Origin of the sequence: Streptomyces erythrochromogenes, from assembly GCF_040684695.1 — a bacterium.
Lineage (GTDB): Bacteria > Actinomycetota > Actinomycetes > Streptomycetales > Streptomycetaceae > Streptomyces > Streptomyces erythrochromogenes_C.
In genome coordinates this window covers 1-47,977 of sequence record NZ_JBFBGM010000040.1, presented here as the reverse complement: position 1 = coordinate 47,977, position 47,977 = coordinate 1, and the positions used below count along the sequence as shown (strand labels likewise).

At 71.5% G+C, this 47,977-nt stretch carries 45 protein-coding genes and 1 riboswitch; of the genes, 33 read left to right on the top strand and 12 right to left on the bottom strand.

Annotated elements, in window-relative coordinates; translation table 11 throughout:
- Nucleotides 1-151 precede the first annotated feature (151 nt).
- Nucleotides 152-1,531, bottom strand: a complete 1,380-nt coding sequence (locus tag AB0O53_RS36275) for a cysteine desulfurase/sulfurtransferase TusA family protein (RefSeq protein WP_350996526.1) — start codon at nt 1,529-1,531, stop codon at nt 152-154.
- A 283-nt stretch (nt 1,532-1,814) separates the two neighbouring features.
- On the opposite strand from AB0O53_RS36275, the gene ctaC reads away from it, so the two are divergent.
- The 4 genes from ctaC (at nt 1,815) to AB0O53_RS36255 (ending at nt 6,287) form a co-directional block, all read left to right on the top strand.
- On the top strand, nt 1,815-2,789 hold the full coding sequence (gene ctaC, locus AB0O53_RS36270) for an aa3-type cytochrome oxidase subunit II (protein ID WP_136230548.1): 975 nt from the start codon (nt 1,815-1,817) through the stop codon (nt 2,787-2,789).
- Complete coding sequence (gene ctaD, locus AB0O53_RS36265; protein ID WP_350996522.1) at nt 2,786-4,516, top strand: aa3-type cytochrome oxidase subunit I; 1,731 nt, start codon at nt 2,786-2,788, stop codon at nt 4,514-4,516. The genes ctaC and ctaD overlap by 4 nt, the downstream gene beginning before the upstream one ends.
- Complete coding sequence (locus AB0O53_RS36260; RefSeq protein ID WP_350996519.1) at nt 4,513-4,911, top strand: cytochrome c oxidase subunit 4; 399 nt, start codon at nt 4,513-4,515, stop codon at nt 4,909-4,911. The genes ctaD and AB0O53_RS36260 overlap by 4 nt, the downstream gene beginning before the upstream one ends.
- A 131-nt stretch (nt 4,912-5,042) precedes the next feature.
- The gene (locus AB0O53_RS36255; protein WP_350996516.1) at nt 5,043-6,287 is read left to right on the top strand and encodes a L,D-transpeptidase; all 1,245 of its coding nucleotides are present in this window, start codon (nt 5,043-5,045) and stop codon (nt 6,285-6,287) included.
- A gap of 57 nt (nt 6,288-6,344) precedes the next feature.
- On the opposite strand, the gene AB0O53_RS36250 is transcribed toward AB0O53_RS36255, so the two are convergent.
- A complete protein-coding gene (locus AB0O53_RS36250; protein WP_350996513.1) occupies nt 6,345-6,749 on the bottom strand; it encodes a DNA-binding transcriptional response regulator in 405 nt (134 codons plus the stop codon).
- A 199-nt stretch (nt 6,750-6,948) separates the two neighbouring features.
- On the opposite strand from AB0O53_RS36250, the gene ctaE reads away from it, so the two are divergent.
- The 7 genes from ctaE (at nt 6,949) to AB0O53_RS36215 (ending at nt 14,758) form a co-directional block, all read left to right on the top strand.
- The gene (gene ctaE / locus AB0O53_RS36245; RefSeq protein WP_030036314.1) at nt 6,949-7,569 is read left to right on the top strand and encodes an aa3-type cytochrome oxidase subunit III; all 621 of its coding nucleotides are present in this window, start codon (nt 6,949-6,951) and stop codon (nt 7,567-7,569) included.
- 76 nt (nt 7,570-7,645) lie between these two features.
- Nucleotides 7,646-8,455, top strand: a complete 810-nt coding sequence (gene qcrC / locus AB0O53_RS36240) for a cytochrome bc1 complex diheme cytochrome c subunit (protein WP_350996509.1) — start codon at nt 7,646-7,648, stop codon at nt 8,453-8,455.
- The gene (gene qcrA, locus AB0O53_RS36235; RefSeq protein WP_350996507.1) at nt 8,452-9,510 is read left to right on the top strand and encodes a cytochrome bc1 complex Rieske iron-sulfur subunit; all 1,059 of its coding nucleotides are present in this window, start codon (nt 8,452-8,454) and stop codon (nt 9,508-9,510) included. Before qcrC ends, qcrA begins: the two co-directional genes overlap by 4 nt.
- Nucleotides 9,507-11,135 carry a cytochrome bc1 complex cytochrome b subunit gene (gene qcrB / locus AB0O53_RS36230; RefSeq protein WP_350996504.1) on the top strand — a complete coding sequence of 543 codons (1,629 nt, stop codon included), beginning with the start codon at nt 9,507-9,509 and terminating at the stop codon, nt 11,133-11,135. The genes qcrA and qcrB overlap by 4 nt, the downstream gene beginning before the upstream one ends.
- A 163-nt stretch (nt 11,136-11,298) precedes the next feature.
- Complete coding sequence (gene trpD, locus AB0O53_RS36225) at nt 11,299-12,363, top strand: anthranilate phosphoribosyltransferase (RefSeq protein WP_365201329.1); 1,065 nt, start codon at nt 11,299-11,301, stop codon at nt 12,361-12,363.
- A gap of 87 nt (nt 12,364-12,450) precedes the next feature.
- Nucleotides 12,451-12,567: riboswitch (SAM riboswitch) on the top strand.
- A 199-nt stretch (nt 12,568-12,766) separates the two neighbouring features.
- Nucleotides 12,767-14,155 carry an aminotransferase class V-fold PLP-dependent enzyme gene (locus AB0O53_RS36220; protein WP_365201326.1) on the top strand — a complete coding sequence of 463 codons (1,389 nt, stop codon included), beginning with the start codon at nt 12,767-12,769 and terminating at the stop codon, nt 14,153-14,155.
- A 21-nt stretch (nt 14,156-14,176) separates the two neighbouring features.
- Nucleotides 14,177-14,758: a ferredoxin gene (locus AB0O53_RS36215; protein ID WP_350996495.1), complete on the top strand. Its 582-nt coding sequence runs from the start codon at nt 14,177-14,179 to the stop codon at nt 14,756-14,758.
- A gap of 357 nt (nt 14,759-15,115) precedes the next feature.
- On the opposite strand, the gene AB0O53_RS36210 is transcribed toward AB0O53_RS36215, so the two are convergent.
- Together AB0O53_RS36210 and AB0O53_RS36205 are read right to left on the bottom strand one after the other, a co-directional pair.
- Nucleotides 15,116-15,397 carry an Lrp/AsnC family transcriptional regulator gene (locus AB0O53_RS36210; protein WP_031153079.1) on the bottom strand — a complete coding sequence of 94 codons (282 nt, stop codon included), beginning with the start codon at nt 15,395-15,397 and terminating at the stop codon, nt 15,116-15,118.
- Nucleotides 15,394-16,116, bottom strand: a complete 723-nt coding sequence (locus tag AB0O53_RS36205; RefSeq protein ID WP_350996491.1) for a rhomboid family intramembrane serine protease — start codon at nt 16,114-16,116, stop codon at nt 15,394-15,396. Before AB0O53_RS36205 ends, AB0O53_RS36210 begins: the two co-directional genes overlap by 4 nt.
- 136 nt (nt 16,117-16,252) lie before the next feature.
- Here AB0O53_RS36205 and AB0O53_RS36200 point away from each other — a divergent pair, with 136 nt between their 5' ends.
- From AB0O53_RS36200 to AB0O53_RS36170, 7 genes are all read left to right on the top strand, one after another.
- Entirely contained in the window at nt 16,253-16,492 is a 240-nt protein-coding gene (locus AB0O53_RS36200; RefSeq protein ID WP_008738811.1) for a hypothetical protein, read from the top strand.
- 43 nt (nt 16,493-16,535) lie between these two features.
- Nucleotides 16,536-17,900, top strand: a complete 1,365-nt coding sequence (locus AB0O53_RS36195) for an NYN domain-containing protein (RefSeq protein WP_350996564.1) — start codon at nt 16,536-16,538, stop codon at nt 17,898-17,900.
- Nucleotides 17,901-18,152: 252 nt separating this feature from the next.
- Complete coding sequence (locus AB0O53_RS36190) at nt 18,153-19,181, top strand: C40 family peptidase (protein WP_031153073.1); 1,029 nt, start codon at nt 18,153-18,155, stop codon at nt 19,179-19,181.
- Between the two features lie 221 nt (nt 19,182-19,402).
- Nucleotides 19,403-20,467, top strand: coding sequence for a C40 family peptidase (locus tag AB0O53_RS36185; RefSeq protein WP_350996487.1), 1,065 nt, complete (start codon nt 19,403-19,405; stop codon nt 20,465-20,467).
- Between the two features lie 69 nt (nt 20,468-20,536).
- Nucleotides 20,537-21,676 (top strand): hypothetical protein, encoded by a 1,140-nt coding sequence (locus tag AB0O53_RS36180; RefSeq protein WP_365201322.1) that lies wholly within the window; start codon nt 20,537-20,539, stop codon nt 21,674-21,676.
- A 20-nt stretch (nt 21,677-21,696) separates the two neighbouring features.
- On the top strand, nt 21,697-22,839 hold the full coding sequence (locus AB0O53_RS36175; protein ID WP_350996481.1) for a glycosyltransferase family 4 protein: 1,143 nt from the start codon (nt 21,697-21,699) through the stop codon (nt 22,837-22,839).
- Nucleotides 22,840-22,993: 154 nt separating this feature from the next.
- Complete coding sequence (locus AB0O53_RS36170) at nt 22,994-24,610, top strand: GMC oxidoreductase (RefSeq protein ID WP_365201319.1); 1,617 nt, start codon at nt 22,994-22,996, stop codon at nt 24,608-24,610.
- 6 nt (nt 24,611-24,616) lie between these two features.
- Here AB0O53_RS36170 and AB0O53_RS36165 read toward each other — a convergent pair whose 3' ends face one another.
- The gene (locus tag AB0O53_RS36165; RefSeq protein WP_350996475.1) at nt 24,617-26,413 is read right to left on the bottom strand and encodes an AMP-dependent synthetase/ligase; all 1,797 of its coding nucleotides are present in this window, start codon (nt 26,411-26,413) and stop codon (nt 24,617-24,619) included.
- Nucleotides 26,414-26,656: 243 nt separating this feature from the next.
- Between AB0O53_RS36165 and AB0O53_RS36160 the strand changes: the two genes are divergently transcribed.
- From AB0O53_RS36160 to AB0O53_RS36135, 6 genes are all read left to right on the top strand, one after another.
- The gene (locus tag AB0O53_RS36160) at nt 26,657-27,475 is read left to right on the top strand and encodes a metallophosphoesterase family protein (protein ID WP_350996472.1); all 819 of its coding nucleotides are present in this window, start codon (nt 26,657-26,659) and stop codon (nt 27,473-27,475) included.
- A gap of 135 nt (nt 27,476-27,610) precedes the next feature.
- The gene (locus AB0O53_RS36155) at nt 27,611-28,051 is read left to right on the top strand and encodes an SRPBCC family protein (protein WP_030850114.1); all 441 of its coding nucleotides are present in this window, start codon (nt 27,611-27,613) and stop codon (nt 28,049-28,051) included.
- Between the two features lie 119 nt (nt 28,052-28,170).
- A complete protein-coding gene (locus tag AB0O53_RS36150; RefSeq protein WP_350996468.1) occupies nt 28,171-29,328 on the top strand; it encodes an ArsA family ATPase in 1,158 nt (385 codons plus the stop codon).
- A 76-nt stretch (nt 29,329-29,404) separates the two neighbouring features.
- Nucleotides 29,405-29,869, top strand: coding sequence for a DUF5304 domain-containing protein (locus AB0O53_RS36145; protein WP_350996465.1), 465 nt, complete (start codon nt 29,405-29,407; stop codon nt 29,867-29,869).
- Nucleotides 29,870-29,930: 61 nt separating this feature from the next.
- The gene (locus AB0O53_RS36140; protein ID WP_350996462.1) at nt 29,931-30,872 is read left to right on the top strand and encodes an ROK family glucokinase; all 942 of its coding nucleotides are present in this window, start codon (nt 29,931-29,933) and stop codon (nt 30,870-30,872) included.
- A gap of 70 nt (nt 30,873-30,942) precedes the next feature.
- Complete coding sequence (locus tag AB0O53_RS36135) at nt 30,943-31,704, top strand: endonuclease/exonuclease/phosphatase family protein (protein WP_350996459.1); 762 nt, start codon at nt 30,943-30,945, stop codon at nt 31,702-31,704.
- Nucleotides 31,705-31,815: 111 nt separating this feature from the next.
- On the opposite strand, the gene AB0O53_RS36130 is transcribed toward AB0O53_RS36135, so the two are convergent.
- On the bottom strand, nt 31,816-32,409 hold the full coding sequence (locus AB0O53_RS36130; protein WP_365201312.1) for a hypothetical protein: 594 nt from the start codon (nt 32,407-32,409) through the stop codon (nt 31,816-31,818).
- Nucleotides 32,402-33,181 carry an alpha/beta hydrolase gene (locus AB0O53_RS36125; protein ID WP_350996453.1) on the bottom strand — a complete coding sequence of 260 codons (780 nt, stop codon included), beginning with the start codon at nt 33,179-33,181 and terminating at the stop codon, nt 32,402-32,404. The genes AB0O53_RS36130 and AB0O53_RS36125 overlap by 8 nt, the downstream gene beginning before the upstream one ends.
- Nucleotides 33,182-33,352: 171 nt before the next feature.
- On the opposite strand from AB0O53_RS36125, the gene AB0O53_RS36120 reads away from it, so the two are divergent.
- The 6 genes from AB0O53_RS36120 to AB0O53_RS36095 all read left to right on the top strand — a co-directional run bounded on the left by AB0O53_RS36120 (nt 33,353) and on the right by AB0O53_RS36095 (nt 38,743).
- Complete coding sequence (locus AB0O53_RS36120) at nt 33,353-34,093, top strand: lysophospholipid acyltransferase family protein (protein ID WP_350996561.1); 741 nt, start codon at nt 33,353-33,355, stop codon at nt 34,091-34,093.
- 47 nt (nt 34,094-34,140) lie between these two features.
- Nucleotides 34,141-35,358 carry a MacS family sensor histidine kinase gene (gene macS, locus AB0O53_RS36115; protein ID WP_365201309.1) on the top strand — a complete coding sequence of 406 codons (1,218 nt, stop codon included), beginning with the start codon at nt 34,141-34,143 and terminating at the stop codon, nt 35,356-35,358.
- A gap of 59 nt (nt 35,359-35,417) precedes the next feature.
- On the top strand, nt 35,418-36,062 hold the full coding sequence (locus AB0O53_RS36110) for a response regulator (RefSeq protein ID WP_350996559.1): 645 nt from the start codon (nt 35,418-35,420) through the stop codon (nt 36,060-36,062).
- Between the two features lie 153 nt (nt 36,063-36,215).
- The gene (locus AB0O53_RS36105) at nt 36,216-37,244 is read left to right on the top strand and encodes a 6-phosphofructokinase (RefSeq protein ID WP_350996556.1); all 1,029 of its coding nucleotides are present in this window, start codon (nt 36,216-36,218) and stop codon (nt 37,242-37,244) included.
- Between the two features lie 103 nt (nt 37,245-37,347).
- The gene (locus AB0O53_RS36100; RefSeq protein ID WP_365201306.1) at nt 37,348-38,355 is read left to right on the top strand and encodes a 2-hydroxyacid dehydrogenase; all 1,008 of its coding nucleotides are present in this window, start codon (nt 37,348-37,350) and stop codon (nt 38,353-38,355) included.
- Between the two features lie 70 nt (nt 38,356-38,425).
- On the top strand, nt 38,426-38,743 hold the full coding sequence (locus AB0O53_RS36095) for a hypothetical protein (protein ID WP_350996444.1): 318 nt from the start codon (nt 38,426-38,428) through the stop codon (nt 38,741-38,743).
- A gap of 20 nt (nt 38,744-38,763) precedes the next feature.
- Here AB0O53_RS36095 and AB0O53_RS36090 read toward each other — a convergent pair whose 3' ends face one another.
- On the bottom strand, nt 38,764-40,680 hold the full coding sequence (locus AB0O53_RS36090) for an anthranilate synthase family protein (protein WP_350996441.1): 1,917 nt from the start codon (nt 40,678-40,680) through the stop codon (nt 38,764-38,766).
- A 330-nt stretch (nt 40,681-41,010) separates the two neighbouring features.
- Here AB0O53_RS36090 and AB0O53_RS36085 point away from each other — a divergent pair, with 330 nt between their 5' ends.
- Nucleotides 41,011-42,372 (top strand): class II 3-deoxy-7-phosphoheptulonate synthase, encoded by a 1,362-nt coding sequence (locus tag AB0O53_RS36085; protein ID WP_381749619.1) that lies wholly within the window; start codon nt 41,011-41,013, stop codon nt 42,370-42,372.
- A 133-nt stretch (nt 42,373-42,505) separates the two neighbouring features.
- On the top strand, nt 42,506-42,802 hold the full coding sequence (locus tag AB0O53_RS36080; protein ID WP_350996435.1) for a (2Fe-2S)-binding protein: 297 nt from the start codon (nt 42,506-42,508) through the stop codon (nt 42,800-42,802).
- Between the two features lie 63 nt (nt 42,803-42,865).
- On the opposite strand, the gene bfr is transcribed toward AB0O53_RS36080, so the two are convergent.
- The gene (gene bfr, locus AB0O53_RS36075; protein ID WP_031153026.1) at nt 42,866-43,342 is read right to left on the bottom strand and encodes a bacterioferritin; all 477 of its coding nucleotides are present in this window, start codon (nt 43,340-43,342) and stop codon (nt 42,866-42,868) included.
- 173 nt (nt 43,343-43,515) lie between these two features.
- Here bfr and AB0O53_RS36070 point away from each other — a divergent pair, with 173 nt between their 5' ends.
- Complete coding sequence (locus AB0O53_RS36070; RefSeq protein ID WP_350996431.1) at nt 43,516-44,148, top strand: sulfite oxidase-like oxidoreductase; 633 nt, start codon at nt 43,516-43,518, stop codon at nt 44,146-44,148.
- Nucleotides 44,149-44,159: 11 nt separating this feature from the next.
- Here the strand turns inward: AB0O53_RS36070 and AB0O53_RS36065 are convergent, their stop codons facing one another.
- The 3 genes from AB0O53_RS36065 to pknB all read right to left on the bottom strand — a co-directional run bounded on the left by AB0O53_RS36065 (nt 44,160) and on the right by pknB (nt 47,544).
- Nucleotides 44,160-44,666 (bottom strand): DUF4396 domain-containing protein, encoded by a 507-nt coding sequence (locus tag AB0O53_RS36065; protein WP_365201301.1) that lies wholly within the window; start codon nt 44,664-44,666, stop codon nt 44,160-44,162.
- Between the two features lie 91 nt (nt 44,667-44,757).
- Nucleotides 44,758-45,618 (bottom strand): deoxyribonuclease IV, encoded by an 861-nt coding sequence (locus AB0O53_RS36060; protein ID WP_350996425.1) that lies wholly within the window; start codon nt 45,616-45,618, stop codon nt 44,758-44,760.
- Nucleotides 45,619-45,624: 6 nt separating this feature from the next.
- Nucleotides 45,625-47,544, bottom strand: coding sequence for a Stk1 family PASTA domain-containing Ser/Thr kinase (gene pknB, locus AB0O53_RS36055; RefSeq protein WP_350996423.1), 1,920 nt, complete (start codon nt 47,542-47,544; stop codon nt 45,625-45,627).
- Between the last annotated feature and the right edge of the window lie 433 nt (nt 47,545-47,977).

Sequence of the window (47,977 nt, the reverse complement as noted above, 5' to 3'; positions counted from 1 at the left end):
CGACCTCGCCGGGCTGGAGCGGCTGCTCGCCTCGGGGAGGCTCCGCCCGGACCCGCGCCTCAAACGCCGGCGAGGCTGGATGCGCCCGGCCGTGCCTTCGAAAGCGGCGACGTCGGGGTGGCAAACGAGGCCGGATTTCGCCCCGGCACGGCTACGCTCCGCGGCGGACGGTGTAGGCGGTGCCCGTGGGGCGGGGGGATTCGCCCAGGTACGCGTGCCCCCGCATCGCGCACCACGCCGGGATGTCCAGCCGGGCCACCTCGTCGTCCGACAGGACGGTCACCGTGCCGCCCACCGGGACCCGGACGATGGCCCGGGCCAGCTCGATCACCGGCTGGGGGCACCGCAGCCCGAGCGCGTCGAGCTCCACGGAGTCCGCCTCCGGCGCCACCGCGGCCGGCTCCGAGACGCCGAGCCGCTCCCGTACGCCCGCCACCGCACCCGGCAGCACCTCCAGGAACGCGTTGACCTCCGCCGCCGGGGTTCCCGGCGGCAGGGACACCCGTACGTTCCCCTCCGACAGCACGCCCATCGCCCGCAGCACGTGACTGGGGGTCAGCGTGGAGCTCGTGCAGGAGGAGCCCGAGGAGACCGAGAAGCCCGCCCGGTCCAGCTCGTGCAGCAGCGCCTCCCCGTCGACGTACAGACAGGAGAAGGTGACCAGGTGCGGCAGCCGCCGGTCCGCGTGGCCGACCACCTCGACGTCCGGAACCAGCCGCACCACCCGCCGCCGGATGCGGTCCACCAGGATCCGCAGCCGGGCGGCCTCCGCCTCCGCCTCCGCCCGTACGGCCCGCAGCGAGGCCGCCGCCGCCACGATCGCGGGCAGGTTCACGAAGCCGGGGGAGCGGCCCGACTCCCGTTCGTCCGCGGGGCCTTGGGGCGAGAAGCGCACCCCCTTGCGGACCGCCAGCAGGCCGACCCCGGGCGGGCCGCCCCATTTGTGCGCACTCGCCGCCAGGACCGACCAGGCGCCCTCCACGGGCCCCCAGGCCAGCGACTGCGCCGCGTCCACCAGCAGCGGCACCCCGGCGGCGCCGCAGACCTCGGCCACCTCGGCCACGGGCTGGAGCGTGCCCACCTCGTGATTGGCCGACTGCAGGCAGGCCAGGGCGGTCGCCGGGAGGAGCGCGTCCGCGTACCCGGCGGCCGACACCTCACCCCACCGGTCCACCGGGACCTCGAAAACGCTCCCGCCGCGCGCCTCGTGCGCCGCCGCCGCATGGAGTACAGAACTGTGTTCGACCGCTGATACGACCAGATGGCCGCCGACGCGCCGGCGCCCGGCGAGGACCCCCGCCACCCCCGTGTGAACCGCGTGCGTCCCCGAAGGAGTGAACACGAGCTCGTCGGCACGGCATCCCACCGCCTCCGCGGCGGCCTCCCGCGCGGCGTCCAGGAGCAGCCGCGCGCGCCTGCCCTCCCGGTACAGCCGGGCCGGATCGGCCCAGCCCTCGTCCAGGGAGGCCTGCAACGCCTGCCGGGCCACGGGATGCAGGGGAGCGGCGGACGCGCTGTCGAAGTACGGCATCCGGCCACGCTAGCGCCGGCCCCCGAGCGTTCGAGGTCAGGGGGCGTCAGATGGGCCCCGGAGCCCGCCATTCAGGGCCATTCGCACCGTCCCCCGTACGGCGGATCCATCCCTTCGGGGGCAGTAGCGGCGCGTTGGGCACCCTCCCCGCGCGACCCCAAATAGCGTCCAGTAGGGTTTGGTCCGCATAAACATCCAAACCCCTGCCTGCGTCAGGGCCGGCGACCGACCCGAACACGGCCGCGGCCGGCCGCGCGGGCCGAGACTCTCGGGAAGGCGCTACGTGAGTCCCTACGGCTCCGACCGCTCGCCGCGGCGCCCGATGCGGCGGAAGCTGCTGCAGGCGCTGACTGCGGGCGTGGTCCTGGCGACCGCCACTGGTTGCTCGTATACATGGAAAGACTTCCCCCGACTCGGTATGCCGACTCCGGTAACCGAGGAGGCGCCGCGCATCCTCTCCCTGTGGCAGGGATCCTGGGCCGCCGCGCTGATCACGGGCATCCTGGTGTGGGGCCTGATCATCTGGAGCGTCATCTTCCACCGGCGCAGCCGGACGAAGGTGGAGGTCCCCCCGCAGACCCGGTACAACATGCCCATCGAGGCGCTGTACACCGTGGTCCCGCTCATCATCGTCTCGGTGCTCTTCTACTTCACCGCGCGTGACGAGTCGAAGCTGCTCGCCCTCACCCCGAAGCCGCCGCACACGATCAACGTGATCGGCTTCCAGTGGAGCTGGGGCTTCAACTACATCGAGAACGTCGACGGCGACGCGGCGACCCCGAAGGCGGGTGCGGTTCCCAAGGAGCTCGCCTCCATCCCGGACCGCTTCACCAAGGACTTCCCGGCGGGCGCCGAGGGCGTCTACGAGAAGGGCGTCCCGAGCGACCGCAACCCGCAGACGGGCAACCCGGGTCCGACCCTGGTCCTCCCCAAGGGTGAGAAGGTCCGCTTCATCCTGTCGTCCAACGACGTCATCCACTCCTTCTGGGTGGTCCCCTTCCTGTTCAAGCAGGACGTCATCCCGGGCCACACCAACGTCTTCGAGGTCGTCCCGAGCCAAGAGGGCACCTTCATGGGCAAGTGCGCCGAGCTCTGCGGCGTCGACCACTCCCGGATGCTCTTCAACGTCAAGGTGGTCTCGCCCGAGAAGTACCAGGAGTACCTGAAGGACCTGGCGGAGAAGGGTCAGACCGGCTTCCTCCCCGCCGGCATCCAGCAGACCGACCCGGCCCGGAATGCGGAAGTGAACAAACTGTGAGCATCCTCAACGAATCCCAGGGTGCCGCCGCAGCTGACTCGTACGAGAACGAGCTGCCGGTGCGGCGCAAGCAGCCGGGCAACGTGGTCGTGAAGTGGCTCACCACCACCGACCACAAGACCATCGGCACGATGTACCTGGTCACCTCGTTCGTGTTCTTCATCATCGGCGGTCTGCTGGCGCTCTTCATGCGCGCCGAGCTGGCCCGTCCGGGTACGCAGATCATGTCGAACGAGCAGTTCAACCAGGCGTTCACCATGCATGGCACGATCATGCTGCTGATGTTCGCCACCCCGCTGTTCGCGGGCTTCGCCAACTGGATCATGCCGCTGCAGATCGGCGCGCCCGACGTGGCGTTCCCGCGGCTGAACATGTTCGCGTACTGGCTGTACCTCTTCGGCTCGACCATCGCGGTGGCCGGCTTCGTGACCCCGAACGGCGCCGCCGACTTCGGCTGGTTCGCCTACTCCCCGCTGTCGGACGCGGTTCGCTCGCCCGGCATCGGCGCGGACATGTGGATCATGGGTCTGGCCTTCTCCGGCTTCGGCACGATCCTCGGCTCGGTCAACTTCATCACCACGATCATCTGCATGCGCGCTCCGGGCATGACGATGTTCCGCATGCCGATCTTCACCTGGAACGTGCTGCTGACCGGTGTCCTGGTCCTGCTCGCCTTCCCGGTCCTGGCCGCCGCGCTCTTCGCGCTGGAGGCCGACCGCAAGTTCGGCTCGCACGTGTTCGACAGCGCCAACGGCGGAGCGTTGCTCTGGCAACACCTCTTCTGGTTCTTCGGACACCCAGAGGTGTACATCATCGCGCTGCCGTTCTTCGGAATCGTCTCCGAGATCATCCCGGTCTTCTCGCGCAAGCCGATGTTCGGTTACATCGGCCTGATCGCCGCGACGATCGCGATCGCCGGCCTCTCCGTGACCGTGTGGGCCCACCACATGTACGTCACCGGCGGTGTACTGCTGCCGTTCTTCTCCTTCATGACCTTCCTGATCGCGGTACCGACCGGTGTGAAGTTCTTCAACTGGATCGGCACCATGTGGAAGGGCTCACTGTCCTTCGAGACCCCGATGCTCTGGACGATCGGCTTCCTGGTCACCTTCACCTTCGGTGGTCTGACCGGCGTCATCCTGGCCTCGCCCCCGATGGACTTCCACGTCTCCGACTCGTACTTCGTCGTCGCGCACTTCCACTACGTCGTCTTCGGCACCGTGGTGTTCGCGATGTTCGCCGGCTTCCACTTCTGGTGGCCGAAGTTCACGGGCAAGATGCTGGACGAGCGCCTGGGCAAGATCACCTTCTGGACGCTGTTCATCGGCTTCCACGGCACCTTCCTGGTGCAGCACTGGCTGGGCGCCGAGGGCATGCCGCGTCGTTACGCGGACTACCTCGCGGCCGACGGCTTCACCACGCTGAACACGATCTCCACGATCAGCTCCTTCGTGCTCGGCCTGTCGATGCTGCCCTTCATGTACAACGTGTGGAAGACGGCCAAGTACGGCAAGAAGGTCGAGGTCGACGACCCGTGGGGCTACGGCCGTTCGCTCGAGTGGGCGACGTCCTGCCCGCCGCCGCGGCACAACTTCCTCACGCTGCCGCGCATCCGCAGTGAGTCGCCCGCCTTCGACCTCCACCACCCGGAGATCGCGGCGCTCGACCACCTCGAGGACCACGGCGCCAAGGCTGCCGTCACCGGTGGCAAGGAGGCCGGCAAGTGAAGATCCAGGGCAAGATGTTCCTCTGGCTCTCCTTCTTCATCCTGATCATGGCCATCGTGTATGGCGTGTGGTCGAAGGAGCCCGTCGGAACCACCGCGCTCTTCCTGGCCTTCGGCCTGAGCGTGATGATCGGCTACTACCTGGCCTTCACGGCCAAGCGCGTCGACGAGATGGCCCAGGACAACCTGGAGGCCGACGTCGCCGACGAGGCCGGCGAGCTGGGGTTCTTCTCCCCGCACAGCTGGCAGCCGCTCTCGCTCGGCATCGGTGGCGCGCTCGCCTTCATGGGCGTCATCTTCGGCTGGTGGCTCATGTACTTCTCGGCCCCGATCATCCTGATCGGCCTGTGGGGCTGGGTGTACGAGTACTACCGCGGTGAGAACGCGAACCAGTAGTCGAAAAGCAGCACCCGCGCGGCCCGGTCGCGCACCACTTGGGGCCCGGACACCTCTTCGGAGGAGTCCGGGCCCCTCGTTTGCAGTCACCCCGCGCGCCGTATTTGTCATATCTTCATAGCGTTGGCCCCATGAAGCACTCACCGCGTCTTTGGACGGTACTCAGCTGCTCCCTGCTGGTCGCGTCCCTCGGGGCCGGCGCCACCGCATGCGGGTCCGGCGACAACCCGCTGTCAGCCCGTCCGGTGGACGCGGGCGAGCAGGTCGCCTTCAACCAGACCGCAGGCAGCCGCCCCGTCGATCCCAACCGGCCCCTGGAGATCACCGCCAAGGCCAAGGGCAGCCGGATCACCGATGTGACGGCCGTGGACACCCACGGACGCCGCCTGGCGGGCGAACTCAGCGCCAAGGGGGACCGCTGGCACAGCACCGTCCCCATGGCCGCAGGCGTCCGCTACACCGTCACCGTGAGCACGGAGGACCAGAGGGGCACCCCGGGCCAGCGCACGATGGCTTTCGACACCACCCCGTCCAAGGGCGTCCTCAAGGTCGAGTTCGGCCCGGAGGAGGGCAAGTACGGCGTCGGCCAGCCCCTCACCGCCGAACTCAACGAGCCCGTCAAGGACAAGGCGGCCCGCGCCGTCGTCGAGCGGGGTCTGATCGTCGACGCCCCGCCCGGGGTCGAAGGGGCCTGGCACTGGGTCGACGACAAGAACCTGCACTTCCGTCCGAAGGACTACTGGCCCGCCAACACCACCGTCTCCGTACGGAGCAACCTGGAGGGCATCAGGATCACCGACGACCTCCACGGCGCCGCCGCCAAGCCGCTGAAGCTGGAGATCGGCGACCGCGTCGAGGTCACCACCGACGCCGCGGCCCACTGGCTGACGTTCAAGCGCAACGGAGAAGTGATCAATTCCATCCCGGTCACCACCGGCAAGCCCGGGTTCTCCACCCGCAACGGCATCAAGGTGGTGCTGGGGAAGCAGTACTACGTACAGATGCGCGGGGACACCGTCGGCATCGGCGGCAGCGAGTACTACAACCTGCCCGTCTACTACGCCACGCGCGTCACCTGGAGTGGTGAATACGTGCACGCCGCCCCGTGGTCCGTCGGCTCCCACGGCTACGCCAACGTCAGCCACGGCTGCACCGGCATGAGCACGGGCAACGCCGCCTGGTTCTACGAGAACATCACCGAGGGCGACATCGTCCAGGTGATCAACAGCATCGGCGACGACATGGACATCTTCGGCAACGGCTTCGGCGACTGGAACATGGACTGGAAGGACTGGCGCGAGGGCAGCGCCCTCCTCAAGGGCACCCAGGACGGCCGCAGCCACACCGACCAGGCCCGCCTCCGGCCGACGGTCTGAGCCACGCGCAGGGCCCCCGGACCGTGTCCGGGGGCCCTGCCGCGTCGCCGTCGGGGGTCAGGCCGCCGACGAGGACAGCCGGGAGCGCAGCAGGCCCGCCAGGGCGTCCGCGAACGCCACCGGATCCACCGGAAGGGTCACGGCGGCGTCCGCGCGGCTCCAGGTGGCCAGCCAGGCGTCCTGGGGGCGCCCCATCAGCAGCAGCACCGGGGGGCACCGGAAGATCTCGTCCTTGATCTGCCGGCACACGCCCATGCCCCCGGCCGGAACCGCCTCGCCGTCCAGCACGCACACGTCGATGCCGCCCGCGTCCAGCTCCGCCAGGACCGCCGGCAGGGTCGCGCACTCCAGGAACTCCACCGGCGGCAGATCCGCGGCGGGACGGCGGCCCGCCGCCAGTCTCACCTGCTCCCGGGTGCCCGCGTCGTCGCTGTAGACCAGAACCCGCGCAGTCGCCCGCATTTCGATCCTCCACGTGTCCCATGAATCACGTTGATGTTGCGCGGGATGCTACTCCTCCCGCAGCCCGCTCAGCATCGGTTCGGACATGTGCACGAGGCTGTTCGGAGAGGTGATCTGATGGGCCGTTCGGGCCTTGCACACGCCCCTGACACTCCGAACGGCACCCCCCGGGGTGAGGGCGGGATAAGCGACCGACATAATGTCGGTCGTGGCGACAGCAACGACAGTAGATACCGGGCACGCGCACCCGACGGTCAACCGGCCGAACCTCGTCAGCGTCGGAACCATCATCTGGTTGAGTTCCGAGCTGATGTTCTTCGCGGCCCTCTTCGCGATGTACTTCACCCTGCGATCCGTGACAGGTCCCGAGTACTGGACAGAGCAGGCCTCGGCCTTGAATCTGCCCTTCTCGGCGACGAACACGACGATCCTGGTGCTTTCCTCCCTCACCTGCCAGCTCGGCGTATTCGCCGCCGAGCGCGGTGACGTGAAGAAGCTCCGGACGTGGTTCATCATCACGTTCGTCATGGGTGCGATCTTCATTGGCGGCCAGGTGTTCGAGTACACCGAGCTGGTCAAGCACGAGGGCATGAGCCTCTCGTCCGGTCCGTACGGCTCGGTCTTCTACCTGACCACCGGCTTCCACGGTCTGCACGTGACGGGCGGTCTCATCGCCTTCCTGCTGGTCCTCGGCCGGACGTACGCGGCCAAGAGGTTCACCCACGAACAGGCCACGTCGGCCATCGTCGTGTCCTACTACTGGCACTTCGTCGATGTCGTCTGGATCGGCCTCTTCGCCACGATCTACCTGATCAAGTAGCGAACACGTCACCGGGTCCGACCCGGCACTCCATCCAGACACACCGACGCAGAAGATCCTGACACCGGGGTAATCCGTGAAAAAGCTCTCCGCACGACGACGCCATCCGCTGGCGGCGGTCGTCGTTCTACTCTTCGCGCTGGCGGCCACTGGGGGGCTGTACGCCGCCTTTGCTCCCGCGGGCAAGGCGCAGGCCGATGAAACCGCCCAGTCCCTCGCCATCGAGGAGGGCAAGAAGCTCTACGCCGTGGGTTGCGCAAGCTGCCACGGAACCGGCGGTCAGGGTTCCTCTGACGGCCCGAGCCTGGTCGGCGTCGGCTCCGCGGCCGTCGACTTCCAGGTGAGCACGGGCCGCATGCCCGCCCAGCAGCCCGGCGCCCAGGTGCCGAAGAAGCCGGTCATCTACACCCAGGCGCAGATCGACCAGCTGGCCGCGTACATCGCCTCCCTCGGTGCCGGCCCGATCACGCCGACCGAGAAGCAGTACGACCCGGCGGACGCCGACATCGCCAACGGCGGTGAGCTGTTCCGCAACAACTGCGCGCAGTGCCACAACTTCACCGGTGAAGGCGGCGCGCTGACGAACGGCAAGTACGCCCCCAACCTTGAGGACGTCTCGCCCAAGCACATCTACGAGGCCATGCAGACCGGCCCGCAGAACATGCCCTCCTTCCCCGACAGCACCATGCCGGAGAAGCAGAAGAAGGACATCATCGCGTACCTCCAGAACGTGAACGGTGAGAAGTCGACCAACCCCGGTGGTCTCAAGCTCGGTGGCCTCGGCCCCGTCTCCGAGGGTCTGTTCGGCTGGATCTTCGCTCTGGGTGCGCTGATCGCTGTCGCCGTCTGGGTCGCGGCCCACACCGCTAAGGCCAAGAAGTCATGAGTAGCCAAGAGATTCCCGAAGAGAAGCACCTGCCGAGCGAGCAGGGCGACGCCCACCACGGTGGCGTAGCAGTCGCGGACGACCCGTTCGCCGACCCGGGCCTGCCGGTCCACAAGCCGCGCATCCAGGACATCGACGAGCGTGCGGCGAAGCGCTCCGAGCGCACCGTCGCGATGCTCTTCACGCTGTCGATGCTGGCGACGATCGCCTTCATCGCGTCCTACGTGATCTTCCCGGTCGACAAGATCGTCTACATCTTCCCCATCGGGAAGGTCAGCGCGCTCAACTTCGCCCTGGGCATCACCCTGGGCGTGGCCCTCTTCTGCATCGGCGCGGGCGCGGTCCACTGGGCCCGCACCCTCATGTCCGACGTCGAGGTCGCCGACGACCGCCACGAGATCGCCGCTCCGCCGGAGGTCAAGGCGAAGGTCCTGCAGGACTTCGCCGACGGCGCCAACGAGTCCGGCATCGGCCGCCGCCCGCTGATCCGCAACACGCTGCTCGGCGCGATGGCCATGGTGCCGCTCGCCGGCGTCGTGCTGCTGCGCGACCTGGGCCCGCTGCCCGAGGAGAAGCTGCGCAAGACCCTGTGGGCCAAGGGCAAGCTGCTCATCAACCAGAACACGATGGAGCCGCTGCGTCCCGAGGACGTGCTCGTCGGTTCGCTGACGTTCGCCATGCCCGAGGGCCTGGACGAGCACCAGCACGACTTCCAGGTCCAGATCGCCAAGGCCGCCCTGATGATCGTCCGCATCCAGCCGGAGGACATCAAGGACAAGCAGGAACTCGAGTGGTCCCACGACGGGATCGTGGCCTACTCGAAGATCTGCACCCACGTCGGCTGCCCGATCAGCCTGTACGAGCAGCAGACGCACCACGTGCTCTGCCCGTGCCACCAGTCCACCTTCGACCTCTCCGACGGCGCCCGTGTCATCTTCGGCCCGGCCGGTCACGCCCTCCCGCAGCTGCGGATCGGCGTGAATGACGAAGGCTTCCTCGAAGCGCTCGGCGACTTCGAAGAGCCCGTCGGCCCTGCATTCTGGGAGCGCGGATGAGCACCGCCACTGACAACAAGGCGCGCAAAGCGCCGGCCGGCGAGCGGGTAGCGGACTGGGCGGACGGCCGCCTGGGCATCTACAGCCTGGCCAAGGCCAACATGCGCAAGATCTTCCCGGACCACTGGTCCTTCATGCTGGGTGAGATCTGCCTCTACAGCTTCATCATCATCATCCTCACGGGTGTGTACCTGACGCTGTTCTTCCACCCGAGCATGAACGAGGTGGAGTACCACGGCAGCTACGTCCCGATGCAGGGCGTCATGATGTCCGAGGCCTTCGCCTCGACGCTCGACATCAGCTTCGACGTCCGCGGTGGCCTGCTGATCCGCCAGATCCACCACTGGGCGGCGCTGATCTTCGTCGCGGCGATGATCGTGCACATGATGCGCGTCTTCTTCACCGGCGCGTTCCGCAAGCCGCGCGAGGTCAACTGGATCTTCGGCTTCCTGCTGCTGGTCCTCGGCATGTTCACCGGCTTCACCGGTTACTCGCTGCCGGACGACCTGCTCTCGGGTACCGGTGTCCGCTTCATGCAGGGCGCCATCCTGTCCGTCCCGGTCGTCGGCACCTACCTGTCGATGTTCCTCTTCGGCGGGGAGTTCCCGGGCGGCGACTTCGTCGCGCGCTTCTACTCGGTGCACATCCTGCTGCTGCCCGGCATCATGATGGGCCTCCTGGTGGCCCACCTGATCCTGGTCTTCTACCACAAGCACACCCAGTACGCGGGTCCCGGCAAGACGAACAACAACGTCGTCGGCATGCCGCTGCTGCCGGTCTACATGGCCAAGGCCGGAGGCTTCTTCTTCCTGGTCTTCGGTGTCATCGCGGTCGTCGCCGGCATCGCCTCGATCAACCCGATCTGGGCCCTGGGCCCGTACCGCCCGGACCACGTGTCCACCGGTGCGCAGCCCGACTGGTACATGGGTATGCCGGAAGGCCTGATCCGTGCCATGCCCGGCTGGGAGATCAACCTGTGGGGCCACACGCTCGTCCTGGGCGTGTTCATCCCGCTGCTGCTCTTCCCGCTGGTGCTCGGTGCGATCGCCGTCTGGCCGTTCATCGAGTCCTGGGTCACCGGGGACAAGCGCGAGCACCACATCCTGGACCGCCCGCGCAACGTCCCGACCCGTACGGCCTTCGGTGTCGCCTGGATCGCGGAGTACATCGTGCTCCTCATCGGCGGCGGCAACGACATGTTCGCCCAGTACTTCCACCTGTCGATCAACTCGATCACGTGGTTCGTCCGGATCGGCTTCTTCGTCGTCCCGGTCCTCGCCTTCATCGTCACCAAGCGGATCTGCCTCGGCCTCCAGCGCCGGGACCACGACAAGGTGCTGCACGGTCGCGAGACCGGCATCATCAAGCGTCTGCCGCACGGTGAGTTCGTCGAGGTCCACGAGCCGCTCCCGCAGGGCAAGCTGCACACCCTCACCGCGCACGAGCAGTACAAGCCGATCGAGATCGGCCCGACGGTCGACGAGAACGGTGTCGAGCGCAAGGTGAAGGCCACCGAGAAGCTGCGCGCGAAGCTCAGCAAGGGCTTCTACGCCGAGGGCAACCAGATCCCGAAGCCCACGGTGGAGGAGTACAAGGAGATCCAGTCCGGCCACGGCCACCACTGATCCCCCGCACCATCGCATGAGGGACTGATTTCGGTCAGTCCTGGTGTCGCCACGGCGAGAGCCCCGTCCAGTCTCCGGACGGGGCTCTTTGCCGTAACCGGGGCTGGATAGGCTGATCTCCGACCCATTCGACGGGGAACCCCTACAGCAGCAGGAGCTGACCATGAACGTTGCGACCCCGGCAGGCGGCGACAGCGTGGCGGCCCGTGGCTGGCCGGGCGTCCTCGACGCCCTGCTGACCGGCCAGGACCTGCGCGCCGACGACACCGCCTGGGCCATGGACCGGATCATGCGCGGGGAGGCCACCGACGCCCAGATCGCCGGCTTCGTGGTCGCCCTGCGCGCCAAGGGGGAGACGGTCGCGGAGATCAACGGCCTGGTACGGGCCATGTACGGGCACGCCAACCTCATCGAGGTGCCCGGCCGCACCGTCGACATCGTCGGCACCGGCGGCGACGGGGCCAAGACGGTGAACATCTCCACGATGTCGGCCGTCGTCGTGGCCGGAACCGGCGCCAAGGTCGTCAAGCACGGCAACCGGGCCGCGTCCTCCGCGAGCGGCTCCTCGGACGTCCTGGAGAAGCTCGGCGTCAACCTCGACCTGAGCACCGCACGGGTCGTCGAGGTGGCCGAGGAGGCCGGCATCACCTTCTGTTTCGCGGTGAAGTTCCACCCGGCCCTGCGGCACGTCGCAGGCGCCCGCCGCGAACTGGGCATCCGGACCACCTTCAACATCCTCGGCCCGCTGACCAACCCGGCCCGCGTCCGCTCCCAGGCCACCGGCGTGGCGGACCCCCGGATGGCCCCCATCGTGGCGGGCGTGCTCGCCGAGCGCGGCTCGTCCGCGCTGGTCTTCCGCGGCGACGACGGCCTGGACGAGCTGACCACCACGGCCACCTCCCGGGTCTGGTGGGTCCGGGACGGGAAGGTCGCCGAGCAGTCCTTCGACCCCCGCGACGTCGGCATCCCCCTGGTCGACGTCTCCGCCCTGGCCGGCGGCGACCCCTCGTACAACGCCGACGTGGCCCGCCGCCTGCTGGCCGGCGAGACCGGACCGGTGCGCGACGCCGTCCTGCTGAACTCGGCGGCCGCCCTGGTGGCCCTCGACCCGGGCACGGGCAGCCTGGAGGAGCAGATCGCCGCCGGCATCGCCCGCGCGGCCGAGTCGATCGACTCCGGCGCCGCCAGGGCCGCACTGGAGCGCTGGGTGACGGCCAGCAACGCCTGACCGCGGCACACGTTTCCGGCCAGACCCCGGTCCGCCATGTGGACCGGGGTCTTGCGGCCGGCCGATCATGTGGCAGGATGCAGACCAGGTCACGAGTGACAGCGTTTAGGCCCCGGCTTGCTGTCCGGCAACCCTCCTTCCGTGGCGGGGTGCCCCGGGTGATGACCAGGTCGTAGGCAGCAAGGCCTACGGCAAGCGCGGATCCCTCGACACCAGGGGTCCTGGTCTCTCGAGGAGCGTTTTCCGTGAGCAAGCGAATGCGATAGGGCGACCGACGCCCCTTCTTCACCCTCGGACCAGGGTCACTTCCGTGCGCCCTCCTCTCGTCCCGGGGATCTTCCCGTACCCACGTGCGTACGGGCACACCGAAGCCATTCAGCCCTGCCTGCCGGGAGATACCGCCATGTCCGCATCCCTGAACACCGCCACCGCCACCACCGTCGCCACCGCCCAGGACCCCGCCTGCGGCGAGCCCCTCGCCGTCCTCGGCCGCGATGTCACCGTCCCCCTCGTCACCGGCGGCGAGGTCACCTACGCGGCCCTCGACTACGCCGCCAGCGCCCCCGCCCTCCAGCGGGTCTGGGACGACGTGGCCGCCTACGCCCCCTACTACGGCAGCGTCCACCGCGGCGCCGGGTACCTCTCGCAGCTGTCCACCGACCTCTTCGAGCAGAGCCGCGCCACGGTCGCCGAGTTCCTCGACTGCCGCCCCGGCGACCAGGTCGTCTTCACCCGCTCCACCACCGACTCCCTGAACCTGCTCGCCGCGGCGCTCCCGGCCGACTGCCAGGTCTTCGTCTTCGAGACCGAGCACCACGCCTCGCTCCTGCCGTGGACGCACGCGCAGGTCACCTACCTCAACGCGCCGCGCACCCCGGCCGAGGCCGTCGCCACCCTGGAGCGGGCGCTCGCCGACCGAGAGCCCTACGGCCCGGCGCTCGTGTGCGTCACCGGCGCCTCCAACGTCACCGGCGAGCTGTGGCCGGTGAAGGAACTCGCCGCCGCCGCGCACGCCCACGGCGCGCGGATCGTGCTGGACGCCGCCCAGCTGGCCCCGCACCACCCCGTCTCCGTGCGGGACCTCGACGTCGACTGGGTCGCCTTCTCCGGCCACAAGCTCTACGCGCCCTTCGGCTCGGGCGTCCTCGCCGGCCGCGCCGACTGGCTCCAGGAGGCCGAGCCGTACCTGGCCGGCGGCGGGGCCTCCCGCAGGGTCTCCCGCCGCGAGGACGGCGGCGTGGACGTCGAGTGGCACACCACGGCCGCCCGCCACGAGGCAGGCTCCCCGAACGTCATCGGCGTCTACTCCATCGCCTCGGCCTGCCGGGCCCTGACCGAGGCCGGCTTCGAGACCCTGGTGGCCCGCGAGCAGCAGCTGGTGACCCGGGTCCGCGAGGGCCTGGCGCAGGTCCCGGCGGTCCGGGTCCTGTCCCTCTTCGGCGACGACGCCCCCCGGGTCGGCGTCATCTCCTTCGTGGTGGACGGCTGGAACAGCTCCCACTTCGCCGCCGCGCTCTCCGCCGAGTACGGGATCGGTGTCCGGGACGGCCTGTTCTGCGCCCACCCGCTGGTACGGACCCTGCTGGGCAGCGAGCCGCAGGCCCAGGGCGAGTGCGGGGCCCCCGAGGCCGCCCCGGGCGAGCGCTCCCTGAACGCGATCCGCGTCAGCTTCGGCGCCGGCACCCCCGACGAGCACGTGGAGCGCTTCGTCCGGGCGGTGAAGGAGCTCGTCACGGACGGCGCGAAGTGGCAGTACCGCACGGAGGAGGGCCGCTGCGTCCCGGCGGTCTGACGGGCTGACATCGTACGGATCATGAGCTACTGGGATCCGATACCGACCGTCCGGGCGTGCGCGGAAGGCGAACCGCTGCCGGGCATGGCCGAGTGGGTGCCCAAGTACGACCACCACTCGTGGAGCGCCTGGCCCTCCACGTGGGAGGAGCGCAACTGGCTCAACGTGCCGGGGCCGTTCTACGGAGCGGTGACCGACAGCTGCCTGACGGGCCGGCAGGTGGCGCCGGGCCACGTCCTGCACGGCGAGGACGGCATGGAGTTCGTCTACCGCCAGCCGCGCACGCCCGAGGAGACCTACCGGGTCCTGGCGGCGGCCTGGCTGGAGATCACGGCGGGCTACCAGTGCGACGGGGACGAACGGTGGACGCCGGAGCTGGTACGGGACTGGTGGCGGGACCGGGGCCGCGTCCGGGAGTGGGCCGTGGCGCTGGACCGGAAGTGGTCCGTGTCGAAGTACGAGGAGGAACGCGAGGCGGCGGGCGGAGCCCGGTCCTACGTGGCGTACATCGACGACGGCCTCGCGGAGTACCTCCGCGGCTACCTCTTCTGGCTGGCGGAGCGCCGACCGCCCGCCCCGGACGAGCCCCTGCCGAACCTCTGACCCCGGCGGGGCGGTGGTCGCGGGCTCGTCCTGCGGGGACCCTCCTGCGTGTCCCCGCCCCACGTGCACCGGGGCCGAGGGGAGCGGGGTCGTGGCGGGGTGTCCCCGCAGGACGAGCGCGCGACCACCGCCCGACAGCCGCGAGGTGCCCGCACGCGCCGAGCCGAGGAGACACCCCGGCGGCGGCCCCGCTCCCCGGACCGGACCGACCCCGCCCCGCAGGCGCACCCCGCACCGATCGAGCCTCGCCGGCGATTGAGCAGGGGGCACCTCCGGGCAGTGCCCGGGTACGGCAGACCTACACCGCCGAGCACCCCGCAGGGGCATGGGCCGGATCCGCAGACCGCGCCGGAGGCGTCAGGCGTCGAGGCCGATCGCGAACGCCGCCTCCAGGTCGTGCTGCGAGTACGTCCGGAACGCCACGTGCGTGTCCGTCGCCTCGACGCCCGGGATCTTGCTGATGCGGCCGGGGATGATGTCGGCGAGGTTCTCGTGGCGGTTCACGCGGACCAGCGCGATCAGGTCGTACGTCCCGGTGACGGAGTAGACCTCGCTGACGTTTTCGAGGGCGGCGATGGACTCGGCGATCTCGGGGATGCGGTCCACGCTGGTCTTGATGAGCACGATCGCGGTGATCACGGCTGGCTGTCTCCCTCGGTGGCCGTCGCTGGTCGACTCACTCTAGTCGTACCGCGATACCGGGCCCACGCGTAGACGAAGCCGAGCGAGAACCCCACCAGATGGGCCAGATAGGCGACCCCCGGCCCGCTCTCCGCGCGCTGCGCGGCCACCCACTGGAGGGCGAACCAGAACAGCAGCACGATCCACGCCGGGAACCGCAGCGGCAGGAAGAAGAGGAAGGGGAACAGGCTCGTCACCCGCGCCCGGGGCAGCAGGTACAGGAACGCCCCCAGGACGGCCGAGATCGCCCCCGACGCGCCCACCAGCGTCTGCGCGGACTCCGCGTTGGCCGCCGCGTACGCCGCCAGCGCCAGGTAGCCCGTACAGAGGTAGAAGACGAGGAACGCCGGGCGGCCCATCCGCTCCTCGGCCATCGCGCCGAAGACGAAGAGGAAGAGCATGTTGCCGAGCAGGTGCAGCCAGCTGCCGTGGACGAACAGCGCGGTCAGCGGCGTCAGCCAGGCGCGCGGGGTGTCCGTGAAGAGCTCGTCCGGGACCACGCCCCAGCGCCGGAAGTACGCGGTGCCCGCCGCCAGCAGCTCGTCGCCGGTCCCGTAGACCGGGTTGAGCCCCGAGGCGGGGCTCAGGACGAACACCACACCGCAGCCCGCGATCAGCGCGTGGGTGACCACCGGTCCCCGGGCAGCCTCGCGCAGGGCCCGCCACCTTACGATCATGTGACAGAGCATGACGCAACGCGACCCACCTGAAGCGGTGGCAGGCCGTAGGGTTACGAGCTGCGGTGCGCAGGCCGACGCGGACGGCCCAACGGACCGCTTTAATTGAATCAGCTACGAAGGAGTGAGCAGCCCGATGACGGTTCCCCTGCCGACCGACACCACGCGGTGGCGCTGCACCCTGTGCGGCAACCTCACGCGCTTCGACGTCACCCGTTCGTCGAAGGTCGTCGAGTACGTCCACCTGGACCTCGCCGGGGAGCCCAAGGTCGAGGAGCGCGAGGTGGTCAATGAGACCATCGAGTCGGTCCGCTGCCGCTGGTGCAACGCGGTGGACCAGATCGAACTCGTGGACAGGCCGGGCGCGGACTCCTGACGGAGCCCCGTCCGCAGGCAGACCATCACGGTAGGGGTGACGGATTGTGGAGCCAGCAAGCGGCGCCGGGCCGGCCGACGCGGCCGACGACGCCGCGGAGGCGCTCGACCGCCCGCTGCCGGAAGGCGTGCGGCGCCGGGTCGTCGCGCTCGTCTCGGACGCCTTCGGCGCGCTGACGGTCGCGGACCTGCCGGCGCAGCTGCGCCAGTACGCCCGCTTCACCCCGACCCGGCGCGCCAAGTTCGCGGGCAACGCGATGGCCGCGGCGGTCGAGACCGACCCGGTGTTCCGCAGCAGGGTCGCCGAGAAGCTGCGCGAGGCCCAGGCGGACCTGGCCGGCGCGCTGGAGTCCGGCGCGCCGCCGGCCGCCGCGGACCCGCTGGACGTGGCGGCCGCCGCCTTCGTCCTGCGGCCCGCCGGATGGGTCAAGCTCGTCGCCGCCGCGGGCGAGGAGGCGCAGCGCGCCGACGCCGAGCGGGTCGGCGAGGAGACCCGGCGCGAGATGGAGCGCCTGCGCGAGGAGCTGGAGCACGTACGGGAGCTGCAGCGCACGGGCGGTGAGCAGGTACGGGTCGAGCTGGAGGCGGCGCGCAAGGAAGCGGAATCGCTTCAGCGACGGCTGCGCAGCGCCCTCAGCGACGTCAAGCGCGGTGAGGCGGCCCTGCGCAAGGTGACCGCCGAGATCGACGGGATCCGCGGCGAGGCCGCGACCCGGGTGGCGGCCGCCGAGAGCGAGAGCCGGCGGCTGAAGTCCCGTCTCGCGGAGGTGGAGTCGGCGCTGGAGACGTCGCGCCGGGCCACCCGCGAGGGGCGCAGCATCGAGGACATGCGGCTGCGGCTGCTGCTGGACACCGTGCTGGACGCGGCGCAGGGGCTGCGCCGCGAGCTGGCGCTGCCTCCGGTGAACACCCGCCCGGCCGACACGGTGGACGCGGTGGAGCCGGGCCGGATGACGCCGAAGGACATCGCGGCGCGCGCCCTGTCGGAGACCGATCCGGCGCTGCTGGACCAGTTGTTGGCGCTGCCGCAGGCCCATCTGGTGGTCGACGGCTACAACGTGACCAAGACCGGCTATCCGACGATGCCGCTGGAGAAGCAGCGGCTGCGGCTGCTGGGCGGGCTGTCGATGCTGGCCGCGCAGACGGGCGCGGAGATGACCTGTGTCTTCGACGGGGCGGAGCTGGCGGCCCCGGTGCTGCTCGCGCCGCCGCGTGGTGTGCGGGTGCTGTTCTCCAAGGCCGGGGTGACGGCGGACGAGCTCATCCGGCAGCTGGTGCGGGCGGAGCCGCCCGGCCGGCCGGTGGTCGTGGTCTCCACGGACCGCGAGGTCGCCGACGGGGTGGCCAAGGCCGGGGCCCGGCCCGTAACGTCCGCTTTGTTGCTGAAGCGGCTTTCGCGCGTTTCCTAACTCCCGCTCCGAATGCCGGAATTGGTGGGTCATGTGGAGGACGCACCGTCAAGTGCCCGGCACGGAGCGTGCGGTGAAGGTAAAGAACCTGGTCGGAGGCCGAGTTTTTTCCCGGCAGGATTTGAACTGATCACAGATGGGTCACTAGGGTCTGCTCAAACCTTCGTGCGGTAGATCACTCATTCGGGGTGGCGGCGAAGGTGCTGCCGAGTTGCGTTCTTCGGCGGCTCTAGGAAGAAGGAGCTCGCCTTCGTGGCGTCCCACCGTCGACCCAAGCAGCCGACTCGCGCTCGTGTGACCGTACTCACCTCGGTCGCGGCCGCGGCCGTCGCCCTCACCGCGCAGAGCGCCTCCGCCGCGCCGGCCAAGCCGAGCAAGGACGAGGTCAAGAGCCAGGTCGACGCCCTCTACGAAGAGGCGGAGCAGGCCACCGAGAAGTTCAACGGGGCCAAGGAGCGCCAGGAGACCCTCGAGAAGGAGATCGGGCAGATCCAGGACCAGGTCGCGCGCGGCCAGAGCGAGCTCAACGACCTGCGCAGCGCACTCGGTTCGATGGCGAGCGCCCAGTACCGCAACGGCGGCATCGACCCCTCCCTCGCCCTCCTCCTCTCCGAGGACCCCGACAGCTACCTCGACAAGGCCTCCACCCTGGAGCACCTGAGCGGCAAGCAGGTCGAAGCGGTCCAGAAGATCCAGGCGAAGCAGCGCACCCTCGCGCAGCAGCGCCAGGAGGCCTCCGGCAAGATCGCCGACCTCGACGCCACCCGCAAGGAGCTCGGCGAGAAGAAGAAGGTCTCCGGCGAGAAGCTCGCCGCGGCCCAGGCCCTCCTCAACACCCTTACGGCGCAGGAGCGTGCCGCGCTCAAGGACGAGGACACGCGCGCCAGCCGCGCCGACAGCCAGCGCGTCGACCTCGGCGACGTGAAGGCCTCCGGCCGCGCCGGAGCCGCGCTCGCGGCCGCCAAGACCAAGGTCGGCAGCGCGTACATCTCGGGCCACGAGGGCCCCAACTCCTTCGACTGCTCCGGGCTGACGCAGTGGGCGTACAAGCAGGCCAACGTCAGCATCAGCCGCGTGACCTACACCCAGGCGAACGACGGCACGCGCATCAGCCGCAGCCAGCTGCAGCCCGGTGACCTGGTCTTCTTCTACGGGGACCTGCACCACGTCGGCCTCTACGCCGGCAACAACATGACGCTGCACGCCTCGAACCCGCGCGGCGGCGTCAAGTACGAGTCGATGGACAACATGCCGTTCCAGTTCGGCGTCCGCATCGGCTGACGCGCCGCGCACCGCCCATCCGGGCGAATTCCGCGGCCCCGCTCTGACCACACGCCCCGCCGGTGACCTGCGTCTCCGGCGGGGCGTCGGCGTGTGCGCCCTCCGGCGGTCGTTGGTCGGTGCGTGGTGGCACGGCTACTGTCTGCCAGCGCGGAACCCGGCACACGGCCGTCCACGGGGGGCGGACCCGGGCCCCGCCCAGCGGAAGGGAGCGGCTCCACGTGGCGTCCCATCGTCGGCCCGGGCTCGGCGGCCTCGACCGGAACACGAAGGTCACCGTCCTCACCGCCGCCGCGGCCACCGCCGCGGTCGCCATGGCGGGCGCACCAGCGAGCGCGGCCCCCGGCCACCCGCACGAACCCGGCGGCGGCGCGAGATCCGGCGTCAGCGCCCAGGTCGACCGGCTCTTCGAGGAGGCCGAGCAGGCCACCGAGCACTTCAACGAGGCGGGCGAGAAGGCCGACAAGCTCCGCATCGAGGTCAACCGGGCCCAGGACGCGGTCGCCCGCGGCCAGGAGCGCATCAACACCATGCGCGGCGTCCTCGGCACCTTCGCCGGGGCCCAGTACCGCAGCGGCGGCATCGACCCCGCCGTCGGGCTGATGCTGGCCGAGGACCCCGACGCCTACCTGGAGCAGGCCGCTGCCCTGGACCGGCTGACCGAACGTCAGGCCCGGCAGCTCCACGACCTGCGCCAGGAGCAGCGCCGCCTCGGCCAGGTGCGCTCGGAAGCCGCTCGCAAACTCGCCGAACTCGACGCCCTGCGCTCCGACGTCGCCCGCCACAAGCGCTCCGTCACCGCGAAGCTCGCCGCGGCCCAGCGGCTCCTCAACTCCATGCCGTCCGAGGAGCGGGCCGACTTCGAGCGCTCCTCGCGCTCCGGGGGGCGTCACGACGGGCTGCCGGACCTGGGCCCCATGGGCGCCGCAGGCCCCTCCTCCGGCCGCGCGGCGGCGGCCGTGATGGCCGCCCGGGCCGCCGTCGGCCGCCCGTACGTCTGGGGCTCCACCGGCCCCTCCGGCTTCGACTGCTCCGGGCTGATGGTCTGGTCCTACCGGCAGGCGGGCGTCTCGCTGCCGCGCACCTCGCAGGCCCAGCGGCACGCCGGGCGCCAGGTGCCGCTGTCGCAGGCCCGCCCCGGCGACCTGGTGACCTACCGCTCCGACGCCAGCCACGTCGGCATGTACGTCGGCAACGGCCAGGTGGTCCACGCCCCCTACCCCGGGGCCCGGGTGCGCTACGACCCGGTCGGGATGATGCCGGTGTCGGCGGTGACCCGCCCCTGACCCCGCGGGCGGCGGCGGATCCGCCCCCGCCGGCCCCGCCGCCCGCGGTGCCCTGCGTACGATCGGCGGATGCTCCCCGTCCGCCGCCCGCCGCACGTCCTGCCGCTCGTGCTGCTCCTCCTCGGCGCGCTGCTCGCCGGCTGCGGCCCGCTGCCGGCCGGCGGGGCGGGCGCCACCGGTACCGCCGAGCGGGACGTCCGCCGGGCCGTCGCCGACTGGTCGCGGACCGTGCCCGGGGCGCTGGCCGGGATCCCGCTGACGGACTGGTCGTACGAGGTCTCCTCGGTACGGCGCGACGGCGACCGCGCCCGTGCGGCGGCCCGGCTGCGCTACCGGCTGGAGGGCTACGACACCGCCCCCGAGGAGGCGGCGCGCGAGGTGGAGCTGGTCCGGGACGGCGGCTCCTGGCGGGTGGAGGCCGACCGGCCCGCGCCGGGCGCCCCGCCGCTGCTGTGGGACCAGGGCCCGGTCTCGGTGGCCACCGGGACGCACTCCCTGGTCCTCGGCGGGGCCGGCCAGAGCGCCGGGACGCTGCGCGGGATCGCCGCCGAGGCCGACCGGGCCGTGCCCGCCGCGAGCGCGGCCTGGCCCGGGCCCTGGGCGGGGCGGGTGGTCGTCCTGGTCCCCGGCTCCCTCGACGCCATGGCGCGGCTGCTGGCCCGCCCCGCCGACACCTACCGCGGGCTCGGCGCCGTCACCACCGGCCGGGTGGGCCCCGGCCCGGCCCCCGCGGACCGGGTCGTGGTCAATCCGGAGGGGTACGCCGGGCTGGGCGCGGAGGGCCGGCGGATCATCCTGACCCACGAGGTCACGCACGTGGCCACGCGCGCGGCGACCTCCGCCACCACCCCCCTGTGGCTCTCCGAGGGCTTCGCGGACTGGGCGGCGTACCGGGGCGCCGCCACCGCCCCCGCCCAGGCCGCCCCGGCGCTCGCCCGGGCGGTGCGGCGCGGCGAGCTGCCGGGGGAGCTGCCCCGGACGGAGGACTTCGCCTTCGGCGGGGACCCGGACGCTGCGGCGCGGGCGTACGAGGGCGCGTGGCTGGCCTGCCGGCTGATCGCGGCGAAGTGGGGCGAGAAGGCCCTGGTGGACCTGTACGGACGGGCCGGGCGCGAGCCGCTGGAGACCGCGCTGCGGGAGACCCTCGGGGTGGACCGGGCCGGGCTGACGAAAGCCTGGCAGGAGTCCCTTCGCGAGGAGCTGCGCTGAGCGGGTACTGTCGGCAGGCGATGCACAAGACCCTGATCGTGACCAACGACTTCCCGCCGCGCCCGGGCGGCATCCAGGCCTTCCTCCACAACATGGCGCTGCGGCTGGATCCCGACCGGGTCGTCGTCTACGCCTCCACGTGGAAGCACAGCGCGGAGGGCCGCGAGGCCACCGCGGCCTTCGACGCCGAGCAGCCGTTCCAGGTCGTCCGCGACCGTACGACGATGCTGCTGCCGACCCCGCGCGTGACGCGCCGGGCCGTCGGCCTGCTGCGCGAACACGGCTGCGAGTCGGTGTGGTTCGGGGCCGCCGCCCCGCTCGGCCTGATGGGCCCGGCGCTGCGGAAGGCGGGCGCCCGGCGGCTCGTGGCGACCACCCACGGGCACGAGGCGGGCTGGGCCCAGCTGCCGGCCGCGCGGCAGCTGCTGCGCCGGATCGGCGAGGGCACGGACACCCTCACGTACCTGGGGGAGTACACGCGCTCCCGGATCGCCTCGGCGGTCACCGACCGGGCGGCGGCAAGGATGGTCCAACTCCCCCCGGGAGTGGACGAGAAGACCTTCCACCCGGCGTCGGGCGGCGACGAGGTCCGGGCCCGGCTCGGCCTGACGGACCGGCCCGTGGTGGTGTGCGTGTCGCGGCTGGTCCCGCGCAAGGGCCAGGACACGCTGATCGAGTCCATGCCGCGGATCCTGGCCGCGGTCCCCGACGCCGTGCTGCTGATCGTCGGCGGCGGCCCGTACGAGTCGGACCTGCGGGCGCTCGCGCAGTCCACGGGCGTGGCCCGGTCGGTGGTCTTCACGGGAGCCGTCCCGTGGTCCGAACTCCCCGCGCACTACGGCGCGGGCGACGTCTTCGCCATGCCCTGCCGGACCCGGCGGGGCGGCCTCGACGTGGAGGGGCTCGGGATCGTCTACCTGGAGGCCTCGGCCACGGGCCTGCCGGTGGTCGCGGGCGACTCGGGCGGCGCGCCGGACGCGGTGCTGGACGGCGAGACCGGCTGGGTCGTGCGCGGCGGTGAGCCCGAGGAGGCCGCGGACCGGATCACTGCCCTCCTTCAGGACCCGGACCTGCGCGCCCGCATGGGCGAGCGCGGCCGCGCCTGGGTCGAGGAGAAATGGCGCTGGGACCTCCTGGCGGAACGCCTGCGCGAACTGCTCTGACGTTCAGCCCCCGGCCTTCGAGGAACGGGGTTCGGGGCGGAGCCCCGACGGCGGGGCCACCGGCCATCAGCTGCGCAGCCACGTCTGACTGTTCCTCAGATGTCTGTCAACACCGCGTCTGGGCGGAAGGCCGGAATCCGCTCATGATGCGGCCATGACATCCAACCTGACGCGCCGTCAAATGCTGGGGCTCGGCGCGCTCTCGACCGCCGCGGCCCTCGGCTTCACCCGGATCGGGGCGGCCTCCGCCGCCGCCGTCGAGCCCGCCGCCGCCCCGTACGCCCCCGCCATCGTCGTCGGCTCCGGTTACGGCTCCGCCGTCGCCGCCCTGCGCCTCGGGCAGGCGGGCGTGCGTACCGTCGTCCTCGAAATGGGCCGGCTGTGGGACACCCCCGGGCCCGACGGCAAGGTCTTCCCCTCCACCTCCGCCCCCGACCACCGCTCCATGTGGTTCCGCACCCGCACCGAGGCCCCGCTCGCGCAGTTCCTCTGGCTCGACGTGGTCAACCGCGACATCAGCCCCTACCCCGGCGTCCTGGACCGGGTGAACTACGGCGACATGTCCGTGTACGTGGGACGCGGCGTCGGCGGCGGGTCGCTCGTCAACGGCGGCATGGCGCCCACCCCCAGGCGCTCGTACTTCACCGAGGTCTTCCCCGGGGTCGACGCCGACGAGATGTACGGCACCTACTACCCGCGCGCCCGCGCCATGCTCGGCGTCAACGACATCGACCCGGCCTGGTTCGAGTCCACCGAGTGGTACCGCTTCGCCCGGATCTCCCGCAAGCACGCCCACAACACCGGCCTGAAGACCGTCTTCGTGCCCAACGTCTACGACTTCGAGCACATGAAGCGCGAGGCCGCCGGCACCGCGCCCCGCTCGGCACTGGCCGGGGAGGTCATCTACGGCAACAACCACGGCAAGAAGAGCGTCGACAAGACCTACCTCGCCGCCGCCATCGGCACCGGCAACGTCACCATCGAGACCATGCAGCGGGTGGTCGGCGTACGGCCCGACCCGGCCGGCGGGTACGTCCTGACGGTGCGGACCAGCGACGTGACCGGGAAGGTCACCCAGGTCCGCGAACTCGGCTGCCGCCGGCTCTTCCTCGGCGCCGGCAGCCTGGGCACCACCGAGATCCTGCTGCGGGCCCGCGAGACGGGCGCACTGCCCGCGCTCAGCGACAAGGTCGGACGGGGCTGGGGCCCCAACGGCAACGTCATGACCGCGCGCGCCAACCACCTCTGGGACACGGTCGGAGCCCACCAGGCCACCATGCCGGCGCTCGGCATCGACGACTGGGACAACGCCGCGAACCCGGTCTTCGCCGAGATCGCCCCGCTCCCCATGGGCCTCGAACACTGGATCTCGATGTACCTGGCCATCACCAGGAACCCGGAGCGGGGCCATTTCACCTACGACGCGGCCACCGACTCCGCACGCCTGAACTGGCGGCGGGACCAGAACGCGCCCTCGGTCAACGCGGCGAAGAACCTCTTCGACCGCATCAACCGGCGCAACTTCACGATCTACCGCTACGACCTCTTCGGCGGGAACCGGGCCTTCGCCGACGACTTCACCTACCACCCGCTCGGCGGCTGCGTCCTCGGGGAGGCGACCGACGCCTACGGGCGGGCCAAGGGCCACCCGGGGCTCTACGTGGTCGACGGCTCCCTGGTCCCGGGGTCGCTCGGCGTGAACCCGTTCGTCACCATCACCGCCCTCGCCGAGCGGAACATGGCACGGATCCTCGCCGAGGACCTCGGCTAGGCCGGATCAGCCGCGGTAGAGCGCCTCGATCTCGTCCGCGTAGTCCTTCGCCACCACGTTGCGCTTGAGCTTCAGCGACGGCGTGATGTGGCCCGACTCCTCCGTGAACTGGGAGGGCAGAATGCGGAATTTCCGCACCGATTCCGCCTTGGAGACCGCCGCGTTGCCGTCGTCGATCGCCTTCTGGACGGCGGCGATGAGGTCCGCGTCCTCGCGCAGCTCCGCCGCCGTGACCCCGGCCGGCTTGCCGTTCTCCGCCGCCCAGCGGCCGAGGAACTCCTCGTCGATCGTGACCAGCGCGGCCACGAACGGCCTCGCGTCGCCGACCACCATGCACTCCGCGACCAGCGCGTGCGCCCGGATCCGGTCCTCGATCACCGCGGGGGCCACGTTCTTGCCGCCCGCCGTGACGATGAGCTCCTTCTTGCGGCCCGTGATCGTCAGGTAGCCGTCCTCGTCGAGGGTGCCGACGTCGCCGGTGTGGAACCAGCCGTCGGTCAGCGCCTCGGCGGTCGCCGCCTCGTTGTTCCAGTAGCCCGTGAAGATCTGCTCGCCGTGCAGCAGCACCTCGCCGTCGTCCGCGATGCGCACCACGGAGCCCGGCATGGGCTGGCCGACCGTACCGATCTTCTGCTTGTCCCACGGGTTGAAGGTGGTCGCCGCACAGGACTCGGTCAGGCCGTAGCCCTCCAGGACCGTGAAGCCGATGCCGCGGAAGAAGTGGCCGAGCCGCTCGCCCAGCGGCGCACCGCCGGAGATCGCGTACTCGCCGCGCCCGCCGAGGACCGCGTGCAGCTTGCTGTAGACCAGCTTCGAGAAGATCTTGTGCTTGAGCTTCAGCCCGAACGACGGGCCGCGCGGGGTGTCCAGCGCACGGCTGTAGGCGATGGCCGTGTCGGCCGCCGCGTCGAAGATCTTCCCCTTGCCGTCGGCCTGCGCCTTGGCCCGAGCCGAGTTGTAGACCTTCTCGAAGACCCGGGGGACGCCGAGGATCAGCGTGGGGCGGAAGGACTGCAGCTCGTCGGTGAGGTTCTTGATGTCCGGTACGCAGCCCAGGCGGATCGGCGCCAGCACGGCCGCCACCTCCACCAGGCGCCCGAAGACGTGCGCGGCCGGCAGGAACAGCAGCACCGAGCACTCGCCGGTTTTGAACAGCGGGCTCAGGCGCTCCACCGCGTTGCCGCACTCCGCGAAGAAGTTGCGGTGGGTCAGCACGCAGCCCTTGGGGCGGCCGGTGGTGCCCGAGGTGTAGACGATGGTCGCCGGGTCGTCGGCGTTCGCGAGGCTGCTGCGCTCGTCGACCTCGGCATCGGTGACGGCCGCGCCCGCGGCCTTCAGCGCCTCCACCGCGCCCTGCTCGATCTCCCAGACCTCGCGCAGCTCCGGCAGGCGGTCGCGCAGCGAGGCCACGGCCTTGCCGTGCCCGGCGCTCTCCACGACGACCGCGACGGCGCCGGAGTCGCCGAGGATCCACTGGATCTGCTCGGGGGAGCTGGTCTCGTACACGGGGACCGTGACGCCGCCCGCGCTCCAGATCGCGAAGTCGATCAGCACCCACTCGTAGCGGGTGCGGGAGATCAGGGCGACGCGGTCGCCGGGACGGACACCGGCCGCGATCAGGCCCTTGGCCGTGGCCCGGACCTCGGCCAGGAACTCGGTCGCCGTCACGTCCTGCCACCGGCCGTCGGCCTTGCGGCTCATCACGGCGGTGTCTGGGTGCTGAGCGGCGTTGCGGCGGATGAGATCCGTCAGGTTCCCGTCCGACGGGACCTCGTACAGGGCCGGAAGGCTGAACTCGCGCAAGACTGCTGCTCCTCTGGGCGCCATCGCCACCATGTGGACCGACCGGACGTTACCCACCGGTAGTGGGTTCCCGATAGAGGGAACCGGCCAGATGTTCCGTGCGTCACATTCTGCACTCACGGGGCCCGGCCCCAACGTGCCGACAGTAGTCGACCCCTCTGGCGACTCGGAAGTAACCGCAGGTAGGCCGACCTTTCACACCCCCACTACCCGGCCCTCACGAGTCCCCCTAGGGTTGTCCGCATGGCTGGCACCAAGCGGGACGGGAACAGCGGCGGCACGAGCGGATCGAGCCGCACCCGGGTCCACGTCGTGAGCGACGTCCACGGCAACACCGAAGCGCTCGCCCGCGCCGGCGACGGGGCCGACGCCCTGATCTGCCTCGGCGACCTCGTCCTCTTCCTCGACTACGCCGACCACTCGCGCGGGATCTTCCCCGACCTGTTCGGCGTCGAGAACGCCGACCTCATCGTCGAGCTGCGCACCCAGCGCCGCTTCGAGGAGGCCCACGCCCTCGGCCGGCGGCTCTGGGCCGGCCTCGACCGCGAACGGATGATCGAGGACGCCGTACGCCGCCAGTACGCCGAAATGTTCGCCGCCTTCCCCCGGCCCACCTACGCCACCTACGGCAACGTCGACATCCCGACGCTCTGGCCCGAGTACGCCGACCGCCACGGCCTCACCGTGCTCGACGGACAGCGCGTCGAGATCGCCGGCCGCGTCTTCGGCTTCGTCGGCGGCGGCCTGCCCTCGCCCATGCGCACCCCCTACGAAGTGGATGTGGAGGAGTACGCCGCCAAGGTCGAGGCCCTCGGCGAGGTCGACGTCCTGTGCTCGCACATCCCGCCGGAAGTCCCCGAGCTCTGCTACGACACCGTCGCCCGCCGCTTCGAACGCGGCAGCGAGGCCCTGCTGGCCGCCATCCGCCGCACCCGGCCCCGCTACGCCCTCTTCGGCCACGTCCACCAGCCACTGGCCCGGCGGATGCGGATCGGCGCCACCGAGTGCGTGAACGTCGGACACTTCGCCTCGACCGGCCGCCCCTGGGCCATGGAGTGGTGAGAACCGGCCGGTTCCACGCCGCCCGCACCGGGCCCGGGGAGCCACTGGAGTGGCGGCGTCCACACGCGCGGTAGCCTTCACGCGGCGGCCGGAGGCCGTACACATCCTCGAACAAACTCCGGAGGAGCGACCGCGATGGCGGAACACACCAGCTCAAGCATCACGATCGACGCCGCGCCCGGCGACGTGATGGCCGTGATCGCCGACTTCGCCCGCTACCCCGAGTGGACCGGCGAGGTGAAGGAGGCCGAGGTCCTCGCCACCGACGCCGCCGGCCGGGCCGAGAAGGTCCGGCTGCTGCTCGACGCGGGCGCGATCAAGGACGACCACACCCTCGCCTACACCTGGAAGGGCACCGACGAGGTCAGCTGGACCCTGGACAAGTCCCAGATGCTGCGCCAGCTCGACGGCTCCTACCGGCTGGCCCCGGTGGACGGCGGCAAGCGCACCGAGGTCACCTACCAGCTGACCGTCGACGTCAAGATCCCCATGCTCGGCATGATCAAGCGCAAGGCCGAGAAGGTCATCATCGACCGCGCGCTGGCGGGCCTGAAGAAGCGCGTCGAGTCCGTCTGAGCCCGACCGACCCGGCCCCCGGGGCGGTGCCGCGCCCGACCACGGCACGGCACCGCCCCGCGGCGTCCCGCCGCGGACCCCGCGCGGCGGCGCACCCCACCGACCCGGAGCACCCGCACATGCACACCTTGCTCATCACCGGCCCCGGCGGGGCCGGGCGGACCACCGTGGCGGCGGCCACCGCCCTCGCCGCGGCCCGCCAGGGGCAGCGGGTGCTGCTGCTCTCCGGCGACCCGGGCGACCCGCTCGCCGAACTCCTCGGCGACCCGCTCCCGCCCGGCCTGAGCGTCGCCAGAGTGGACTCCGGCCAGGAGTTCCGCGAGGAACTCGTCGCCCTCCAGGAACGCGGATCCGCCCTCCTCTCCATGGTCGGCGCCCGGCCGCTCGGCGCCGAGGAACTCACCGAACTGCCCGGGTCCGAACAGTTCGCCCTGCTCCGCGCCCTGCGCCGGGCCGCCGCCGCACCCGCCACCGACCTCGTCGTCGTCGACCTGCCCCCGCTCCACCAGGCCGTCGCCACCCTCGCCCTCCCCGCCCAGCTGCGCCGCTACCTCGCCCGCCTGCTCCCCGCCGAGAAGCAGGCCGCCCGCGCCCTGCGGCCCGTACTGGCCCAGCTGGCCGGCGTACCCATGCCCGCCCAGTGGCTCTACGAGGCCGCCGCGCGCTGGGACGAGGAGCTGGCCGCCGTCCAGGCCGTCGTCGAGGCCGACACCACCGAAGTCCGCCTGGTCGCCGAACCGGGCCCGGCCGCCGCCGACACGCTCCGCCTCGGACGCCTCGGCCTCGCCCTCCAGCAGCTGCCCGTCTCCGCCGTCGTCGCCAACCGGACCGTCCCGCACGGCTCCGCCGACCCCTGGCTCGCCGGGCTCGCCGCCCAGCAGGAGAAGTACGCCGCCGAATGGGCCGCCGAAGGCCCCGTCGTCACCCTCGCCCACCTCGGCCCCGACCCCCAGGGCCAGGACGACCTCGACCGCCTCGCCGCCCCCGGCGGACTCGTCCCGCACGCCCCCGCGCCCCGCCGGACCTGGACCGTCGAGGACCGGCTCGCCGAGGACGGCGTCCTCGTCTGGGTGGTTCCGCTGCCCGGCGCCCACAAACGCGACCTCGACCTCGTCCGCCGCGGCGACGAGCTGCTGCTCACCGCGGGCCCGTACCGCAGGATCGTTCCGCTGCCCTCGGCGCTGCGCCGGTGCACCGTCTCCGGCGCCGCCCTCACCGAGGGCGAGCTGCGCATCCGCTTCACCCCCGACCCCGGCCTGTGGCCCCGCACGCGCTGAACCGGATACCCCCGTTCGGGTACCGTCGAAGGTAGACAGCACGCACGCCCAGCAGCCGCCGCAGGGAGAGTCCGCCATGAGCGAGGCCACCGACCGCCCCACCGACGACGACGCCTGGGCCAAGGCCTGCGCCGAGGACCTCGCCGCCGAGAAGGAGCGCCTGCGCGGGCAGGGACAGGCCGGCTCCGCACCCACCGGCACCGCCGCCGAGGAACTGTTCAAGCTCTTCGAGGCCGTCGCCGACAAGGTCTCCGGCCTGAACAACCCGCTGTTCGGCGCCGCCGCACAGGGCGCCGTCCGCCAGATCGTCGACCAGGCGAAGACCGCCGCGAAGCCCGTCGTCGAACGCAACCCCGAGGTCTTCGAGCACCTCGCGGCCGCCGGCTCCGAACTGCTCGCCGCCTACCGCTCCGCCGTCGAGGGCCACGAGGGCCGCTGGACCCGGGGCGAGACCCGGGCACCCCGGCAGGCGTCCGACGACCGCGACCCCCGCCGGGACGGCCCCGACGACGGTCCCGCCGAGCGGATCGATCTCGACTGAACCCCCGACGCCCTCGGGTACCGTTGGCCGTGGCGGGGTTTGACCGGAAACCGAGGGACTAATGGGACTCACCATCGGCGTCGACATCGGCGGCACGAAGATCGCGGCCGGCGTGGTCGACGAAGAGGGCACGATCCTTGAGACGTACAAGGTGCCCACCCCGCCGACCGCGGACGGAGTGACGGAGGCCATCTGCGCCGCCGTCTCCGAGGTCAGCAGCAACCACAGCATCGAGGCCGTCGGCATCGGCGCCGCCGGATACGTGGACGACAAGCGCGCCACCGTGCTCTTCGCGCCGAACATCAACTGGCGCCACGAGCCGCTCAAGGACAAGGTCGAGCAGCGCATCGGACTGCCCGTCGTCGTCGAGAACGACGCGAACTGCGCGGCCTGGGGCGAATACCGCTTCGGCGCCGGCCAGGGCCACGACGACGTCATCTGCATCACGCTCGGCACCGGCCTGGGCGGCGGCATCATCATCGGCAACAAGCTGCGGCGCGGACGCTTCGGCGTCGCCGCCGAGTTCGGCCACATCCGGGTCGTCCCGGACGGCCTGCTGTGCGGCTGCGGCAGCCAGGGCTGCTGGGAGCAGTACGCCTCCGGCCGCGCCCTCGTGCGCTACGCCAAGCAGCGCGCCAACGCCACCCCCGAGCACGCGGCGGTCCTGCTCGCGCTCGGCGACGGCACCCCCGACGGCATCGAGGGCAAGCACATCAGCGAGGCCGCCCGGCAGGGCGACCCGGTGGCCGTCGACGCCTTCCGCGAACTGGCCCGCTGGGCCGGCGCCGGACTGGCCGACCTGGCCTCCCTCTTCGACCCGTCCGCCTTCATCGTCGGTGGCGGCGTCTCCGACGAGGGCGACCTCGTGCTCGACCCGATCCGCAAGTCCTTCAAGCGCTGGCTGGTCGGCGGCGCCTGGCGCCCGCACGCCCAGGTGCTCGCCGCGCAGCTCGGCGGCAAGGCCGGACTCGTCGGCGCGGCCGACCTGGCCCGCCAGGGCTGACGGCTTTCCGTACGCAGCCGCCCGCCGCGCCCCTTGGGGGAGCGGCGGGCGGCTGCGTATCTTGCGGTACATGGACCAGTTGCCGCCCACGCTGCCGAAGTCCCGTACGGAGCCCGACGGTTCCGCCGTGATCCGGGTGCTCAGCTACAACATCCGCTCGCTGCGCGACGACGAGGAGGCGCTGGTCCGGGTCATCCGGGCCTGCGCGCCCGACTTCGTCCTCGTACAGGAGGCCCCGCGGTTCTTCCGGTGGCGCAAACACGCGGCACGGCTGGCCCGGAAGTGCGACCTGGTGGTGCTGGGCGGGGGCGCGACGGCCACCGGCCCGCTGCTGCTCTGTTCGCTGCGGGTCTTCGTGGAGCGGACCGAGGACGTCCTCCTGCCGCACACGCCCGGACTGCACCGCCGGGGCCTGGCCACCGCGGTCGTCCGCGTCGGCGGCGTACGCCTGGGCCTGGTCTCGGCGCACCTGTCCCTGGACCGGGGGCAGCGGCGGGAGCAGGCGGACCTGCTGCTGGACCGGGTCGCCGCGCTGGACACCCCGTACGGGATCGCCGCGGGCGACGTGAACGAGGGACCGGAGGGCCCGGCCTTCCGGCGGCTCGCCGGCGCGCTGCAGGACTGCTGGTCGGTGGCGCCGTGGGGCGGGGAGCGGACCTTCCCGGCGGCGGCGCCGGACCGGCGGATCGACGCGGTCTTCGCCACGGCGGGGGTGGAGGTGCTGGCCTGCGGGGTCCCCGCGGGGCTGTCGGGGGTGTCCGGAGCGGACCTGCGGTCCGCCACGGACCACCTCCCGGTGCTGGCGGCACTCCGCCTCCCGGCCGCGCCGTAACCCTGCCGGGCGCCCGGCTGCGGCGCCGCTGCGGGGGCCCTGCCCCCGAGCCCCCGCGCCTCAATCGCCGGCGAGGCTGAAAGAGCGGGGCTCGGGCGGGCTTGTCTTCCGTCAGACGACCGCGCCGCGGCCCGGGTCGTCGTCCTCGTCGTCGCCGTGCTGCATGCGGGCGATCAGCGTCGCGAAGCCGCCCAGGAAGCCGCCGATGCCCAGCGTCGTCAGCCACCAGGTCATGTCCCACTGCAGCAGCACCGCCAGCAGCAGGAGCACCGGGCCGCCGACCACCGCCAGCCACGCGAACTTCGCCGTCGTGTCCGCCGGCGGCAGCTCCGGCTCGGGCTGTACGAAATGGCCCTCGTCCGCCGGAGTCAGGTCGTCGTCGTCCGGCTCCGCCAGCGAGTGGTCACGGGGACCCGCCATGCCCACGCCCGGGGCGAAGACCACCGAGCTGCCCAGCGCGGGCGCGGGCGCCGGCGCCGCGGGCGGCTCCGGCTCGGCCTCGGGCCCGGCCTTGCCGTCCGCACCCGCCTCCGGCGGCAGCGGCTTGACGTCCTCCTCCGGCAGCAGGAGGTTCTCGATCGGCCGGAACGGCCGGGACCCCGGCGGGTCCGGCGGCTCCTGCCCGTACCCGGCCACGATCGCGGCCCACGCCGCTTCCTCGTCCAGCGGCGGGACGCCGCCCGACTGCTCCTCGTGCTCAGCCACCGGCCTCCGCCCCCTCCCTGCCCACGCTCTCCGCCAGTCGGCCGACGAACGCAAAACTGTCCGCGAAGATCCGCTCCGCGTCATGGTCCAACGTCGCGACGTGGTAGCTCTGTTCCAGCAGCGTCTCGGTGACGTCCGTCGACGACACCCGCGCCAGCACCCGCGCCGAGTCGACGGGCGGCACGACGTGGTCCTGCGGGCTGTGCAGGAGCAGCAGCGGCTGGGTCACCTGCGGCAGATCGGCGTCCACGAGCTGCAGGAACTTGCGCAGCGAGTGCGCGGCCCGCGTCGGGACCCGGTCGTAGCCGACCTCCACCGAGCCCGGCTTCGCGATGTCACTGGCGATGCCGGGCGTGGACCGGATGAAGTGCTGGGCCACGGGAAGGAGCGGGGCCAGCGGGTCGTGGACCTTGTTGGCCGGGTTGACCAGCACGATGCCGCTGATGGCGTCCCCGTGCTTGGCCGCCAGCCGCAGGGTCAGCGCCCCGCCCATCGACAGCCCGAAGACGAACACCTGCGTGCACCGGTCCAGCAGCTCGCGCAGGGCGCGGTCCACCTCCGCGTACCAGTCCTCCCAGCCCGTGAGCTGCATGTCCTGCCAACGCGTCCCGTGCCCGGGCAGCAGCGGGAGCGACACCGTCAGGCCCCGCCCGGCGAGGTACTCGGCCCAGGGACGGAGGGACTGCGGCGAGCCGGTGAAGCCGTGGCAGAGGAGGACGCCGACCTCTCCGCCCTCGTGGCGGAACGGCTCGGCTCCAGGGAGGACGGGCACCAGGGGTCTCCTTGATCATGACGTACGTCGGGCGGGTGCGTTGCTCTGTGTGACTTCAAGGTACGCGACCGGGGTGGCACCGGCCAGGGTCGTCGGGCCCCTGCCGGCGGGGGCACGGGATAAGGTCTGTTCGACAGACACAGGAAGGCTTTCGAGTTGATCTACGGCGCAATGAAGTTCTCCATCGGCGGTTCGCTGAAACTCGCGTTCAGGCCGTGGGTGGAGGGCCTCGAGAACATTCCCGCGGAGGGGCCGGCGATCCTCGCGAGCAACCACCTGTCCTTCTCCGACTCCTTCTTCCTGCCGGCCGTGCTGGACCGGAAGGTGACCTTCATCGCGAAGGCCGAGTACTTCACCTCCCCCGGAGTCAAGGGCAAGCTGACCGCCGCGTTCTTCAAGGGCGTCGGCCAGCTCCCGGTGGACCGCTCCGGCGCCCGCGGCGCCGGCGAGGCCGCCATCAAGAGCGGCATCGAGGTCATCGAACGCGGTGAGCTGTTCGGTATCTACCCCGAGGGCACGCGTTCACCCGACGGACGCCTCTACCGCGGCAAGCCCGGCGGCCTGGCCCGCGTGGCGCTGGCCACCGGTGCGCCCGTGATCCCCGTCGCGATGATCAACACGGAGAAGATCCAGCCGCCCGGCAAGGTCATCCCCAAGCTCATGCGCCCCGGCATCCGGATCGGCAAGCCGCTGGACTTCAGCCGCTACCACGGCATGGACGGCGACCGCTTCATCCTGCGCTCGGTGACCGACGAGGTCATGTACGAGATCATGAAGCTCTCCGGCCAGGAGTACGTCGACATCTACGCGACGGCGGCCAAGCGCCAGATCGCCGACGCCGAGAAGGCGGCCAAGGACGCCGAGAAGGCCGCCAAGGCGGAGAAGTCCGACAAGGCCGACAAGAGCGAGTAGCGGCCGGCGGGCGGCGGGCGGTACGCCCGCCGACGGGGGTGGGGGAGATGGCGAAACGCGAACGCGTCGTGCGCATGTCGGTCGAGCAGCCGCTCTGGCGCGCCCTGACCGCGTACCGGCTGCTGACCATGGTCTACGCGGTGCTGCTGTTCGCCTCGGCGTACCGGCAGTTCCCGCACCCCTGGCCCGCGGGCGGCTACCTCGTGGTCCTCGCCGTGTGGACGCTCGCGACCTTCCGCAGGGTCTCGAACGCCGCGAGCTGCACCAAGGGGTTCCTCGTCGCGGACCTCACCGTCGCCATCGTCGGGATCCTGCTGACCCCGGTCGTCGACACCCACGAGCGGATCATCGGCGGCGGCCCCACCCTCCCCACCATCTGGACGGCGGGCGCGGTCCTCGGCTTCGCCATCAAGGGCGGCTGGCGCTGGGCCTGCTTCGCCTCCACCTTCGTGGCCATGGCCAACCTCGTCATCCACAGCGGCCAGCCCACCCGGGACACCCTGCACAACGTCCTGCTCGTCTGGGTCGCCTCCGTGGCCATCGGCTACGTCGTCGAGGTCGCCCGGGCCAGTGAGAACACCCTCGCCCGCGCCCTGGAGATCGAGGCCGCCACCCGCGAGCGCGAGCGCCTCGCCCGCGACATCCACGACGGCGTCCTCCAGGTCCTGGCCATGGTCCAGCGCCGCGGCTCCGAACTGGGCGGCGAGGCGGAGGAGCTCGGCAGGATGGCGGGCGAGCAGGAGGTGGCGCTGCGCACGCTCGTCTCCAGCGGCCTGGCACAGCCCTCCCGGGTCTCCCGCGACGAGTCGCGGGGCGCGCTGGTGGACACCTACGAGGACGACGAGCCCGGCGCGGACGACGGCGAGCTGGACCTGCGCACGCTCCTCGCCCCGCACGCCGGCTCCCGGGTGAGCTTCGCCGAGCCGGGCACTCCGGTACCGCTGCCCGTGCCCGCCGCGAAGGAGCTGGCGGCCGCCGTCGGCGCCGCCCTCGACAACGTGCGCAAGCACGCCGGGGAAGGGGCCAAGGCCTGGATCCTCGTCGAGGACTGGGGCGACGAGGTGATAGTGACCGTCCGCGACGACGGCCCCGGCATCCCCGCGGGCCGCCTCGACCAGGCCGAGGGCGAGGGACGGATGGGAGTGGCCCTGTCCATCCGCGGCCGGCTGCGCGACCTCGGCGGCAGCGCCGATCTGGTGTCCGTCCCCGGGCAGGGCACCGAAGTGGAACTGAAGGTACCCAGGGGCAGGACGGACAAGAAGTGAGCGAGCGAACCGACGTGAACGACCCGCAGCAGCCGCAGGAGCAGCGCGAGATCAGGGTGATGGTCGTCGACGACCACCCGATGTGGCGCGACGCCGTGGCCCGCGACCTCGCCGCCGCCGGCCTCGACGTGGTGGCCACCGCCGGCGACGGCCCCGAGGCGGTGCGCCGCGCCCGCGCGGTCGGCCCCGACGTCCTGGTCCTCGACCTCAACCTGCCCGGCATGCCCGGGGTGCAGGTCTGCAAGGAGCTGGTCGGCGCCAACCCGGCGCTGCGGGTCCTGGTCCTGTCGGCCAGCGGCGAGCACGCGGACGTGCTGGAGGCGGTGAAGTCCGGCGCGACCGGCTACCTGCTGAAGTCCGCGGGCGCCGAGGAGCTGATCGACGCCGTCCGCCGCACCGCCGCCGGGGACCCGGTCTTCACCCCGGGCCTGGCCGGGCTGGTGCTCGGCGAGTACCGGCGCCTGGCCACCGACCCGGTGCCGGCCGCCTCGAACGAGCCGAAGGCCCCGCAGCTGACCGACCGCGAGACCGAGGTGCTGCGGCTCGTGGCCAAGGGGCTCTCGTACAAGCAGATCGCGGAGCGGCTGGTCATCTCCCACCGCACCGTGCAGAACCACGTCCAGAACACCCTGGGCAAGCTGCAGTTGCACAACCGCGTCGAGCTCGTCCGGTACGCGATAGAGGCCGGCCTCGACGACGCGTGAGCACCGCTCGCGCGGCCGTCGATCGTACTTACGTCCCCGTACGAGTGAACGGGCGTACGCAACGCCGCGCGATTCCACCTGAATCGACCCTCCAGATCCCTTGCTGTGACCTGCGTCACCACTAGCGTGACCGTCATGGCGAAGGGAGATGCAATGAAGGTCGGAGTGCTGACCGGCGGCGGCGACTGCCCCGGGCTCAACGCGGTGATCAGGGCTGTCGTCCGCAAGGGCGAGCAGGAGTACGGCTGCGGGTTCGTCGGGTTCAAGGACGGCTGGCGGGGCGCGGTCGAGGGGCGGACCGTCCCCCTCGACATCCCCGCGGTCCGCGGCATCCTGCCCCGCGGCGGCACCATCCTCGGCTCCTCGCGCACCAACCCGTTCAAGACGGAGAACGGGGTGCGCGACATCAGGGAGAACCTGGCCAAGTACGAGGTGGACGCGCTCATCGCGATCGGCGGCGAGGACACCCTCGGGGTCGCCGCCCGCCTCCACGGGGAGTACGGCATCCCCTGCGTGGGCGTCCCGAAGACCATCGACAACGACCTGTCGGCCACCGACTACACCTTCGGCTTCGACACCGCCGTGGGCATCGCGACCGAGGCCATCGACCGCCTGCACACCACGGCCGAATCGCACATGCGGGTCCTGGTCGTCGAGGTCATGGGCCGCCACGCCGGCTGGATCGCCCTGCACTCGGGCCTCGCCGGCGGCGCCAACGTCATCCTCGTTCCCGAGCAGCGCTTCGACGTCGACCAGGTGTGCGCCTGGGTGACCTCCCGCTTCAAGGCGAGCTACGCCCCGATCGTCGTGGTCGCGGAGGGCGCGATGCCCAAGGACGGCGACATGGTGCTGAAGGACGGCACCACGGACTCCTTCGGACACGTCCGCCTCTCGGGCGTCGGCGAGTGGCTCGCCAAGGAGATCGAGGCGCGCACCGGCAAGGAGGCCCGCACGACGGTCCTCGGGCACATCCAGCGCGGCGGCACCCCGAGTGCCTTCGACCGCTGGCTGGCCACCCGGTTCGGGCTGCACGCGATCGACGCCGTGCACGAGCGGGACTTCGGCAAGATGGTCGCGCTGAAGGGGACGGACATCGTCCGCGTGCCGATCGCCGACGCGACGTCGAAGCTGAAGACGGTCGACCCCGCCCTCTACCAGGAGGTCGGCGTCTTCTTCGGCTGAGCCACCCGCTCCGGTCGAGCCTCTCCGGTTGAGCCGCCGGGCGTGGGCGCACCATGGGCCGTATCGTGACGAACGGCCCATGGTCCTACGTACGGGAGTGAACGTGGAAATCCTGGCGTTCGGCGTGCAGGCGGACGAGAAGCCCATGCTCGAAGCCGCGTTCGCCGGCCTGCACGAGGTGCGCTGCCTGGACGTCTTCCTCACCGAGGACACCGCCCCCATCGCCGCCGGGTACGAGGTCGTCTCCTCCAGCGTCAACGCCGACCTGAACGGGCGGGTGCTGCGCATCCTGGCCGCCGGCGGGACCCGGATGATCGCCCAGCGCTCCACCGGCTTCAACAACATCGACCTCGACGTCGCGCGGCAGCTCGGCCTGACCGTGAGCCGCGTCTCGTACTACTCCCCTTACTCCGTGGCCGAGTTCGCCTGGACCCTCGCGATGACCGTGAACCGGCGGATCGTCCGCGCGGCGAGCCGGACCCGGGACTTCGACTTCCGGCTGGACGGGCTGATGGGCCGCGACATGCACGGCCGCACCGTCGGCGTGCTCGGCACCGGCAAGATCGGCGAGGCGTTCACCCGCATCGCGCACGGCCACGGCATGCACCTGCTGGGCTGGGACGTGGCGCGCAACCCGGCCTGCGTGGAACTCGGCATGAAGTACGTGGAGAAGGAGGAGCTGTTCGCCTCCTCGGACCTGATCAGCCTGCACGTGCCGCTGCTGGAGTCCACGCGCCACCTCGTCGACGCGGCGGCGCTGCGGCTGATGAAGGACGACGCGATCCTGGTGAACTCCAGCCGCGGCGGCCTCATCGACACCGAGGCCCTGGTCGCGGAGCTCCGCGCCGGACGCTTCACCGGCGTCGGCCTGGACGTGTACGAGGCCGAGGCCGGGATCTTCTTCGTCGACCGCTCCCTGGAGACCGTCGCGGACGACACCCTGGCCCGGCTGGTCACCTTTCCCCACGTCGTGGTGACCTCCCACCAGGCCTACTACACGACCGACGCGGTGAGCCAGATCATCGACACCACCGCCGCCAACGTCGCCGACTACCTCGCCGGCCGCCACTCCGAGAACACCCTCGTCCCGGACCCGCCACCGCCCCCGTAACCCCCGGATTTCGGATCCCGTTCACCGTCCCGTCCCCGGCGCCGGCCGCCCGCGGCCCTACCCTCACCGTGTGGACATACCCGACTGGGTGCGGTGGGCCTTCTGCCTCTTCGCCGCCGTGCAGCTGACCTTCGTCTACCGCGACGTCCGGCTTCTGCGCCGGGCCGAGCCCGGCCGGCGGACGGACCCCTGGCTGAACGTCGCCGACAGCGCGGTGGGAGTGGTGCTGTCCACCGGGCTGGCGCTCGGCTCCCTCGGCGTACTGGTGGGCGCGGGCCCGGTCCTGCTCGCGATCGGGGCGTGCCGGGGGATCAGGGCCCTCCTGGCCCGCCGCGCGGCGAAGCCGGACCCGGTGGCCGGCGGGGGCGCCCTCCCCGCGGGGGAGTAGGGCGGCCCCGCCCGGCGGGCCTATGCGGTGGCGGGTGCGCGGACGGCGGTCACCAGGTCGCGCAGCAGGTCCGCGCCGCGCAGGGTGAGGACGGACTCCGGGTGGAACTGGACCCCGGCGAAGCCCCCGGCCGGGGAGCGCAGGGCGTGGACCTCCCCCGAGGACCGGTCCCGGGCCACCTCGACCCCCCGGGCGGCCAGCCCGGCGGCCAGATCGTCGTCGCAGTACGCGGTGTACGTGTTGTAGAAGCCGACCACCTCCTCGGCCCCGAACAGCTCGATCCGGGTCTGCGCGCCCTGCGCCGGCTCCGCCTTGCGCACCAGCGGCAGGCCCAGCTCGGCGGCGAGCAGCTCGTGCCCGAGGCACACCCCGAGCAGGCCGTGGCGGTGCCCGGCCAGCAGCTCCGCGGTCAGCCCGCGCAGCAGCCGCATCTTCGGGTCGGCCGAGTCCGCCGGATCGCCCGGGCCGGGGCCCAGCACGACCGGCCCCTCCCAGGCCAGGGCCGCCTCCCGCAGGCCCGGCTCGTCGAAGCGCCGTACGGTCACCTCCAGCCCGGCCACCCGCAGCACGTGCGCCAGCATCGCCGTGAAGGTGTCCTCCCCGTCCACCACCAGCGCACGGCCCGCAGGAGCGGCCGGCCGCTCCTGCATCCGCAGCCAGAAGGGGGCCAGGTCGGCCCGCCGGGCCGCGAGGGCCGCCCGCACCCGCGGGTCGTCCGCCAGCCGCGCCCCCGCCCCGGCCGCCCGGGGCGCCGCCGGCCGCACCCCGAGCGCGGCCAGCACCCCCGCCGCCTTCGCGTGCGTCTCCGCGACCTCGCCCGCCGGATCGGAGTGCCGCACCAGCGTGGCGCCCACCGCCACCCGCAGCCGCCCGTCCCGGGCGATGTCCGCCGTCCGGATCAGGATGGGGGAGTCCAGCGTCTGCGAGCCCGCGGAATCCAGGCCCAGCAGGGCCAGCGCGCCCGCGTAGTAGCCGCGCCCACCGCTCTCGTACCGCTCGATCACCCGGCAGGCGTTCTGCACCGGCGAGCCCGTCACCGTCGCCGCGAACATCGTCTCCCGCAGCACCTCCCGCACGTCCAGCGAGGAGCGTCCGCGCAGCTCGTACTCGGTGTGCGTGAGGTGGGACATCTCCTTGAGCCGCGGTCCGACGACCACCCCGCCCCGGTCCCCGACCGTGCACATCATCTTCAGCTCCTCGTCGACCACCATCGACAGCTCCTCGGTCTCCTTGCGGTCGCCGAGGAAGGCGAGGAGCGACTCGGCGGTCGGTCCCGTGGCCGGATGGCGGTACGTTCCGCTGATCGGGTTCATCACCACCGTGCCGCCGGACATCCGGACGTGGACCTCGGGGCTGGCCCCGACCAGCGTGCGCCCGCCCGTGTGGACGACGTACGTCCAGTACGCGCCCCGCTCGCCCTCCAGCAGCCGGCGGAACAGGGCCAGCGCGTCCGCCCGGCCGAAGCCGTCGATCCTGCCCTCGAAGGTGCGCCGGACGACGAAGTTCGCGCCCTCGCCCCGGCCGATCTCGTCCCGGATCACCCGCTCCACCGTGTCCGCGTACGCCTCGTCGCAGACGTCGAAGCCGCCGTCCTCGACCCGCACCGCGTGCGCCGGCAGCGCGGCCAGCGCCTCGGCGAGCGGGATCTCGTACACCTCCTCGGCGACCAGCGCGCTCAGCGGCGTGCCGTCGTCGCGCACGTCGAAGCCGCGCTCCCGGATCTGCCGGAAGGGCACGAGCGCGAGCGTGGGCAGCGCGCCGACGGGCAGGTCGGCGAGGTGCTCGGCCTCGTGGACCGCGCCCAGGAGCACCTCGACGGTGTCGTGGTCGCGGCCCGGGGTCCGCCGGCGCAGCAGGGCGAACGGCGGGCAGGAGTCGTCGAGCAGCCGGTCCAGCGGGCCGGGTGCGTCGGGGCGGTGCGGTCGGCTGGTGTCCATGGGCGGAGCGTCCTTCCGTAGGGGGAGGAGCGGCTCTCGCTGCCGACGCGGAGGCCGGGAACGCGGAAGGCCGCCCCTCGGGGCGGCCTTCGCGTCGTGCGTGTCGTCAGGTACGCGCAGGAAGTGGGCCGCCGGGAGCGGGCCACCACCAGTTCTGGTTCGTGTGCGCGTACATGCGGTGAACCATAGCCCAGACCGCCGCCGCGGGGGCGGATCCGCCCCGTACAGCGTGCTGAACCATCGATTCCGTTCCGTGGGGCGTCCTGAACCTTCGAGAAATCCGTCTCACGTTGTGGGCGGGGGGCCGGACGCCCCCCGTAACGCCGTAATGTGTACGAGGTGACCGTGAACGCTGAAAACCAAGCCCCCGCCGCCAAGGCGACCTGGCGAGACCTTCCCGCGGCGCAGCAGCCTTCGTACCCCGATGCCGAGGCTCTGCGCGCTGTCGTCGCGGACCTCGAGTCGTATCCTCCCCTCGTTTTCGCGGGTGAGTGCGACCAGCTGCGCGCCCGTCTGGGAGCCGTCGCCAAGGGCGAGGCGTTCCTGCTCCAGGGTGGCGACTGCGCCGAGGCCTTCGACGGTGTCTCCGCCGACCACATCCGAGCCAAGCTCAAGACGCTGCTCCAGATGAGTGCCGTCCTGACGTACGCGGCCTCCGTGCCGGTCGTCAAGGTCGGCCGCATCGCCGGCCAGTACTCCAAGCCGCGCTCCAAGGACACCGAGACCCGCGACGGCGTGACCCTGCCGACCTACCGCGGCGACTCCGTCAACGGCTTCGCCTTCACCGAAGAGGCCCGCGTCCCGGACCCCGAGCGGCTGAAGCGCATGTACAACGCCTCCGCCTCCACGCTCAACCTGGTGCGCGCCTTCACCACCGGTGGTTACGCCGACCTGCGCCAGGTACACGCCTGGAACCAGGACTTCGTGAAGTCCTCCCCGTCCGGTCAGCGGTACGAGCAGCTGGCCCGGGAGATCGACAACGCGCTGAACTTCATGAAGGCCTGTGGCACCGACCCGGCCGAGTTCAAGGCGGTCGAGTTCTACGCCTCCCACGAGGCGCTGCTGCTCGACTACGAGGGTGCGCTGACCCGCACCGACTCGCGCACCGGCAAGCTGTACGACACCTCCGGCCACATGGTCTGGATCGGTGAGCGCACCCGCCAGCTGGACCACGCGCACATCGAGTTCTGCTCGCAGATCGCCAACCCGATCGGCATCAAGCTCGGCCCCACCACCACGGTGGACGAGGCGCTGACGTACATCGACCGCCTGGACCCGGACCGCGAGCCGGGCCGGCTGACCTTCGTCGTCCGCATGGGCGCCGACAAGGTCCGCGACAAGCTCCCCGAGCTGGTCGAGAAGGTCACCGCCTCCGGCGCGATCGTCGCCTGGGTCACCGACCCGATGCACGGCAACACCTTCGAGGCGGCCTCCGGCCACAAGACGCGCCGTTTCGACGACGTGCTCGACGAGGTCAAGGGCTTCTTCGAGGTCCACAAGGGCCTCGGCACCCACCCGGGCGGCATCCACGTCGAGCTCACCGGTGACGACGTCACCGAGTGCGTGGGCGGCGGCGACGAGATCTTCGTCGACGACCTGCACCAGCGCTACGAGACGGCCTGCGACCCGCGGCTCAACCGCAGCCAGTCGCTGGACCTGGCGTTCCTGGTGGCGGAGCTCTACCGCGACTAGTCGTCGCGATCAGTAGGTGCGTTCCTACGACTGTGGGGCGCGGATCGATGTGATCCGCGCCCCACTGTCGTACCCGGGGCTTTTAGGCCACCCTAACTTTGGGTACGGTTAGGTAAGCCTCACCGAATAGGGGATGGCTCGCCGCACCGCTCAGCGCCAGGAGGTGAACCGCGTGTACGTCTGCTCTTGCTTCGGGATCACCGACAAGCAGGTCAAGGAACACGCGGCTGCCGGGGCCTGCACGCCCCGCCAGATCGCCTCGGCCACCAAGGCCGGCACCGACTGCGGCTCCTGCGTGCGCACCATCCAGGGCATCCTCGGCCGCGGGGCGTGCCCGCGCAGGGAGCTCATGGAGAAGGGCGACGCGGTGTCCGTGCTCGCCGCCGACCCGGCGACGGCACGCTCGTCCGAGCTCGCGGAAGCGGCCTAGGAACCGGCCCGGGGCCGGCAGGTCCCGGAGGGGCTCCGGAGGATTCCGGAAGATCCCGGAGGGTCAGCTCGGCTGCTCGATGAGCTGCGCGATGTAGAGGGCCTCACCCAGGGACTCGATGAGCTCCAGCTGGGTGTCGAGGTAGTCGATGTGGTGCTCCTCGTCCTCCAGGATGTCCTCGAAGAGCCGGGCCGACGTGATGTCGCCCTTCCCGCGCATGACCTCGATGCCCCGCTTCAGCCGGTCGATCGCCTCGACCTCGACCTGGCGGTCCGCCTGGAACATCTCGGTGATCGTCTGCCCGACGCGCACGTGGAAGAGGCGCTGGTAGTTCGGCAGACCGTCGAGCATCAGGATGCGCTCGGTGATCTTGTCCGCGTGCTTCATCTCGTCGATGGACTCTTCACGCGTGTACTTGGCGAGCTTGGTCCAGCCCTTGTTGTCCTGGATGCGGTAGTGCAGCCAGTACTGGTTGATGGCCGTCAGCTCGCCGGTCAGCTGCTCGTTCAGAAACTCAAGGACCTCGGGGTCGCCCTGCATCGCAGAGGCTCCTTCCAGGCAATGTCAGCTATGTGACGGGGCAGTTGCGCGCATCCTTGCACCGCCGCTGGGGGCCGTCCAGTAAGTGCCTCCTTAGTGGGAGTTGCCGTGACTTGCCCGAATCGGCCCAGACCTGGTCATGACCACCCTGCCCAGTCTGTCACCATGGAGTCATGGGTCAGCCGGAAAGCCGGGAATCTCCGGGAGCAGAGCAGCTGGAGCTTCCACCGGGGCAGCGGCTGCAGAGGGGCTGGCCCGTCACCCACTACGGTCCCGTGCCCAAGTTCAAGCCGGACCGCTGGGAGTTCCGCGTCTTCGGCGCGACCGCCGACGGCGACAAGCACTGCTGGAACCACGAGGAGTTCACGGCCCTGCCGTTCGCCTCCGTCGTGGCGGACCTGCACTGCGTCACGAAGTTCAGCATGCAGGGCGCCGAATGGGGCGGTGTGCTCGCCCGCGACGTGCTGGCCCTCGCGCCGCCCGCACCGCAGGTCACGCACGTGATGGTGTGGGCCGAGTACGGCTTCAGCTCCAACCTGCGGCTGGCCGACTTCGCCTCCGACCGGACCGTCTTCGCCACCCACGAGGGCGGTGAACTGCTCACCGCCGAGCACGGTTTCCCGGTCCGGCTCGTGGTCCCGCACCTGTACGCCTGGAAGGGCCCCAAGTGGGTCCGCGGCATCGAGTACATGACCGCCGACCGACGCGGCTTCTGGGAGGAGCGCGGCTACCACAACATCGGCGACCCCTGGCGCGAGCAGCGCTACTCGTACCAGGAGGAGCCGGGCGAGGGCCCCGAACTCTAGGGCGCCTTCCCTCAATGGTGGTACTGGTGGACGACCGCGTGACCCTTGCCGCGGCCGATCATCCACTTGTTGACCGGGGTCGTGATCACGAAAGCGGCGGCCAGCGCGATCGCCAGGACGATCCAGAACAGCGGGTCCGACAGGTGCGCGTCCATCGCCCCCGGCCACAGCGCGATCACCCCGTTGTCGATCAGTTCCATGACGGCGATCGAAAGAGTGTCCGCGGCGAGAGCCACCCGGACGGCCGTACGCAGGCCGACGCCCGCGGCGAGGATCCCGCGCAGGGTGAGCGCGTAGCCGAAGAAGAACGCGAGGACGATCGCCAGGACCATCGTCGCCACGTTCCCCCAGCCCAGCGCGGTGCCGATGACCATGCCGAGCACCTCGCCGATGGCGCACCCCGTCAGGCAGTGCAGGGTGGCCCGCGCGGCCGTCGCCCAGCTGACCGCGCCCGTGCCGCCGGCGCCGTGTCCGTGCTCGTGGTGCTGGTGTTCGTGCCCTTCGTGCTGCTGCTCCATGACAACCCCCTCGATGGGAAAAGCCGGGTAGCGGTCCGTCGACTTGACCGAACCGTATACCCCCCTGGGGTATTCCTCAAGGATCAGTGGATCACTGGGGGCCGCGCAGCTCCTTCAGCAGCGCCACGTCCGCGGCATGCCCTTCCTTGCCGCCGGGCGTCTCGATGATCAGCGGTACGCCGTCCATCGCCGGGTGCGTGCACAGCTCGGCGAAGGCGTCCCGGCCGATGTGGCCCTGGCCGATGTTCGCGTGCCGGTCCTTGTGCGCGCCCACGCCCTCCTTGGAGTCGTTCGCGTGGACCAGCTTCAGCCGGCCCTCGCCCACGGTGTCCACCAGCAGGTCCAGCATCACCTTCGTCCCGCCCGGCTCCGCCAGGTCGTGACCGGCCGCGAAGACGTGGCAGGTGTCCAGGCAGATCCCCAGCTTCGGATGGTGGTCCAGCGCGTCGAAGTACGGTCCGAAGTCCTCGGCGAGCGAGCACAGCGACGAGCCCTGCCCCGCCGTCGACTCCAGCAGCAGGAACGGGTCGTCGTCGTGCGTCAGCTCGTCCAGCAGCGGCAGCATGTGCTCCCTGACCTGCGCGTACGCCACCTCCCGCGGGCGGCCGCCGGTCGCCGAGCCGGTGTGGACGACCACCCCGAGCGCGCCGATCCGCCGGGCCCGGCGCAGCGAGTGGCGCAGCGACTCCACCGACTTCTCCACCGTGGCCTCGGTGTGCGAGCCGAAGTTGATCAGGTACGGCGCGTGCACGTACGCGGGGATGCCCTCCCGCGCGCACTCCTCGCGGAACCGTTCGTCCTGCGCCGGATTGCCGACCGGGGTGGCCCAGCCGCGCGGATTGGCGACGAACACCTGGACGGCCTCGGCGCCCATTTCCCGGGCGTACGTCAGCCCGACCGAGGCGAGACCGCCCGCGACGGGGACGTGTCCGCCCACCGGATTGCGTACCACGTGCGTCTACAGCCCCTTGATCCGGATGGTGATCGTGAGGCCCTCGGCGGCGGTCTGCCCCGCCAGCACCGACTGCGCGTCCACGGTCTTGCTGAAGGTGATCAGCGGCCGGTCCACCTTCACCTTGAAGCCGGCGGCCTCCAGGGTCCTGCGGGCGTCGTCCACGTCCTGGCCGACCACGTTCGGGACGGGCAGCTGGCGCGGGCCCTTGGAAATCGTCAGGGTGACCGTGTCACCGGCCGCCGCCTGGGTGCCGGCGCCGATCGACTGGTTGGCGACCGTACCGGGATCCGACGGCGCGTTGACCTGCTCCGGAGCCGTCGCGACCTTGAGGCCCAGGCCCTCCAGCGTGGCCTTCGCCTGCTCCAGGGGCAGACCCGTCACCCCCGGCACCGGCACCGGCCGGCCCTTGCTGACGACGATCGCGACCGCGGTGTCGGGCGCGCGCTTCTCGCCGCCCGCCGGATTGGTGCTGATCACCGAGCCCTGGGCGACGTCCTGGCTGAACGCCTGCGTGATGATCCCGGGGGCCAGCCCGGTCCTGGCCAGCTCCTGCTTGGCCTCCTCCAGGGGCCTGCCCTTGAGGTTGGGCACCGACACGACCTCGGGCCCGCGGGAGATCGTGATGAGCACCGCGCCGTTGCCGCGGATCCGCCGGCCGCCCGGCGGATCGGTGTTCATCACCGTCCCGCGCTCGAAGGCCTCGCTGAACTTCCGGTCGACGCCCTTCACACCGAGGCCGGCCTCGGACAGCTGGGCGCGCGCCTGCTCCTCCGTCTTGCCGAGCAGGTTGGGGACCTTGGTGAACTGGCCGGAGTTGATGTACCAGACGCCCGTGCCGATGCCCAGCGCCAGCAGCACGCCGGCGACCACCAGCAGCACGCCGCGGCGCGGCCGCCCGGCGGGCGCCGACCGGCGCCCGGGCGGCGGCGGAGCGGGCGGGTCCAGCGGCGGGGTCTCGAACCGCGAGGTGAGGTTCATGGGCTGCGCGGTCACCGGTCGCGGGATCACGCCGGTGCGGTCCTCGGTGGACGACCGCTCCACGGCGCGCGCCTGCGGCGGTACGGCGTCCAGCTCGACGTCGGTGAGCTCGGCGCGGGCCTCACGGGTGAGGCCGAAGAGGGCGGCGGCGTCGTAGGGGCGCAGGTCGGGGTTGCGGGCCGTGGCGGACGCCACGAGCCCGTCGAGACCCACGGGCAGCCCGGGCACCGCGGCGGACGGGGGCGGCACGTCCTCGTGCAGGGCCTGGTAGAGCACCTGCGCGGGAGTCGCGCCGAGGTGCGGCTTGGAGCCGGTGAGCATCTCGTAGAGGACGACACCGCAGGCGTAGACGTCCACGCGGGTGTCCGCGATGCCGTTCTCGATCTGCTCGGGCGCCAGGTAGGAGACGGTGCCGAGGACCGAGCCGGTGGTGTTGGTCACCGAGTCCACGGACCGGACCAGCCCGAAGTCGGCGACCTTGACCCTGCCGTCGTCGCCGATCAGGACGTTCTCGGGCTTCATGTCGCGGTGCACGAACCCGGCCCGGTGGGCGGCGCCGAGGGCGGCGAGGACCGGTTCGAGGATGTCGAGGGCCGCCCGCGGCTGGAGCGCGCCGCGCTCGCGCAGCACGTCGCGCAGGGTGCAGCCGGAGACGTACTCCATCGCCAGGTAGACGTACGGCCCGTCCGTGCCCTGGTCGAACACGGCGACCACGTTGGGGTGCGCGAGGCGCGCCACGGACTTCGCCTCGCGGATGAACCGGTCGACGAAGGCGGCGTCGGAAGCGAGCGCCGGATGCATCACCTTCAGGGCGAGGATCCGGTCCAGACGGGTGTCGACGGCCCGGTAGACCGTGGCCATGCCGCCGGCCGCGATGCGGGCATCGATGCGGTAGCGGCCGTCGAGCACGCGCCCGACGAGGGGGTCTTCCAGGGTCGTATCCACCCGCCGATTCTACGAGCCGACGCAGGTACCCCGGCGGGGGCGGGTCTCCTTGCAGCGCAGCTGTGACGTGGGGAGGGGGCGGGGCGGGGCCTCCACCCCCTCGGCGCCGCCGCGCGGACCCGGTGGTTGCCCACCCGCCCAGACCGGCCGTGACCAGCAGGGTCGGGGACGGAGGCGTGACGGCGGGAGCGGGGCGGCGGGGTTCCGGGGCGGCGGTGACGGAAGGTGCGGCGGGGCTTCGAGAAACCGGAATTCCCCCGGGGCGGGAGCGAACCCGAAGGGGGGCCGGGGGAGCGGAATACGAGCATTCGGTAGCCAGCGACGCGAATGGGATTTTCCCGTCTGTCCGATGGTTTTCCGGGTCGTGCCGGTCCCTCAAGGGCGCTCCTGCGTCGCGTCGCGTTGCGATGGCCTGCGGCCACCCTTGACCGCC

Coding starts and splice junctions, on each gene's coding strand:
- AB0O53_RS36275 (WP_350996526.1), bottom strand. CDS start 1,531: ATGCCGTACTTCGACAGCGCGTCCGCCGCTCCCCTGCATCCCGTGGCC.
- AB0O53_RS36255 (WP_350996516.1), top strand. CDS start 5,043: ATGAAGCACTCACCGCGTCTTTGGACGGTACTCAGCTGCTCCCTGCTG.
- AB0O53_RS36250 (WP_350996513.1), bottom strand. CDS start 6,749: ATGCGGGCGACTGCGCGGGTTCTGGTCTACAGCGACGACGCGGGCACC.
- ctaE (WP_030036314.1), top strand. CDS start 6,949: ATGTCGGTCGTGGCGACAGCAACGACAGTAGATACCGGGCACGCGCAC.
- qcrA (WP_350996507.1), top strand. CDS start 8,452: ATGAGTAGCCAAGAGATTCCCGAAGAGAAGCACCTGCCGAGCGAGCAG.
- qcrB (WP_350996504.1), top strand. CDS start 9,507: ATGAGCACCGCCACTGACAACAAGGCGCGCAAAGCGCCGGCCGGCGAG.
- trpD (WP_365201329.1), top strand. CDS start 11,299: ATGAACGTTGCGACCCCGGCAGGCGGCGACAGCGTGGCGGCCCGTGGC.
- AB0O53_RS36220 (WP_365201326.1), top strand. CDS start 12,767: ATGTCCGCATCCCTGAACACCGCCACCGCCACCACCGTCGCCACCGCC.
- AB0O53_RS36215 (WP_350996495.1), top strand. CDS start 14,177: ATGAGCTACTGGGATCCGATACCGACCGTCCGGGCGTGCGCGGAAGGC.
- AB0O53_RS36205 (WP_350996491.1), bottom strand. CDS start 16,116: ATGATCGTAAGGTGGCGGGCCCTGCGCGAGGCTGCCCGGGGACCGGTG.
- AB0O53_RS36200 (WP_008738811.1), top strand. CDS start 16,253: ATGACGGTTCCCCTGCCGACCGACACCACGCGGTGGCGCTGCACCCTG.
- AB0O53_RS36180 (WP_365201322.1), top strand. CDS start 20,537: ATGCTCCCCGTCCGCCGCCCGCCGCACGTCCTGCCGCTCGTGCTGCTC.
- AB0O53_RS36175 (WP_350996481.1), top strand. CDS start 21,697: ATGCACAAGACCCTGATCGTGACCAACGACTTCCCGCCGCGCCCGGGC.
- AB0O53_RS36170 (WP_365201319.1), top strand. CDS start 22,994: ATGACATCCAACCTGACGCGCCGTCAAATGCTGGGGCTCGGCGCGCTC.
- AB0O53_RS36160 (WP_350996472.1), top strand. CDS start 26,657: ATGGCTGGCACCAAGCGGGACGGGAACAGCGGCGGCACGAGCGGATCG.
- AB0O53_RS36155 (WP_030850114.1), top strand. CDS start 27,611: ATGGCGGAACACACCAGCTCAAGCATCACGATCGACGCCGCGCCCGGC.
- AB0O53_RS36150 (WP_350996468.1), top strand. CDS start 28,171: ATGCACACCTTGCTCATCACCGGCCCCGGCGGGGCCGGGCGGACCACC.
- AB0O53_RS36145 (WP_350996465.1), top strand. CDS start 29,405: ATGAGCGAGGCCACCGACCGCCCCACCGACGACGACGCCTGGGCCAAG.
- AB0O53_RS36140 (WP_350996462.1), top strand. CDS start 29,931: ATGGGACTCACCATCGGCGTCGACATCGGCGGCACGAAGATCGCGGCC.
- AB0O53_RS36135 (WP_350996459.1), top strand. CDS start 30,943: ATGGACCAGTTGCCGCCCACGCTGCCGAAGTCCCGTACGGAGCCCGAC.
- AB0O53_RS36120 (WP_350996561.1), top strand. CDS start 33,353: ATGAAGTTCTCCATCGGCGGTTCGCTGAAACTCGCGTTCAGGCCGTGG.
- macS (WP_365201309.1), top strand. CDS start 34,141: ATGGCGAAACGCGAACGCGTCGTGCGCATGTCGGTCGAGCAGCCGCTC.
- AB0O53_RS36110 (WP_350996559.1), top strand. CDS start 35,418: ATGGTCGTCGACGACCACCCGATGTGGCGCGACGCCGTGGCCCGCGAC.
- AB0O53_RS36105 (WP_350996556.1), top strand. CDS start 36,216: ATGAAGGTCGGAGTGCTGACCGGCGGCGGCGACTGCCCCGGGCTCAAC.
- AB0O53_RS36090 (WP_350996441.1), bottom strand. CDS start 40,680: ATGGACACCAGCCGACCGCACCGCCCCGACGCACCCGGCCCGCTGGAC.
- AB0O53_RS36080 (WP_350996435.1), top strand. CDS start 42,506: ATGGCTCGCCGCACCGCTCAGCGCCAGGAGGTGAACCGCGTGTACGTC.
- bfr (WP_031153026.1), bottom strand. CDS start 43,342: ATGCAGGGCGACCCCGAGGTCCTTGAGTTTCTGAACGAGCAGCTGACC.
- AB0O53_RS36070 (WP_350996431.1), top strand. CDS start 43,516: ATGGGTCAGCCGGAAAGCCGGGAATCTCCGGGAGCAGAGCAGCTGGAG.
- AB0O53_RS36065 (WP_365201301.1), bottom strand. CDS start 44,666: ATGGAGCAGCAGCACGAAGGGCACGAACACCAGCACCACGAGCACGGA.